General features: G+C 35.7%; 47 protein-coding genes and 1 pseudogene. 8 read left to right on the forward strand and 40 right to left on the reverse strand.

Annotated features, from left to right (window positions below):
• The first annotated feature begins 134 nt into the window (after positions 1-134).
• Positions 135-695, forward strand: a complete 561-nt coding sequence (locus FCI53_RS18125) for a Uma2 family endonuclease (RefSeq protein ID WP_138420433.1) — start codon at positions 135-137, stop codon at positions 693-695.
• A 1,262-nt stretch (positions 696-1,957) separates the two neighbouring features.
• Here the strand turns inward: FCI53_RS18125 and FCI53_RS21965 are convergent.
• Both FCI53_RS21965 and FCI53_RS18130 read right to left on the reverse strand, forming a co-directional pair.
• On the reverse strand, positions 1,958-2,065 hold the full coding sequence (locus tag FCI53_RS21965; protein ID WP_246050149.1) for a putative holin-like toxin: 108 nt from the start codon (positions 2,063-2,065) through the stop codon (positions 1,958-1,960).
• Between the two features lie 262 nt (positions 2,066-2,327).
• Positions 2,328-2,837 (reverse strand): DoxX family protein, encoded by a 510-nt coding sequence (locus FCI53_RS18130; RefSeq protein ID WP_425457198.1) that lies wholly within the window; start codon positions 2,835-2,837, stop codon positions 2,328-2,330.
• Positions 2,838-3,224: 387 nt separating this feature from the next.
• Here FCI53_RS18130 and FCI53_RS18135 point away from each other — a divergent pair, with 387 nt between their 5' ends.
• Positions 3,225-3,458 carry a hypothetical protein gene (locus tag FCI53_RS18135; protein ID WP_138420435.1) on the forward strand — a complete coding sequence of 78 codons (234 nt, stop codon included), beginning with the start codon at positions 3,225-3,227 and terminating at the stop codon, positions 3,456-3,458.
• Between the two features lie 421 nt (positions 3,459-3,879).
• Here FCI53_RS18135 and FCI53_RS21585 read toward each other — a convergent pair whose 3' ends face one another.
• The 15 genes from FCI53_RS21585 to FCI53_RS18200 all read right to left on the reverse strand — a co-directional run bounded on the left by FCI53_RS21585 (position 3,880) and on the right by FCI53_RS18200 (position 13,129).
• Entirely contained in the window at positions 3,880-4,035 is a 156-nt protein-coding gene (locus FCI53_RS21585; RefSeq protein WP_171038231.1) for a hypothetical protein, read from the reverse strand.
• A 3-nt stretch (positions 4,036-4,038) separates the two neighbouring features.
• A complete protein-coding gene (locus FCI53_RS18140) occupies positions 4,039-4,269 on the reverse strand; it encodes a hypothetical protein (protein WP_138420436.1) in 231 nt (76 codons plus the stop codon).
• A gap of 86 nt (positions 4,270-4,355) precedes the next feature.
• Positions 4,356-4,538, reverse strand: coding sequence for a magnesium chelatase subunit ChlI family protein (locus FCI53_RS18145; protein ID WP_138420476.1), 183 nt, complete (start codon positions 4,536-4,538; stop codon positions 4,356-4,358).
• A 45-nt stretch (positions 4,539-4,583) separates the two neighbouring features.
• Entirely contained in the window at positions 4,584-4,847 is a 264-nt protein-coding gene (locus FCI53_RS18150; RefSeq protein WP_171038232.1) for a type II toxin-antitoxin system RelE family toxin, read from the reverse strand.
• Positions 4,840-5,091 (reverse strand): hypothetical protein, encoded by a 252-nt coding sequence (locus FCI53_RS21590; RefSeq protein ID WP_171038233.1) that lies wholly within the window; start codon positions 5,089-5,091, stop codon positions 4,840-4,842. The genes FCI53_RS18150 and FCI53_RS21590 overlap by 8 nt, the downstream gene beginning before the upstream one ends.
• A 73-nt stretch (positions 5,092-5,164) precedes the next feature.
• Positions 5,165-5,473, reverse strand: a complete 309-nt coding sequence (locus FCI53_RS18155; RefSeq protein ID WP_138420438.1) for a DUF2442 domain-containing protein — start codon at positions 5,471-5,473, stop codon at positions 5,165-5,167.
• A 13-nt stretch (positions 5,474-5,486) separates the two neighbouring features.
• A complete protein-coding gene (locus tag FCI53_RS18160) occupies positions 5,487-5,741 on the reverse strand; it encodes a DUF4160 domain-containing protein (protein WP_138420439.1) in 255 nt (84 codons plus the stop codon).
• 4 nt (positions 5,742-5,745) lie between these two features.
• Positions 5,746-6,327 carry an ATP-binding protein gene (locus FCI53_RS18165; RefSeq protein WP_246050150.1) on the reverse strand — a complete coding sequence of 194 codons (582 nt, stop codon included), beginning with the start codon at positions 6,325-6,327 and terminating at the stop codon, positions 5,746-5,748.
• A gap of 288 nt (positions 6,328-6,615) precedes the next feature.
• Complete coding sequence (locus FCI53_RS18170; protein WP_138420441.1) at positions 6,616-7,578, reverse strand: ParB/RepB/Spo0J family partition protein; 963 nt, start codon at positions 7,576-7,578, stop codon at positions 6,616-6,618.
• A 133-nt stretch (positions 7,579-7,711) separates the two neighbouring features.
• Positions 7,712-8,437 carry a DUF1643 domain-containing protein gene (locus FCI53_RS18175; RefSeq protein WP_138420442.1) on the reverse strand — a complete coding sequence of 242 codons (726 nt, stop codon included), beginning with the start codon at positions 8,435-8,437 and terminating at the stop codon, positions 7,712-7,714.
• Between the two features lie 73 nt (positions 8,438-8,510).
• Positions 8,511-9,281: a hypothetical protein gene (locus tag FCI53_RS18180; RefSeq protein ID WP_138420443.1), complete on the reverse strand. Its 771-nt coding sequence runs from the start codon at positions 9,279-9,281 to the stop codon at positions 8,511-8,513.
• Positions 9,282-9,416: 135 nt separating this feature from the next.
• Positions 9,417-9,929: a hypothetical protein gene (locus FCI53_RS18185; protein ID WP_138420444.1), complete on the reverse strand. Its 513-nt coding sequence runs from the start codon at positions 9,927-9,929 to the stop codon at positions 9,417-9,419.
• A gap of 81 nt (positions 9,930-10,010) precedes the next feature.
• Positions 10,011-11,123: a hypothetical protein gene (locus FCI53_RS18190; protein ID WP_138420445.1), complete on the reverse strand. Its 1,113-nt coding sequence runs from the start codon at positions 11,121-11,123 to the stop codon at positions 10,011-10,013.
• A gap of 54 nt (positions 11,124-11,177) precedes the next feature.
• Positions 11,178-11,672, reverse strand: a complete 495-nt coding sequence (locus FCI53_RS18195; protein ID WP_138420446.1) for a PDDEXK-like family protein — start codon at positions 11,670-11,672, stop codon at positions 11,178-11,180.
• Positions 11,673-11,686: 14 nt separating this feature from the next.
• Positions 11,687-13,129: a hypothetical protein gene (locus tag FCI53_RS18200; protein WP_138420447.1), complete on the reverse strand. Its 1,443-nt coding sequence runs from the start codon at positions 13,127-13,129 to the stop codon at positions 11,687-11,689.
• A 350-nt stretch (positions 13,130-13,479) separates the two neighbouring features.
• On the opposite strand from FCI53_RS18200, the gene FCI53_RS18205 reads away from it, so the two are divergent.
• A complete protein-coding gene (locus tag FCI53_RS18205) occupies positions 13,480-14,454 on the forward strand; it encodes an Abi family protein (protein WP_138420448.1) in 975 nt (324 codons plus the stop codon).
• A 179-nt stretch (positions 14,455-14,633) separates the two neighbouring features.
• On the opposite strand, the gene FCI53_RS18210 is transcribed toward FCI53_RS18205, so the two are convergent.
• The 5 genes from FCI53_RS18210 to FCI53_RS18230 form a co-directional block, all read right to left on the reverse strand.
• Positions 14,634-15,803 (reverse strand): recombinase zinc beta ribbon domain-containing protein, encoded by a 1,170-nt coding sequence (locus FCI53_RS18210; RefSeq protein ID WP_281279563.1) that lies wholly within the window; start codon positions 15,801-15,803, stop codon positions 14,634-14,636.
• Between the two features lie 167 nt (positions 15,804-15,970).
• Positions 15,971-17,299 (reverse strand): hypothetical protein, encoded by a 1,329-nt coding sequence (locus tag FCI53_RS18215; RefSeq protein ID WP_138420450.1) that lies wholly within the window; start codon positions 17,297-17,299, stop codon positions 15,971-15,973.
• Positions 17,300-17,408: 109 nt separating this feature from the next.
• Positions 17,409-17,879 (reverse strand): hypothetical protein, encoded by a 471-nt coding sequence (locus FCI53_RS18220; RefSeq protein WP_138420451.1) that lies wholly within the window; start codon positions 17,877-17,879, stop codon positions 17,409-17,411.
• A 13-nt stretch (positions 17,880-17,892) separates the two neighbouring features.
• Positions 17,893-18,762, reverse strand: a complete 870-nt coding sequence (locus FCI53_RS18225) for a S1 family peptidase (RefSeq protein ID WP_138420452.1) — start codon at positions 18,760-18,762, stop codon at positions 17,893-17,895.
• A gap of 28 nt (positions 18,763-18,790) precedes the next feature.
• Complete coding sequence (locus tag FCI53_RS18230; RefSeq protein ID WP_246050151.1) at positions 18,791-19,321, reverse strand: restriction endonuclease; 531 nt, start codon at positions 19,319-19,321, stop codon at positions 18,791-18,793.
• Positions 19,322-19,623: 302 nt separating this feature from the next.
• Between FCI53_RS18230 and FCI53_RS18235 the strand changes: the two genes are divergently transcribed.
• Positions 19,624-20,379 carry a hypothetical protein gene (locus FCI53_RS18235; RefSeq protein ID WP_138420453.1) on the forward strand — a complete coding sequence of 252 codons (756 nt, stop codon included), beginning with the start codon at positions 19,624-19,626 and terminating at the stop codon, positions 20,377-20,379.
• Positions 20,380-20,441: 62 nt separating this feature from the next.
• Here the strand turns inward: FCI53_RS18235 and FCI53_RS18240 are convergent, their stop codons facing one another.
• Both FCI53_RS18240 and FCI53_RS18245 read right to left on the reverse strand, forming a co-directional pair.
• Complete coding sequence (locus FCI53_RS18240) at positions 20,442-21,977, reverse strand: YifB family Mg chelatase-like AAA ATPase (RefSeq protein WP_138420454.1); 1,536 nt, start codon at positions 21,975-21,977, stop codon at positions 20,442-20,444.
• An 11-nt stretch (positions 21,978-21,988) separates the two neighbouring features.
• A complete protein-coding gene (locus FCI53_RS18245) occupies positions 21,989-22,561 on the reverse strand; it encodes a transposase (RefSeq protein WP_171038234.1) in 573 nt (190 codons plus the stop codon).
• Between the two features lie 321 nt (positions 22,562-22,882).
• On the opposite strand from FCI53_RS18245, the gene FCI53_RS18250 reads away from it, so the two are divergent.
• Positions 22,883-23,947, forward strand: coding sequence for a hypothetical protein (locus tag FCI53_RS18250; protein WP_138420456.1), 1,065 nt, complete (start codon positions 22,883-22,885; stop codon positions 23,945-23,947).
• A gap of 665 nt (positions 23,948-24,612) precedes the next feature.
• Here the strand turns inward: FCI53_RS18250 and FCI53_RS18255 are convergent.
• A complete protein-coding gene (locus tag FCI53_RS18255; protein ID WP_171038235.1) occupies positions 24,613-25,350 on the reverse strand; it encodes a stalk domain-containing protein in 738 nt (245 codons plus the stop codon).
• 279 nt (positions 25,351-25,629) lie between these two features.
• Here FCI53_RS18255 and FCI53_RS22250 point away from each other — a divergent pair.
• A pseudogene (locus tag FCI53_RS22250) lies at positions 25,630-25,791 on the forward strand (S-layer homology domain-containing protein); the annotation flags it as partial.
• A 234-nt stretch (positions 25,792-26,025) separates the two neighbouring features.
• Here FCI53_RS22250 and FCI53_RS18265 read toward each other — a convergent pair.
• The 3 genes from FCI53_RS18265 to FCI53_RS18275 all read right to left on the reverse strand — a co-directional run bounded on the left by FCI53_RS18265 (position 26,026) and on the right by FCI53_RS18275 (position 28,830).
• Positions 26,026-27,195, reverse strand: coding sequence for a YifB family Mg chelatase-like AAA ATPase (locus FCI53_RS18265; RefSeq protein ID WP_138420458.1), 1,170 nt, complete (start codon positions 27,193-27,195; stop codon positions 26,026-26,028).
• An 11-nt stretch (positions 27,196-27,206) separates the two neighbouring features.
• On the reverse strand, positions 27,207-27,779 hold the full coding sequence (locus tag FCI53_RS18270) for a transposase (RefSeq protein WP_138420459.1): 573 nt from the start codon (positions 27,777-27,779) through the stop codon (positions 27,207-27,209).
• An 811-nt stretch (positions 27,780-28,590) separates the two neighbouring features.
• Complete coding sequence (locus FCI53_RS18275) at positions 28,591-28,830, reverse strand: hypothetical protein (protein ID WP_138420460.1); 240 nt, start codon at positions 28,828-28,830, stop codon at positions 28,591-28,593.
• 491 nt (positions 28,831-29,321) lie between these two features.
• Between FCI53_RS18275 and FCI53_RS18280 the strand changes: the two genes are divergently transcribed.
• The gene (locus tag FCI53_RS18280) at positions 29,322-30,923 is read left to right on the forward strand and encodes a DUF6119 family protein (RefSeq protein WP_171038236.1); all 1,602 of its coding nucleotides are present in this window, start codon (positions 29,322-29,324) and stop codon (positions 30,921-30,923) included.
• Positions 30,924-31,285: 362 nt separating this feature from the next.
• Here FCI53_RS18280 and FCI53_RS18285 read toward each other — a convergent pair whose 3' ends face one another.
• The 12 genes from FCI53_RS18285 to FCI53_RS18345 form a co-directional block, all read right to left on the reverse strand.
• Positions 31,286-31,624: a recombinase family protein gene (locus FCI53_RS18285; protein ID WP_138420462.1), complete on the reverse strand. Its 339-nt coding sequence runs from the start codon at positions 31,622-31,624 to the stop codon at positions 31,286-31,288.
• A 68-nt stretch (positions 31,625-31,692) separates the two neighbouring features.
• Positions 31,693-32,010, reverse strand: coding sequence for a magnesium chelatase subunit ChlI family protein (locus FCI53_RS18290; RefSeq protein WP_281279564.1), 318 nt, complete (start codon positions 32,008-32,010; stop codon positions 31,693-31,695).
• 138 nt (positions 32,011-32,148) lie between these two features.
• The gene (locus FCI53_RS18300; RefSeq protein ID WP_138420465.1) at positions 32,149-32,967 is read right to left on the reverse strand and encodes a hypothetical protein; all 819 of its coding nucleotides are present in this window, start codon (positions 32,965-32,967) and stop codon (positions 32,149-32,151) included.
• 730 nt (positions 32,968-33,697) lie between these two features.
• Complete coding sequence (locus tag FCI53_RS18305) at positions 33,698-35,464, reverse strand: nitrilase-related carbon-nitrogen hydrolase (protein ID WP_138420466.1); 1,767 nt, start codon at positions 35,462-35,464, stop codon at positions 33,698-33,700.
• Positions 35,465-35,542: 78 nt separating this feature from the next.
• On the reverse strand, positions 35,543-36,478 hold the full coding sequence (locus FCI53_RS18310) for an acetamidase/formamidase family protein (RefSeq protein ID WP_138420467.1): 936 nt from the start codon (positions 36,476-36,478) through the stop codon (positions 35,543-35,545).
• A gap of 27 nt (positions 36,479-36,505) precedes the next feature.
• On the reverse strand, positions 36,506-37,204 hold the full coding sequence (locus FCI53_RS18315) for an ABC transporter ATP-binding protein (protein ID WP_138420468.1): 699 nt from the start codon (positions 37,202-37,204) through the stop codon (positions 36,506-36,508).
• A 20-nt stretch (positions 37,205-37,224) separates the two neighbouring features.
• Entirely contained in the window at positions 37,225-37,977 is a 753-nt protein-coding gene (locus FCI53_RS18320; protein WP_138420469.1) for an ABC transporter ATP-binding protein, read from the reverse strand.
• Entirely contained in the window at positions 37,958-39,016 is a 1,059-nt protein-coding gene (locus FCI53_RS18325) for an ABC transporter permease subunit (protein ID WP_138420470.1), read from the reverse strand. The genes FCI53_RS18320 and FCI53_RS18325 overlap by 20 nt, the downstream gene beginning before the upstream one ends.
• 1 nt (position 39,017) lies before the next feature.
• Positions 39,018-39,893 (reverse strand): ABC transporter permease subunit, encoded by an 876-nt coding sequence (locus FCI53_RS18330; RefSeq protein WP_138420471.1) that lies wholly within the window; start codon positions 39,891-39,893, stop codon positions 39,018-39,020.
• 98 nt (positions 39,894-39,991) lie between these two features.
• Positions 39,992-41,245 carry an urea ABC transporter substrate-binding protein gene (locus tag FCI53_RS18335; RefSeq protein WP_138420472.1) on the reverse strand — a complete coding sequence of 418 codons (1,254 nt, stop codon included), beginning with the start codon at positions 41,243-41,245 and terminating at the stop codon, positions 39,992-39,994.
• Positions 41,246-42,048: 803 nt separating this feature from the next.
• On the reverse strand, positions 42,049-43,476 hold the full coding sequence (locus FCI53_RS18340) for a sodium:solute symporter family protein (RefSeq protein WP_138420473.1): 1,428 nt from the start codon (positions 43,474-43,476) through the stop codon (positions 42,049-42,051).
• Positions 43,477-43,785: 309 nt separating this feature from the next.
• Positions 43,786-44,877 carry a nitrilase-related carbon-nitrogen hydrolase gene (locus FCI53_RS18345; RefSeq protein ID WP_171038237.1) on the reverse strand — a complete coding sequence of 364 codons (1,092 nt, stop codon included), beginning with the start codon at positions 44,875-44,877 and terminating at the stop codon, positions 43,786-43,788.
• A 201-nt stretch (positions 44,878-45,078) separates the two neighbouring features.
• Here FCI53_RS18345 and FCI53_RS18350 point away from each other — a divergent pair, with 201 nt between their 5' ends.
• Complete coding sequence (locus FCI53_RS18350; protein WP_138420475.1) at positions 45,079-45,834, forward strand: IclR family transcriptional regulator; 756 nt, start codon at positions 45,079-45,081, stop codon at positions 45,832-45,834.
• Positions 45,835-46,283: the final 449 nt, after the last annotated feature.

Below are 46,283 nucleotides of genomic sequence, written 5' to 3' on the forward strand. Positions count from 1 at the left end.
CTTGTGCAATAGGTACATGATAGAGGTTCTATCCCCTTCTGACGGAATGAAGTGAGAATCTTCACGGTATGTCACGTTTTCTTGGTTCAGTGGCGATTTTAGATTTTTATAGATTTTAGTAACCAGGTATGAGTATGAATCAACCTTATCCAAAGAAGGTAACATATGCGGAATATTCAACTTGGGGTGATGAGCCACAGTATGAAATCATTAATGGTATTCCCTTTTTGCAAGCAGCGCCATCACGCCAACATCAACGTATTGTAACTCAACTCACTGGTGAACTATACACATTTTTTAAAGGAAAAAAATGTGAAGTTTACACAGCTCCTTTTGATGTTCGATTATCTGGTAAAGAAGATGAAAAAGAGTATCAGGTCGTACAGCCTGATATTAGCGTAGTTTGTGATGAAAAAAAGTTAGATGATAAGGGATGCAAGGGGGCACCGGATCTTATTGCTGAAATTCTCTCTCCTTCCACCTGGCAAAAAGATCGCATTGAGAAACTAAACCAATACCAAAGACATGGGGTAAAAGAATATTTGTTAATCTACCCTAATGAGAAAATTTTGGAACAGTATATACTTGGCGAAAGCGATCTATATGGGACTCCTACTATTTACACTGAAGAGGATATATTCTGCTCACACATTTCACCGGAATTGGAACTACCAATCAAAGTATTTCTTTCATAGGCTAGGGAAATATTACGAACTTACAATTAGTTGCATCTACAAGGTTAAGTCCATTTATCATAAGAATATAATAAAAAAGAAGTGCGCTAACACTTCACCCTGCAGCATCTCCGTCAGAGGGTGGTTGTCAATTAAATACTATTTCGTTGAGAACCACCCTTTTGCTTGCGACGGCGTAGGGTGGTTTTCTTGGTTTCTAATACGTTTTTCCGAAAGAAATTTGCGCAACCTTCACGCACGATCCCCTCAGAATTTCACGAAGAAATTCAAGAAATGTTTCCATGGTTATCACCTCCTTTCCTTAACGGAAAGAAGAGCGACAACCAACCACCCTCACAATATACAGTTGCAATTTAATTCTACCATATAAAAAATGTTTATTTTTAGGGGGGCTGACCCCGATATCCAAAAGGCTTAAGATCACTAGCACCAACACAATTCAAACAAAAAATTAGCGCTTAGTTGACCCTTAACCTTTTTGTGTCTACTTGACAGGGGTACGCTCACTGACCCCATAGCCCAATGGAGTACGTTCTTTCGCTTCTTCCAATAGCCGGAGATATTCGCACCTGTCTTCGTCGTCATGAAACAGTGTCGTTCGACGAATTATATGGGAAAGAATGAGAAAGTGAGGACTTTAGCAGTTTATATAATGTAGCTATTATTTCTTTATAACTTTATTCTCCACAGAATCAAATTATCCTTCAATTTTCCACAAAAAATTTATAACTTTAGGAGGGATGTCCCTAATATGGACAATAGAAGTATTTCTTTACCCATATCCTATTGCAAATTTGCAACAACAAGTATATTTGGATAAAATTGTTTATATAATAAAAATAACTGGAACTAATAATGCCCCAGTGAAAGCAACTACTTGCCGCAAGATTAGCGGCAAACCATTGTTTTAAGTAGTATTAAGAAAAGAAGTAACTGCCCTACATTCTTGGTCGGAGCGGTGGGCGATTACTTCTTTTTTTTAATAGTGACGAGTGTAACAGTTGTTATAATAGTTGTTAAAGTTGCGGCTAAAATGCCGAATTGTAAGAACATGTTTTCCAAGGGATCTGACCCCGATTTCGATTTCCAATTTTAATGTCAATTTGACTAATTTAATTAGTATAATTATAATATAAGTAAGAATACCGAGCGGCTATAAACCACTCGGCAATTGTAACTACAAGCCGCATAAAGAGCGGTTGACCAAGTTAATGGAGTTTGTTCTAAGAAGTAACCGTCTGAACCTTTGGCCAAGGGGACGGTTATTTCTTTTTGTTTAGAAAGACGACAATGGTTACAACAAGTGTAAGCGCTGCTAATAGTGTTAAACTAAATTGAGCTATTAAACTTAATGTTTCATATGTCGTCATTCATACCACCTCCCTTCTAACCAAGGAGATGGCCAACCGTCCCAAAATGCTATATAGTTACGATCCTAGTATACTATTTTTCCTTGTAAAAGTGAACAATATTAAAATTATGAAGGAGAACTCAAGAATTCTCTATTTCTATTAAGTTTACAACCATACCCAAGCTAACTCTACCAAACAAAAAAGAGTTGCCAACTCATGCGACAACTCCCTCCTCCCCACATGCGTCCACCCACCATGGAAAAATTATACATTTGTCTTTTTAGGGGGTCTGACCCTCTATATCCGCTACATACTTCTGCTTGTGAAAATTACGCTGTTTTATATACGAAATAACAAATCTATCAAAGCCGTAGTAATACCTCCCTTTTCCAATAACTAATAGAATGATTGCTATTGCTAAAAACTCTAAGTCCGGGCTAGATAATCCAACCCCCGCCATCATAAAGTTAATATTCATGAAGGCACCAGCTATTAATGCTGGAATTGTTGCTAAGCCTAGAATTAATCCTAAGCCAACAAAGAATTCCCCCCAAGGGATAAGCATGTTAAATAACCCTTCATTTGGTAATGCAATTACTTCGAGGAATTTGGCATACCAACCTTGAACGGCAGGATCTTCTCCTCCTGCATTTGCAATCGCGCCTTGTAAAAACCCACTTACATCAAATCCAGATCCAAGTTTATTATAACCTGCCTCGATCCATTGAAGTCCTAACCAAATTCGTAATATAGTCCAAATGATAGCTATTTTTGATCCAATTTTGTGTATACTGATAATGAATTTCTCCTTTTTGTGAAATAATTTACAATTGTTGTTAATAGGCTACAGCTTTTAATGAACGCCATGTAGTATTTCATTTACTATCTGCACTTATCTACTTATCTCTTCATCATCTCCTCCGTAAGCTACCCGTCACCATTTACTTCCCTATCAAGTAAAACTTTAGTTTTTATATGTTTATTCTAAAGAGTCTAAACACTTAAAACCTTGATATAGATCAATTTTTGGAAAAAATTTTATAAAAATACGCTGGTAGTTACTTTGGTTAATCCTGATCAAGAAAAAACTTCCTCCTTTAAAGTATAATTCTTTCATAGACGAAGTTATTTGTTGGGAAGTAGTCTACTACGTAATTAAAGAGTTAATCTAGTATGTTTGAAGAAGAAGGATCTTAACGAGATTGCAGTGGCAAAATTATTTTATTGGCTGTCGTTATATCGCCGCGGAGCGTATGGATCTCACCTATTACGGGTTGGGATGGTTGTAAATATCGTGGCTACACTAATTAATTCTTATGGAAATGGGAGTGGCGAGGTTCAGTCAAAAGACTTTGGATTTGTTAGTTTCATAGGTTCTTTAGAATTATCACTTGTGCTTGTTCTAACCTAGAAACATTTTATCAAAAAGGATGAGTTGGTTTGCCCTATCAGCCTTGTTCATTTCTATTATTCGTTTGAGAAAAAGAAACTATTCCTACTATAAAAAAAAACTGATTAAAAGTATCGAACGGATCATAAGGTGAGGTTTTAAAGTGGATGAACCTAAAAAGCTAGATGGTGATAACCTTGCACCAAAACCATTAAAATATGTGCTTGGTTCATTGGATGGGTGTTTATTTGTAGTCCTAAATTAGTTACAGATATCATTGAGTACCTACCACCCACCATGGAAAAATTATACATTTGTCTTTTTAGGGGGTCTGACCCCTGTATCTGGAAGACATTCTGTAGAAGACTTTATAAGGAGCGGATTTACCGATAGAAATTAACACCATTCGTAGGTCAACAGGCATTTGTCGGATAAGAACATGTTAACCTGGAATATAGATTGAAAAATCCTGTTTTTCGAAATACAGTTCAATTGTACTTCTTAGGAACATTGCTATTGGCGGGAGTTCAATGCTATCTCTCCACCGATCTAGCTCTAATAAGGAAGTAATAGCTGATTTTCTCCATACTATTTTCATGTTCTATCTCTCTAACATCTGTTTTATTTCTTCATTTGTTAATATTGGATTATTTTCATGTAAAGCTGCTTTTAATTGCTTCTCCTCTTCAGGATCTGTCACTTCATAACAATCATCATTATCTACATCCTCTACCTCTATTAATAAAAACTTTCTTTGGCCAACTTGGATGTATGAATGACCAGATTGAATTGCTTTTTTTACGTCATCATGTTCAATTCTTATAGGTTCCATTACCATCACCTACTTCATTTTTATTTTTAACTATTATACATGATGTATATGACTCATACCAGTCACCGCTTTACCTTGTTTCTTATCTACATACGAAAAGACACAACCCTCTCCCCTTCCTTCCTCGTCAAAGGCGATCGCTGATAAGTCATCGCTTCCCATAGTGCTTCAACTGTTACATGCTCTTCTCCATTTAAATCTGCAATGCTTCTGGCTAGTCGTAGAATTTTTACTTGAACGCGGTTGCTCCATAACCACGGGTGCGACAGGCACCATAGCTATGAACAATCGCACCATTTAAGATCTATACCTTTTTATTTATAAATGTCTCCCCTACTACCAGCCGAAATCACATAAATGATTAATTCTTTGTCTTTCACTTCATAAATTATTCTAAATTCTCCAATACGTAAACGAAAAGCACTGTCTACACCTTTTAGTGAATGAATGTCTAGAATCCCTCTATGATAAGGGTTCTCAGCTAAGGTGAGCAGTGCTTCTTTTATTCGTTTCCTAGTTGGTTTATCCTGTTTTTTTATATACTTTGCAGCCTGTTTCGAATAGAACAGATCATACATAATCGTCTTCTCCAAAAACATCTTCATGAGTATAAGATTCGCCGTTTTGAAACTCTTTTTTCGCTTTATGAATCGCTCGTAACTCCTCATCAGTTGGATCTGTAAAAGGAAAAGCATCTTTATAAGTACTTTTGTTATCTTTATCCTTCAGATTGCGCATTTTCTGGATGACTTCTGGTATTTCTTGTTCCTCTAATTCATCCAACATCTTATGTGCTAGTTTGCGAAGATCCTGCGTAGCCATTATTGACACCTCCAAAAAATGAATCTTATTTCGTTCACTATATAATAGGTATAACTCTAGTCACTTTCTCTTCCTATGCCCTTTCCAGCCAATCACCATAATCGTCTAACTTTATAACTTCAGCGTGATTCTGGATTTCGTTAACTGGGATGCTTCTTTGGTATAGTGTATCAGGATCAATATGGAGACCACTAGGCCATGCAACTGTTCCTGCTTCGTCATCTACAAATACCTTTCTAAATATAGTTGGATCTTTTAAATTTGAAAGAACACCCTTCATAGATGGTCTTATGTCAACAAAACGTTTCTCATGATTATCAAACTCGCACAATAACCACCCTTTTATTGTTGGAATTGGTTTTGCTTTTACTATTTCACGCATTATAATCCCCTTTTCAAAGTGGCGGAATCTTCTTTGGATAATGGTATGCTTTACACGTGTTCCATGCTTCCATAATATCATGTTGATATTCATTTAACCACAAGAGGTCGTTCCTAAGTTGTTTATTAGGTAACGAGCCATTTTTATACTCTCCTGTTTTAATGTATAGTTCAGCCTTATGTTTTCCTCTTATATGGATATGTGGGGGATAAGGATCATCAAAGTATATATATATTTTCATACCATTGAATTCACATATTTTAGGCATCCATTCACCTCTCCCTATTTCTACCTGCAATTAACACAACATCCTTCCCTTCCTTCTTCAACAAAGGCGACCGCTGATAAGTCATCGCTTCCCATAGTGCTTCATCTGTTACATGCTCTGCTCCATTTAAATCAGCGATGGTTCTGGCTAGTCGCAAAATTTTCACTTGAACGCGGTTGCTCCATAGTTGTTTTTGAGCACACTTTTCGACTAGTTGAATTTGATCAAGGGACACGTTGCCCTTGTTTTTCAGTGTTTCAAGCGAGGCGGTTGCATTTCGATCATCACATTGGTAACGCGCTTGTTGCATCGTTTGTGCTTCGATCACTTGGTTACGTAGCTCTGCAGATGTGGGACCTTTTGCGGCATTGGTATTCATTGACACGGGAACGAGTGACAAGAAAATATCAAATCGATCGAGAAGAGGGCCGGAGATTCTGTTGTGATACTTTTGGATCTCTTTGGGGCTGCATGTACAATAGCGATGTTTTGCCCCATGATAGCCACATGGACAAGGGTTCATCGCAGAAACTAATTGAAAATGAGCTGGATAGGTTACGGTTCCTTGTGCTCGACTAATATGCACTTGGCCACTTTCCAATGGCTCGCGAAGCATCGCCGTGGAGACGGATGGATAAAAATTTTAATATATAAATTGAAACAATCCGAGTTTCTACTATAGAATAGTGCGATATATTAACTCCTCTCCCCCAGCCCTTCTTGCTACTCAATCCCTCATACTACTTAAAGCAGATTTCACTTCGCACAACGAAAAAATAGCCCACCACCAATTAAGGTAGTGGGCTACTTATGACGAGTTTCTTCTATTAATATTAAAGCTATAATTGCAATACATACTTTTTTTGGAATTTTATTAATGTTCCAAGTTTTCACCGCCTTCATCTTCTAGATCTTCATAACCCTGTTTATCCTGGGGAAAGTCTGACCATTTTAATGGTGGGTTCAACATTAATATTAAGTTCTTGAGTGATTTAGTTAGCTTAAGTTTTTGCCTATCTGATAGATAGTCCATGTAATTTCGGATACTAAATACCCTCTCTAAATTCTTTATCCAAACCAATGTTAGGTTATACATGAATGTATGGCTGCTTTTAGTGTATTTAGCTTGCAAACTATTTTCAGAGACAATCTCTTTCACAGTTTCATAGTTTTTTGATTGATGCTCGATAATTTGATTTACACACTCTTTGACATGTTCTTCTGGAATATCCTTAAATGCTTTTTCACTCGTTGCTTTTTTGATGACACCAACAGCAGTTTTGTTGATTTTCCTATCACCATATTTATCAGCAATATAATCTTTGTTTACTTCGCTTATATTCAAATTCTGAATATCTGTATAAGCATGCCTACCAGCATTATTTTTTTCTCCCTTTCTCAACCACTCTTGCTTAACACTGGAACCACGTACATATTTTTTTATCGTCGCTTCTGTAACACCACAAAGGCTTGCAATCAATTTGGTATCGTACTTTTCATTTTCTAATAATCGGTTAATCATTCTTTCCAACTGGTACGCAGTTCTCTTCTTGGTGTGTAATTCTATCCCTAACCTTTTGACTATTCTTTCCTCTTCTGATGATAGTTTATCAACGCTACATTCAACATCTTCCACCCCTAAAAAATCAAGAGCATAAAACCGACGATACCCATCTACTAACACATATTGATTTTCACTTTCTTTCTCAACAGTTAGTGGCACTTTTAATCCCTGTCTACTAATACTTAATTCCAAGCTTAAATCCTTCTCACTTTTCCGATAACTTGTTTCCAACCTTATCTGGGAAAGTTTTATCTTCTTTTGCTGCTTGCTCATGTTGAACCACCCATTTCATTTTTATTAATGGGTATTCAGTGAGTAGATTGTACTATTACAGAAATTTACAGATTTTATCAAGTAATGCTTAAAAGCCCACCACGTGTTAAGTGATGAGCTGGAATATACCTTACTAATTTAGTATTTTTCTTAACTGCTTTATATCTATTTTCTTAAGGGATTTATTAATATATTTGTTTTTATTACCAGTAGGGCTAGGATGACATGGATATAGTTGTCTACCCGTTTTGGTTTCCTTTCCTCCTATTTCAAAGGCATAAATTTTTTCTATATTTAACTCCAACTTATCCTTTAAATTAGCGGAGAAATGAGGAACTGCATATTTATTTCCTGATCCTCCCCAACCTAAGATAACTGTTTTAACTCTACCTAATACATTTAATATTACTTCAATATTTTCTTTATCCGTTTTAGGGAAGTCTGCTTTTGTTACATTGCTCGGTTTTACTATTGAACTCGTATTAATTACGATAATCCCACCGTATGACCTGTTACGTAAATAACCCATTAAAAAATCTATTGTTGCATCCCCTCTAAGTTCATTAGCATAACTAGGGTTCATTAAAAATGCAGCTGCAACAGGTAAATTAGGATCCCATATCTTACTTAAAAAATAACGTTTATCTTGTCCGCTATCAAAAATAGCTCCCCCCATTAAAGAGCAACTATCAAATACATAGTTCCCTTGAAGATATTTAAGATAAGGTGAGTTTATATCCTCAAGAGATTGATAGGTCCAGCCTTTACTTTTCAACCAATTATTAAGTTCAGATTCAAATTCTTCTTTGGTGACTGTATCATTCCCAACATTTACAACACCTTCAAGCTTAACCTTCATTAATACTCCCCCTATGTTTGGACCTTGCTTCCTACAAAATGGCAATCTACTGCATGTTAACCTAGTGTAAAAACTAAATTAGATTTTCTAAATCAGGCAAGTCAGAAATTTTATAATCCCGAATATGTTTTGATGAACTAGTTAATGAAATAAAGTCAAATTGTTCATCCTTACAAACTCTTTTAATTTCTTCTATTCTTTCAGGATGATTAGCTTCTGTTGCCAAAACTAAACTTTTCATTACTTTTTCTGAATTAAAACGAACTATGTTCTTAATATAAAATTCATCCTCTTCATCTTGCTTTGAATAGATCTTTTTAAAGGAAAATTCCTCATTTGCATTTAAATACTCATTTAGTTTAGCAAAAGAAACTCTCAAATCATTTGTATCTATGTAACCAGGATCAATTTTCAGTTCGATTATGGCTTGTGCTTCAAATAAATTTATATTCTTGGGATCTAAAGGTAGGTTATGTTTTGTTATTGTCCTTTTGTTTTCCTTAATGTATTCTTCATACGAGGATGTATCATCAGTTATCTTTTTAACAATTAATATGTCTGGATAATAACTTTTTCTTCTTTTATTATCAGGATTACTCTTGGTTGGGTATTGTTTTTTAGTTGTCAGGCATGTATCTATTAATACTTGATGATCATTTAATATTTTTGCGACCTCTAACCCTAAAAAATATCCAAACCACTGTCCTAGGGAGAATGTCCTTCCAAAAGTGACATTGGATTCAAAATCATTGTATTTCATATCTACCAGTTCACGGTTTTTCTTAATAACACAGCTCAGCGTTTCTTCTTTCACTTGGTTTACTAGCTCCTCAATAGATAACACTCTAAAACCCCCAGACTCTTCCTTAATGATATCTTTTTATAAAACATATGAAAAAAGAGCTAGCATATACCACACCAACCCTTTCCTTAAATAATAACTCAATCTATTTAATGCTAACAATATAAGCAAAAATGATTACTTATCTATTATTTCATCCATATAATTTTGCAATTTGGCTTTCAGATTTTGACAGGCCCTCTGCTTAGTATTCACATCAATATCTAAAGCATTAATAGTATCAACCTCTTGATGAAAATACTGCTCTATATTACTTTTATTGTAGCTATCGTAGTAATTTAGTAGTTTTTCATCTTTTTCAGATTCTATAAACTTTCTGCCCAATTTCCAGGCCATAAATTCTTTAGTTATATGCACTTCACTTTCGTTTCCACCTGATAAATAATATTCCAGATGTCCAAGCTCATGTGCAATTGTACACATCGGCTCAATACCAAGACCCAAGTAAACTTTATCGTCCTCATCATGGAATATTAGCTCAAGATAATATTCACCGTTTGATCTGTACAACCTTCCCTTATCCGATTGCTCAACGGAGGTTATTACGTCAAAGGACTTAAGTTTATCGACTGAAGTTGCAACACCTCTCCATCTAGTAAGTATATCATTCACCTTTTGATACAGATCCACATCGGTTCCCCCATCTATAATCCAAATAGATTATTATTATATCTCAATAGAAATCTATAAATTGATTTTGTTTCTTAAATTTTAAACAAATAGATTTACATTCTCATTTTTTAAAAGCGATTTGTCAATTTCAAAAGAAGTGTTTAAGAAAGTACTTTCAATTTCATCCCTTGATTCTTTGCTCATTCCATCCCATTTAGTTGGGGAAAAAGCAAAATTTTCTATGTAAGCTAAGATGATATTGGATACAATTATTTTTTGTTCCTCTATGTTACTATTCACAATTTGTTCGGCAAATCTCCTGTATCTTCTATTATTTCTAGCAAAATGACTTAGTAGTACATAAGTCTTGCCGTTTTGAGGAAATACAGTTATAAATAACGGGGCTAACATAGTTTCCCAATCACTTAAATCATTTATAATATTATTATTTAGGTCCCTCTCAATATAAGTGGTTGATGATACAGCCAGATGATATTCTTCTTCAAACTCCAAAGTATGAGTAACAATATTATTAAATTCACCAGCATTTAACCAGTTATTTGCCCATCCCTTAAATCGTTCAAACCGTTGCTCAGCATCTTCATTCCCTACTAAGTTTGTACTAAACAATTCTTGCATGAAAAATTTGTGCTCTTCACTCGGTATATTATCCCCCGTAAAACGTTTGTTCATCTCTTCATATCTTTCTTCTCTAAGTAATGTCAACATGTGCCTATAAATGTTTCCAACTGACTTCTTAGAATGATACTCTTTAGCGAGTGCTCTATAAGCAAAAAGGAAATCCTGCTCTTTATTTCCTTTCTCGTAATCAAAATTCTCTATTGGATTAAATATTGTGGTATCATGATGTCCACAAAAACCTGTAAATGTAGTGGCAACTTTTCTCCCTTTGGGCTTCATTTTTGAATGTAATGCCATTTCATCATTTACATCGTGGTCAAACATTAGAACCATTCCATCTTGTGATATAGCATTTAATATTTTGTTGTTTTGTACAGAATGTGCTTTTATAATTCGGTTAGAACAATCCTCATCCTCATGAAAGCATTCCTTTACTAAAACCTTATTTTTTATTGTATTAAAACTTGAAAAAAAATCTCTTTTTATTTGCTCGATTTCTGACACCAAAATTTTCACTCCCAATCCTAGATAGATATATTTTTTAGACCCTCGCCATTCTCTATTGGCCACACAACTTTCTTCTGTTCCTGCTCTTGTCTTTTTTTGTCATCTTTTTCACCCTCTTCAATCAGAATCCATTATCCGAAGTAATTCTTGTCCCAGTTTTTCTTTTGGTATTCGATACCTAGACCATTGATTTGTATCTGTAAGAGGATTAGCAGAAAACCTGTAAAAAGATTTATAATTTTCGCCGCTCTTTTTTAAGTATGCCAATTTCTCGAACTCAACTGATGGGATAAGCCATACACACTCGACTTCAAAGGTCATTTCATTAAAGTAAATAAAAATAATATAAAATGAAATGTGACTTTTGAAAGTAGCACAACCTACGTTTTGGATAAACTGTTTCCCCTTGTTTAATTTGAATCTACTTTTTACTTGTATAAAAATAGGTTTAAAATAACCCTTTTTATTAATAATTAGATCGATGCCATCATCATCTGACTTTGGAGTATAACAAGTCAACTGTCCAAACGAGCCTAAAGTAATTAACTCTACAACTCTACTTTCTGTGACATCGCCTTTTTGTTTAGAGGATATCCTTTGTTCTACATCCATTTGAAGCCCCCTATTTATTCTTGAACGCTTAGTTCTATCTTTTTCTTTAATTCTGATTTTAAGGTTTTTGCATATAGTTCAAGGAAGTCCTTTATTGGATACTTAACGATTTTGTCACTCTGATTAAAAGAAACCCCTGCACTTTTCATATAACCAATGATCATCTGTAACGAAACGGTAAGTGTTTCACCTGATTGATTTTCGTTTATCCACTTCAATACCACTTTTCGCCAATACTTTGTATCTCCATCGATGTAGAGCTCTCCAGAAATAGGTTGAGACAACAGCAATTCTCGAACTTTTTCTTTTTTCTTTTTATCGATTTTATCCTCTGTATTTTCAGAGCTGGGTACAGTAGGAGTTTGTTGATAGGTATAATTGCTATATTGAGCTTGTCTTTTTGTTCTATAATTCCAACCGTCTGGATGAACCTCGATTGGCCTTAAAGCCGCTCTTCTCATCCTTTCTTGCATTTCTCTTTCGACTTCTTCATCTTCTAGCTCTTTGGCTTTTTGTCTTTGTTTTTGCCATTCCAATTCTCGAGCCCTTAATCGTGCCCTTTGCTTTTCTTCCTCTTGTTTAATTCTCTCTTCCTCTGCTCTAATTCTTTCTTGTTCTTCTCTCAACCTTTGTTGTTCTGTCTCAAATTGTTGTTTCCTTTCAATTAGTTCCTTTAGAAAACCATTTCTCCTCTCATCCTCATTTTCCTTTGAAAGTACAAAATGATTTTGATCGGCATTCACTGACAACGCCCGTGCCAGGGGTACTTCAGAAGATGATAGTTTATAAAAAGTGATATTCCGATCATGTTGTGATATTGGTACGAAACGAAAGATTGTACATAACCGATTAAATACATCTACATAAGCGATATTTCTAGTATTAAATTCGTCTATGGTTGCTCCTGTATCTTTCATAAAAAAGTCTAATAAATCACCTTGTAAATTTCCCTCAAGAAATGTATCCCACAGACTATCTTCATGAGTTTTACTAGTTACATAAGTTTCAGCAGTAAGTAAGGTTCCTTTATTCGTCTCTTCTAAAAAAGAGAGCCAACTATAGTCCACGAATGAAAAGGGCTTAAAACCTTCTTCTTTATAGGTTTTCATTCGTTTGGACAAATGACGAGCATAGCTACCTGAAGTTAACCCCTGATCGATTGCCGTAAAATAATCAATCGCCCATCGTTCATCGGAGTTCGGAAACTTAATGATAAAATCCGGTATAAATGATAGCTTCTTTTTGTAATGATACCCTCGCTCAATCTCAACGTCGTAGGGTTTTAGCTCACCTTCTAATATCTCTTTAAAAATGGTGAGACCAATATCTTTCTTAGACTTAACCTCATGCTTAGAAACATGTTTATCATACGTTGTAGTATTTTCAGAATAAGAACATTCACTTTCATCATTATGCCGAAAATAAAACGGTCTTCCCTCGTCTTTGGTTAAATTCATATTTACTGGTTTGTTACAGCATAAACAAGTAAACGCACTCTTCTTTGAAAAAATACGGTAATTATCTTCGAACCAACGGTTGACTTCAGAACGTGTTAAACTTTGCTGTTCGAGCTCTCTTCTTTTCTGTTCAATGTTAAAAACAGAATTATGTAGGTAGGCTGAATCCAAGAAATACACATCCCTTCTAATCCAATTGCTTGTAAGACCATTATATCATTATGAGAATTTTTGGAAATGTTATAGTTAAAAGAACTCTTTTCAAACTTCAATTGAATAATAGGATTGTAGTTTTTTTAGTAGTTAACCTTTATAATTAGGATAATAGGTATAAATGGGAGCGATTTATTTTGGTAAAAGGGAAAACAACTAATGGGTTAATGCGCCACCTAAGGGATCAGCACGGTATAGAAATTAGTGGAAGTAAACAGAAGAGAGATCTATTAAATATCGGATATTATCATGGATATAAAGGCTATCGTTTTATTGGACAAGCTAACCATCAAATTCCCTATACCAACTTTGATGAGGTTGTCGGTGTATATGAGTTTGACACAAACTTGAAAACGATATTTTATCCAAGAATAATGTTCATTGAAACAGCTATAAAGAACTATACACTTAACACATTAATTGGTATAGGACCTGCGGACTTCGATTTCGTTTTTTCACATCTATTAAATGATTATAAGAAAGAAAATACGGGTAATAATAAGTATAGGGATAAAATGAAGAAGCGGCTTGATTTACGTAATAAAATCAATCAACAGATAAGTTACAATTATTCCGAACAAAAAGCCGTAATTTCACACTTTTTCCATAGCAATAAACCAATTCCACTTTGGGCTATATTTGAGGTTATTAACCTCGGAGAATTTGGATTCTTCCTACAGTGTTTAAATCAAGACACAAGAATAGCAATTGCTGAAGACTTAAATATGCACACTACTAATCATAATCAGAATGGAAGAATTGTGGAAGACATCATTTTCCTAATTAAAGAACTTCGAAATGCAGTGGCTCATAACTCTGTAGTCTTTGATTGTAGATTCAAAAAGATGAAACCCCCAGCTCGTTTAAAAGAATACTTACAAAGCGAAACAGGAATTACTAATATTTCTTTTGACACCATTGTTGATTATTTTATCATTTTAATCTTTCTACTTAAAAAGCTAGGTGTTACAAAAACCGAGTTGAAACAAATTGTCAGAAAGTTTTATGCTGAATCTGAAAAACTTAGAAGTACAGTACCGATACCGGTCCACACCTCTATAATGGGATCTGATTTCCGAAATAAGGTAAATAATTTAACGAACTACATTTAAGCTTGTACTTTACGAATAGGATGAACTGTAGTATCATATTATATAACTAATAGCGGTGTATAGCTTCGGCTTACACTTAAGGGGACTGGATGCGTCTGGTCCTCTTTTAATTTTGTCCAGAATCAACACAAAGAAAGCCCACCAAGTGGCTACATCAGCCAACTCAGTGGGTTCCTACATCACTTCTTCACCATATAATATTTATGCTTTCTTTGATGATTCGGCAAAAACTCCTTCTGCAACTTCCCTTTTTCCATCAATGTCTGGATAACACTGCTTCTTAGATGGGAGTCCGATATGAACATCATGGTATTCATAAAGTCTAGAATTTCTCCCCATCTCCTTGGTTTTTCACAATATTCCAGTAAGGCAGTAACCTCTGGCCCTTTCAAAAAGTCCGAATGCTTTTTCTTTCGCTTAGCATGGCGTCTCGCTTTCTTTTCCTCTAAAAGCTGATATCGGTAACTTTCATACCTTTCATCCGTGGACCAATCTATCCCCATACTGAAATGGTAAACAATCTTTCCATCCTTATAGACCGTAGCTTGTTCCACAAACTGAGTGTAGAGTTCCGCAGGGAATGGTTGTTGTTGTTCCTCATGTAGCTTTTTTACTTGCTTCATTAGCTCTTTGTATTCATTTTTGTATTGCCCCGCTAATTTCTTACGATCGGAGAAGGCTTTTAGCTGTTTATGCAGGTTTACTAACTCTCCACTTAAATCATCCACCCTTTTTGAATCCTGCCCGTCTTGATGAAGCTCTTCATCCACTGCTTCATACAGCGCTTGATTCAATTGCTCAATTCTTTTACGAACCTCTTCTTCTAGGTTAAGTTCCTGGGCACTTAACTCCGTTCGAGCAATTACCTTGTTTACTTCTGCCTGAAAAGCCTCATTTTGATGAAGCTCCTTTAACATCTTGATAAAGTGCTGTTCGAAATAGGTTTGTTGAAAACGGTGTGAGGAACAACCGTCAACAGCATAATATTTTTGAGCTAGCCTGCATACCCACCTGTGAACTTCGTATTCTTTACCATCACTACGTCGTTCTACAGCTCGTTGATGAGTAAATCCATTTCCACATTCTCCACATTGAAGTTTATCGATAAATGCCACGTTTTTATGTGTGTTTTTCGAGTATTTCTTGTGATTACGAGTCTTAAAGGCTATCGAGCGCTCCTCGATGATTGCTTGCACTGCCTCCCATTCTTCCGGATCAATAATCGCTTCATGATGGCCTTCAATATAATATTGAGGTAACTCTCCTTGATTAGTAGCTACTTTTTCCTCTAATGTGTCTAGCATAAAGTATTTTTGATAGAGGTAGTCGCCCCTTGATGCGAAAAAGATAAAAAATCAAAATCTAGATTCTCCCCAAATCCAAACCACTAAATCTAGTATGAAATTCACGCTTTTTATCTTTTCGTCATCATCAAAATGCAGTTTTGATTACTATGCAGTGTAGATGTATTTAAAAAAGACAAAAAAATAAGCCCATCACCAGTTAAGGCAATGAACTAGACTAATTCGGTCTTTGCATTTTTATAAAAATGGCTAGCTAATATTTGTTGGGTTTGCACATAACTTACATTGATATTCCTACAATACTCACTTACCTCTTTATTAAACGTAATAACGTTCTCTAGTTCTGTACTAAATTCTTGTTTTTCTTTTTCATTAAAGTAGGAATAGATAATATTAGGATTTGTTACTCCTGAATCGTAAAATGTCAACATTAAGTTTCTTAATAAATGATAATCATTTTCCACATTCATTCCAAAGATCAAAACCGTAGATATTGAGTTGTCCTTGATTAACTTGGTTACTCTGTCACTAATTTTCAATGTCTTTTTATTAAAAAAACTTTTTGTTGCACTTTGACTATTAACAATAGGTAAGAACGATTTAAATATAAAATAATCACCGATTAATATATCAGAGAAGCTTACATACCCCTCGTCAAAGTTCAAACCATAACTCTGGTTATACACGTACTCTTCTTTGTTGAGAATAAATTCACCGTGTAAATGTTCAACATTTTTGTCTACGATCAACTCCATTATTTTGTCGTAGTTAAGCGAAATTAACACATTGAACCTATTCAGAAACTGTTTCAACTTCTCTGTATCCAGGTTATCCAAATTATCTAATTTATTTAATTTAACTGCTTTTCCTTTTGAGAAAATAGCTATAGAAAATAGCATTTTAAAATACGTTGTAAATCCATTGAAAATAACATCTTCCTGGAGTACAGCCTTTTCGTTATCAACATGTATTAGCCTAGTATTATTTTTGTCCCCGTGTTTTAATACTGTAATGAAGGAGTTGTTATTAGGAATATGGTAATAGCTTGGTTTCATATTTTTTATTGCAGCATAGAAATATATTAAAATCGTCCAATGCTCAATATTTACATACCGTATTCCTTTTTCTCTAGACACTTTACAAATTTGCTCAAGTGGTTCAAGTTCGCTGAAACCAAAAGTTAATTTCGAGATAATACCTCTTTCCCAAAATTCATCTATCAATTCGTTATTAGCTTTAATTGACTCAGCAAATAAAACAGCATCTTCAAAAATAGTCATTAGTTTTTCTTCTGAAAAATATCTTAAATGCTGTAAAACACTTTTATAATTTTCATTACATTTCTTACTGAATGCTTTATTAGACTTCACCCTAAGCTGTGAGTTATAGATTAAATCTTTGTGAGCTGAGTACAGATTGCCGTATATGTTGCTAAACTCCTTATCAAAGTTAATACTAAAACCATTGCCACATATAAAGGCACATCTCCGCTCTGATATCTTTTTATTTAGATCTAATATGGCTTCTTCATTTCCTAGCAAAATAACACCCCCTACGGCTATCTATTATATTAGTCTTTCAAAATTTCCATTAACAAATAGAAAACATTAACATTCTCCTCAAGATTATCTTTCTAAACTTTCACAGCCCTTAAGTGGAAATAGAGTTTAAAAGCCTGACTTTACTATCTATGTTGTCATATTCCATTATCTCTACATCACCTGGAATCAAGTGGTCATATGCTCTTATATAATACTCTCCTAATGTTTCTCCTCTTTTTTCACTGTAGTCCTTTAAAATGAAAAATATTTTTCTATATTCTTCCGGTGCCAAATAGAAATAATACATTGCTTCATTCCAAACGGTTAACTTCGCACTAGGAACATTCCCACCAGAAGTCCATTTATGAGACTTACACTCCACAATTACTTTCTCAGGGTCACTTGAGGTGTTTCCCAAATCAAAAACATGATTTTTCTTTTTCTGATTTACACCTACTGGCAAACTAACTCCTTTATTCAAGATTATATTATTTTTCTCAAAATACTTAAGAGCTACTTCTTCAAAGTCTCTTCCTACATGCGCATTGCTTATAGCGTTTTCTCTTTGAAAATTATTCATATTGCTTCTCCTATTATTTAACATCAGCTTTTTCGGAATAATTGGTAGATGTCTTAAGAATATCCACAAATGCAAGCAGTTCAGAAGATTTTATAACATTGCCCAGATTCATCATAACTTTGGAATACACCTTGTCTACATTTGTTTCAGCAACAGATAAAGGACCTGAATATAGGATTCCTAAAAATAGTATTTTTTTACCACTACCATAAAACTCTTCTCTATCTTCTTTTCCAAAGTTATGTAACATTACCGGAGATCCACTAGAACCCGGGTAACATGCACAATCTATAACAAATTCATTTCGATTATTGTAATTGTAAGCTGGGTGTGAAGCGGTACTTCCAGTTCGGAATAGCGGCTGATTATTATATTCATCCCAAAGCCCATTCGGGTACCCTACCATTAATATATCTTCAATAGCGTTTAGTTTTCCCACATCTTCAATAGTTGGTATGTTATCATTATCTAATGCTACATTGACTATATTTTCGTTACCAGGTGCGGCAAAAGGATATATACATAAGTCAACCTCACTATCGGGATGAAAAATACAATGTTCCTCGAATTCTGGTATTTCCATTGTTTGGGTTTGCCCTGTTCTGAATACCTTAGAGTCTTGATATATTTGTAAAGTAACTTCACCAAAGTTAGGTGTTTTAGAAGTTTCAAATACATTTACTAGAACCTTTGCTTTTTTAGCATTTTCAACAACATGTTTGTTAGTTACGATACATGGAACATAATGTTTCCTGGCATCATCTAAAAAGAAATTAAAGTAAAATCCAGTTCCTGTCCCATTAGGATTATTATTAGAATCATAAGTCTCTATTCTTATTGTATTTAAACTTAAAACTTCTGCTAAATAATTATCCCTAATCATGTTACCCCTCCTGTATTTGAGTAAATTTCTATGCGCCTTTCTTTATCTCCAGCATCCAATTAATCAACTGTTTACGATCAACCAACCTAACTTGATTTGAGTTTGCTAGTTTTTTAGCTTGTTCAGTAAAAAGTCTATTCGTAATCACCCAACACTCCTCCGCTTTGTAGTGGCTTTTAGCTGATGCTATTTCTTGTACAGCTTTTACTCCAACATTTTTCTTATACCTTTTAGCTTGTACAATAATCTTCTTACCTTTTGTTGATAAAATAAGGTCGGCACCATAGTCTCCACTTGACGGTGTTAATTGTATATAATAGCCTTTTGCCTTTAACAAGGCCTGAAGGTATTCTTCAAACTTCCTCCCAGACATTTCATCTACTTCGGTAATACCTGACTTTCTGAGCTTTTGTTCCCTCAGCACTTTAACTATTAATGCAAATATTAGGGATCCACCAAAGAATACTATTATCGCTAATGTTAATAAAGGTTCAGCAGTTAACATAGACCAAAGTAAGTCTAACCCCATTTTAAATCCATCAAAAAAATCTAGTCCCATATTACTCTACTCCTAATAATTTTTTATCTGTGAAAAATCCAATACTTTACACTTTTTATTATATCAAACTATTGCACTAACCTTTTTGAAAATATAAAATAACCTCCAAGTAGCAACTTGGTCACTCAATGTCTAGCTTAATGGTTTTTGATTCACCTTTATTTTTCATATCCGCTTGCGTTACTTATCCTTTTTCATTAACTATTTTTAAAAATTTATCTCAAACATTAAATAAATAGATTGAATAGGACAAACCTTTCACCTCATATAGTGTCATAACAATATAGGGAGGGGGAATAAAAATGACAATTGGTCGTATCCAGCCAAGCCAATTGGTTGCTTTTCATCAAGAAAAGGTTACTAGGAACACTGCTTTAAACTATTCAGAGGAAATGGAAAAGGCCAAATCGCCTTATATTAATGTTGAAAAAAGAAAAGATGGTAAATTTAATGTTATTTCTGGATTTAAATACATTGATGGAATTCGGTTACTAAATAAAAATTTTCCTCTTTTAGTTGTAATATCTGACCCTTATCCATCTGAGCAAGAACGGAAACTAGCATTGCTCCAGCGCTGTCTATCCAATAATGAAAAAAATAAATATAAAGAAATCTTAATATATGAGCTGATAAAAAATTATAAGATGAACGAGTTCTCTATATCACAAGAATTAGGGCAAGATGCAAATAAAATTAAAAAGTATATGTATAGGCAAATTATCCCCCATACTTATTTAGAGGAAGCTGAACATTTAGGGGTTAAACACATCATTCAGGCTATCTTCTTAGCTAATTCCTACACGCTTCATGAAAAAAGAATCTTAACAGAATTATGTCTTGAACCAAATTACCACCTCAGATTAAAGAACAAACACCTTGCATTATATAGAAAATACCGTAGAACTTATTCACTATTTGAAGACTTCTCCATGGCCAAGCAGCAAGTCTTAAGTGCTGTTAATCCTGACAAAGCCATAGAAGAATATTGGGAAAAGATTGCTCACCCTTTAGTGTACACTGATATTCATATCTTTGATCAAAGTAGACCCGCTCATTGAAACCTACGAAAAAACACTACTCATGTTGAAACACTGGAAACCAACCTCCACTAGTCCTTTCATTACAACACAACATCCTTCCCTCCCTTCTTCAACAAAGGCGATCGCTGATAAGTCATCGCTTCCCATAGTGCTTCATCTGTTATTCGTTCCTCGCCATTTAAATCAGCGATGGTTCTAGCTAATCGTAAAATTTTCACTTGAACGCGGTTGCTCCATTGTTGTTTTTGCGCACATTTTTCGATTAGGTGGATTTGATCTAGGGACACGTTGCCTTTGTTTTTCAGTGTTTCAAGCGAGGCGGTAGAATTACGATCATTGCTTTGACAACGCTCCTGCTGTATGCCTTGTGCTTCGACCACTTGTTTACGAAGCTCTGCAGATGTAGGGCCTTTTGTGGTATAGGCATTCATTGACACGGGAACGAGTGATAGAAAAATATCAAACCGATCGAGAAGAGGACCGGAGATTTTGTTGTGATACTTTTGGATCTCTTTGGGGCTGCATGTACAATAGCGATGTTTTGCCCCATGATAGCCACATGGACAAGGGTTCATCGCTGAAATTAATTGAAAATGAGCTGGATAGGTTACGGTTCCTTGTGCTCGACTAATATGCACTTGGCCACTTTCCAATGGTTCACGCAGCATGTCTAACGTTTTTTTGGTGAATTCAGGTAACTCATCGAGAAACAGAACGCCGTTATGGGCAAGAGACGCCTCTCCCGGTTTTGGGTTGGAACCACCGCCAACAAGTGCGACATAGGAAGAGGAATGGTGTGGCGAGCGAAATGGGGCTGTTCCTCTAGGTGGGGGCGTACTGTTCGTCATTTGGTAGACACTTACCATTTCTAAATATTGTTGGTCCGTTAATGGCGGCAATATCGTGGAAAAACTTTCTGCTAGCATGGTTTTGCCACAGCCAGGTGGTCCTGACATAAACAAATGGTGTCCACCAGCAGCAGCAATCGTCATCGCTCGCTTGGCGCGTTCATGGCCAATTACATGGGAAAAATCGTGTTCGGTTGGTGGAGCATTTTGCTCAGCAACGACATGAGGACGCTCATCTTCTGCAAAAGACAAAGATAGTTGCCCCTCTAAATGTGCTACACAGTCATTAAGATGATGAATCGGGAACAGATCAAGAGACGGGATGTTTGCTAGAGGTAATTCTAAGGAGGATGGCAAATAAAGCCGCTTAAATCCCAGTTTAGTTGCAGCTAACACACTTGGCAGCAAGCCATCTACCGATTGGATGGTACCATCTAAACGCAGTGATCCAACAAACGCTGTATCCGCATCAAACTCCACATCAAGTTTTTCTTCTTCCTTTAAAATCCCTAATGCGATCGCAATATCGAAAAAAGGGCCCGCCTTCTTCTGTTCCGGTGGGGACAGTTGCACAATCACGCGTTGCTCCGACACATCACAGCCCATGGTGATCAACGTACTCATCACCCGCTCACGCGACTCCTTTACAGCTAAATCGGGCAAACCAATAATCGTAAAGGCTGGCGGTCCTTCCATCACATGCACCTCCACCTGGATCCGATATCCTTCCATTCCGAGCAGGCCAATACTTGATATACTTGTAACCATTGTACACACTCCTATCCTTTATTTAGGTTCACATGCTTCTTTTCCTGTTGCACTTTGGCTTGTAGAAACTTTTGATAATTGTCGATTTTCGGTTCGGGGAAAAAAGTGAAGATTCGTTCCGTACTAACGAGCGTACTGTTTGTAGGATGAACGTAATCGAAATAACTGCTCCACTTATAATCCTTTAACTCCTGTACCATATTGGCACGAATCGGGTTCAAATGGATGTATTTGTTCACTTCTAGTTCATATTCAACTGTCGTTAATAACTCGGAACCATAGCGACTTTCGAACACATGGCCTGAAAAGTGATATTTTTGGTTAAAATACTTTGCATACTTAAGATGAAGTTGTTGTAGTATTTTTCCTGGATGGTGTTCTAGAGGCTGAAGTTGTAAGTGAATGTGGTTCGTCATGAGGCAATACGTATGGAGTTCAAACGGTTTTATCTGCTTAATGTCTTGCAAAATCCTTAAATATTCTATACGATCTTCATCATCGTGAAACAAAGTAGTTCGTCTAATTCCTCGACTGGTAATATGCAACTTAGCGCCTGGAAACCAAGTCCGTTTCTTTCTAGGCAACCGTAACCCTCCTCCAACTATTTGATTGTAATGGTTAATTGGAAAATAAAAGTTCCTGTAGAGAGGAAAACACAAAGAGAGGTAATAAACATTATAGTGACTATGTTTCTATTAACATATATTCGCCATGTTCAACAAATATCCTCCTAAAACCTACATTTTTTTCAAATATTTTTAACAAACAAAACAAGGAGCTGCCAGCCTATTTGACAACTCCTCTCACCATATCATTGTCCATCTATCATGGACAACTGTCTTTTTTGGGTACCTGGTACCGATACCCTGCCTGGCTTTTTCTTTGTCACTGGTGATTACTTGAAAATGTTGAAAACACCTGGTATCTTTATTCAATTATGGTTATATGACAAGATGATTTATCAAAAATCTAAATTTAAAACTAAATACGATTTTGTGCCACTATGGGCACCTAAATGTCTAAAAGAAATAACTAAACTCAAAAAAATGGGTTGCTATAAAGAAAAAGAACAAAATGGTAATGAAATAAAGGTGAAAACAGATAAATTAGTTGTGGATGAAATTTTGGATTTATGGCGTACTGTAGGATTAATAGAAAAAGTCGGACGTAGGGACCGTTTTTTTCATAAGATTGTTTGTGATTATCTCCCAGCTCATGAAGATAAAAAAGAGAGCCTATTTGTTGAATGGGGATTTGGGTCTTCAAATTATCCCAAGGAAGTTAGAGAGGCTATTGATGAATATCGAAAAAATTTTAAACTTCTGCATAAACCGATTAAACACACTCACGCCCGCATAGAAGAAAACAGAAAGAAGGATATGGACAAGTTCTTTGTTCAACAAAGAAACAAATTCCGACGAAACATTATTGAAATACAAAACAAAACACAAATGAATTTCGTTGAAGATTTTAAAGTATTAGAAGAAATTGATCTTAAAGAGTTGAAAGAAATGCATGATCAAGCTGAGAGGAAATATGATAACTGGTTGAGTATGCAAAATGAGATAGTCAGAATGCAAAACGAAACTAATATCGTATTAGTTGAAGACATTAATAGACTAGACCAAATAAGTTATAGTGATTTAGTTGGCCTATACGAAGTTTGCGAGTCCACATATTATTGGTGGGAGGAAGAAAAAAGAAAGGAAGCAAAAGAAGAACAAAGGATAAAAAGAGAAGAAGAAAAACGATTAGAACAAGAGAAGAAGAAAAAAGCTATAGAAAAAGAGAAAATGGAAAAAACAAAGGAAAAACTAATAAGTAGAATTAAACAAATGCGCAGCGAAAAAGATTTAACTTATTCTGTCGGCGTTAACGATTTATATAAAAGTGATTTATCTACTGTTAGACGGATTTATCAAGAAACAATAGGGGATTACGAATATCATAAACAATTATCTTTATTCTGAATTAGATCCAACCGTAATGATTAGGGAACGATTAGAAGGGTGGATTTAATCAAAATCCACCTAGAAACTCAAAAGACCCACCGTGGTCTGGTTCGGTGAGAGGCATGGTGGTTTCTGAGGTCGGGAGCACTAATACTAATACATCATTCTGTCCTTCGTACGTGGTCATTTGTATTCCCAAGGGGTCTGACCCCTATATCAAAAAATACCAAATTGAAATAGCATTTTCATTGCTTCATATGCCACCATGTTGCACGCCCCCTCTCTTACAGGGAGGTACCAACCGCCCATCCGCTTTATGTAGTTGCTTAAACTGATTTTAGCAAGGACGAACATAAATACATATAATAACCCAAAGAGGAGAGTCGATCATTTCATTTGATTGACTCTCCTTTTCATTTTATTCTATGAATCTTTTGTTGGTGGACACATGGCACTAGGAAAACATAATAGCACTTATAAACCGTCCTTCCATCGTGGACATTTGTGTTTTTAGGGGGTCTGACCCCTATATCGCAATGTATATCGCAATGAAATTTGCCCTTACCCATCACTTTTTATCGGATATCAGCTGTTACGGTGCATTCATGCCCCCCTGTATTGCATATGCCGCCACTCGTACAAAAGAAAATGCACTGACTTAAGCGCATTTTCTTAATAGAAATTTATTTAACTTTTTTAAGATCGTAAATTTCATAGATTCCTTTATCATCCAAGTCATCCCCAAAATAGTCATACCATTCTTCTGTACGAGGTAATAAAGCTTCTTCTCTCACTGTATTATCATTAGGGTACATACCAACACTAGGTAGCCTTTTAGCTCTTATTGATTCATCCATAAGAATATCTTGTAAGTTAAATTCTATTAGGTCATAGTCAACAAACTCGTAAGACTCATCATATAATTTTAACTTTACTTCTGTTCCTACAATCTCACCTTCGACTTTATCTTCAAGTAACCTATTATTGATTACCCCTTGAGTCCCTTTAATAAGAACTTGTTCATCTTCATAAACTATTTCTTCAAGTGAAATCGTCATTTCATTTTGATAGTCATTAGCTTCCCAAGAATAGTTCCAATCCCCCAATAAAAGGTCCTCCAAGAAGGTATTATCATTCACAATATCAGCAGACATCGAATCTGAATTATAATTTACTTTTGCTCCTAGCATTTCTGCTGATGCTCTTAATGGAACATAAGTCTTTCCTTCATGATACCATGTTGGTTGTTCAACAGTTTCTCCATTAACAGTTAAACCAACTCTTTCCTTATGGATGTCAAGGCTTTCAACAGTTGCAGCATTACCTCTTGGGGTTTTATATTGATTAATTACTGCTGCAGATACAACCCCTGTAGTGAGTAGCACTAGAATAATAACACTGAATAAAATCTTCCATTTCATTTCCATTCCTCCCCAATATGTTTATGTTACGACTGTATTTAAGTATAAAGGATTACTAGTTAAGAATAAAGTGATTTTTTAAAAAAATCATTATAATTAGAATATTACAATTATTTCGATTTATAATACTTGTTTGTCTTTAAACTATTTTAAAATCTCCTTTACGAAAATGAAGAGCATTATCTATACCTAACTTAAATAATTCCTCACCTCAAACTATGTAATTAAAACTCCTATGCCTATCAACTAGAAGGGGATCCAGACAGAACATTTACTGACGTCCCGAAAGATCATGCATTTTACAATTATATTTCCATCCTAGCGGCTAATAAAATTACCACTGGGATGGGCAATGGAACCTTTGCACCAAATGACAAGGTTTCAAGATTCAACTTTTCTGTTTTTATGGCTAGAACGATGAATGAAAAATTCAAGGAATAAGTGGAATTTTACGTTAGACGACAATTTGTAAGTGACAAGCACCTAAATCATCCTACATGAAAAGCAGTTATACCGGCAAGTTACCAATCCTAAAGAAGTAATCACCTTACTCCTTTGATTGGAGCGGAAGGGGATTACTTCTTTTTCTGTTGGCGACGATTGGTGACTGCTACAACTTTTAAATTTCATTTCTGTGACTATATAATATGTTTAACTCAAGTCACTTTCTCATTCCTATCCCCTTTCTAGCCAATCACCATAATCGTCTAACTTTATAACTTCAGCGAGATTATGGATTTCTTTAGGACTACATGTACAATAGCGATGTTTGGCACCATGATAGCCACATGGACAAGGATTCATCGCAGAAATTAATTGAAAATGGGCTGGATAGGTTACTGTTCCTCGTGCTCGACTAATGTGAACCAGGCCACTTTCCAACGGCTCACGCAGCATGTCTAACGTTTTTTTGGTGAATTCAGGTAACTCATCGAGAAATAGGACGCCGTTATGAGCAAGGGACGCCTCACCCGGTTTTGGATTCGAACCACCGCCAACAAGCGCGACATAGGAGGAAGAATGGTGTGGCGAGCGAAATGGGGCTGTTCCTCTAGGTGGGGGCGTACTGTTCGTCATTTGGTAGACACTTACCATTTCTAAATATTGCTGATCCGTTAATGTCGGCAATATTGTTGAAAAACTTTCCGCTAGCATGGTTTTGCCACATCCAGGTGGTCCTGACATAAACAAATGGTGTCCACCAGCAGCGGCAATCGTCAACGCTCGCTTGGCGCGTTCATGGCCGATTACATGGGAAAAATCGTGTTCGGATGGTGGAGCATTTTGCTCTGCAACGACATGAGGACGCTCATCTTCTGCAAAAGACAAAGATAGTTGCCCCTCTAAATGTGCTACACAGTCATTAAGATGATGAATCGGGAACAGATCAAGAGACGGGATGTTTGCTAGAGGTAATTCTAAGGAGGATGGCAAATAAAGCCGCTTAAATCCCAGTTTAGTTGCAGCTAACACACTTGGCAGCAAGCCATCTACCGATTGGATGGTACCATCTAAACGCAGTGATCCAACAAACGCTGTATCCGCATCAAACTCCACATCAAGTTTTTCTTCTTCCTTTAAAATCCCTAATGCGATCGCAATATCGAAAAAAGGTCCTGCTTTCTTCTGCTCTGGTGGGGACAGTTGCACAATCACGCGTTGCTCCGACACATCACAGCCCATCGTGATCAACGTACTCATCACCCGCTCCCGAGACTCCCTTACAGCTAAATCCGGCAACCCAATAATCGTAAAGGCTGGTGGTCCTTCCATCACATGCACCTCCACCTGGATCCGATAGCCTTCCATTCCGAGCAGGCCAATACTTGATATACTTGTAACCATCCTACACACTCCTATCCTTTATTTACGTTTACATACTTATTTTCCTGTTGCACTTTGACTTGTAGAAACTTTTGATAATTGTCGATTTTCGGTTCGGGGAAAAAAGTGAAAATTCGCTCCGTAGTAACGAGCGTACTGTTTGTAGGTTGTACATAATGGAAATAACTGCTCCACTTATAATCTTCTAAACACGTTACCATATTGGCACGAATCGGGTTCAAATGGATGTATTTGTTCACTTCTAATTCATATTCAACTGTCGTTAACAACTCAGAACCATAGCGGCTTTCGAACACATGGCCTGAAAAGTGATATTTTTGGTTAAAATAGGTGGCATAATGAGAATGGACATGTTTCATGATTTGACCTGTAGAGTGCTCGATCGTTTCCAGTTGAAGATGAATATGGTTGGTCATGAGGCAATACGTATGAAGAATAAATGGCGTGCGCTCTTTCGCTTCTTCCAATAATCGGAGATATTCGCACCTGTCTTCGTCGTCATGAAACAATGTCGTCCGATGAATCCCGCGACTAGTAATATGGAACCTTGCACCAGGGAACCAAACCCGTTTTTTCCTAGGCAAAAGTAAACCTCCTTACAATTATTATATTTTCTAGTTTGATATAATGTAATAAGAAAGAAAAAAGGAAGGAAACTTGTAGGTAGCAACACAACATGTAGGTATTTTTCTATATACACTAATTCGCCATAGAAACAAAATATCCTTCAATATTTTACAAAAACTTTTTTGGAGCTGCGCCTATTACCAGGAAGGAATAAGACAAGAAAAAAGACCATATTTCTTTTAAGTTGCTAAAGGAATCAATCATCATGTATAATTTATTTATAAATAACGTAGTATAAAAAAGACCGAGCACTGCTGACAAATGACAACAATGCTCAGTCAACACAACTACATGCCGCAAGAAGAGCGGCTGACCAAAATAAGTAATACTTAGAAGAAAGTAACCTATCCTAACCTTTGGTCGGGCGGTGGACGGTTACTTTTTTCTTGTTTCTTTGACGATTTCTATAACCAATTTAAGCACATTGATAAGCAATAATGCTGTTGTTAGTGCAATAATTATTGCTTCATATGTCGTCATTTTTCCACCTCCCTTCTGTCGGGAGATGGCCAACTGCCCATCCGCTTTATGTAGTTGATAGAATTAATTGTAGCAAGAACGAACTTAAAAATCTATTATAATACAAAGGAGAGCCGATCATTTATCTAAGTGATTGACTCTCCTTTACATTTTATTTCTATAAGGTTCATGAACTGTCCATCATACGTGGACATTTGTGTTTTTAGGGGGTCTGACCCCTATATCCCTATATCCCCGTCCACCCACCATGGAAAAAACATGCATTTGTCTTTTTAGGGGGTCTGACCCCTATGCCCCCTTATGCCCCCTAGCGTCTCTCAACTGTTCTAGGATATCGTCATTTGAAAATATTGCTTTTGTCATTCTCTTCTTTTGTTTCTCTGATATTGTACTTAAACCATATACATCTTTCGCCTCTGAAAGAGAAAGTTCGAATGTTTTATTTTCTGTTTTAAACATATAGGTGTTTTCATCAATCTGGAAAGCTTCGAACACATTCCCGTCATCATTCTTTACATAAATCTTCATGAAGGATACCCCTCCTTCTATTTATTATAACGGATAAGCTATATGATCTTTGATCTATATCATCATTATAAATGATTATTCCCCATAATACTAATGCTAAAATGAATACTTATAATTTAGCATATAACACCATCACCTATGAAATCATACTTTCTTCGAGCGTCGTATTACCGCCATAACACGCCATCACCCTAACTTAAAAAAGTGCCTATTCGATAACAGAAGCAAAATGATTGGTAAATATATGGCAACATGAATACGTTAGGACTTACTGATTGTCCTTCCTACATGGACATTTGTATTTACAAGGGGTCAGACTCCGATATCAGGGTCTGACCCCTATATTGGGATAGGAAATGCGAGAATGGAATTACAGGCATGAGAATTTACAAACACAACTTTCATGATGTATTATACAATATACAATGAGATATCTGAAAATTCTAGGTATTTCTACAAGAATATAAAACTTCTAGATGAGGTGTCTGATTATGCCAAATCCAGAACAACCCAAATATAAGATATCTGTTTACTTAATTAAAAAAGAGTACGGTAGTTTCGAAGATGTGATTGATAGTGTAAAAGTAACCGATCATTACACTTTAAAAGAAGAATTTAATATTAATGGTATAGTTTATACTGGTCATAATGATTCTAATCAACCTGACTGGAACATTTTGCTACAACAGGGAGCAAATAATATGCCTAACTTATATAATCAATCTACTAGAGCTATATTATTAGTAAAGCGGGAAAATAGAATCTTTGCATTTACATTTGGTCACGGTAAACATTTGATGCTCCCAGAATCCTATGAAAGAGGATTTGGACTAAGAGTTGTATTAAACAATGCAAATCCTGAAAAGCTTAAAAGCTTAGATGCATCTATTATTGATGACCTTATTATCCAATCAAGAACACAAGCAAGTAAATCAACAGAGATTCAAAGTTTTGACGTTGATAATTACAGGGATTTTCTCAGATCAGTAACTGCTGAGGCGATCGATAAAGATCGGTATGGTGAAATACTATCTGGAAGGGATTCCTTTCATTATAACGGTTACTTTAATTTTCATGATCTGAGTCAACTCTGTAGCAGACTTTTGGCTGATTACAACAGTAATAAATATCAAAAAACACCTTTTTATTGGATTGATTATATAAAAAATATAACCGATCCTCAAACAGTACAGAAATTAGATGGCAAATTAGTAGATGGGATAATGGATTCTGATAAAACTATCCATCTTGCGCCACCATATATATTAAATTACGAAGAGAACTATACCTATTCATACACAGAAAACGGGCAAAAATTTCAAGACCTAAACATGAAAGATTTGATAAATAACAAGTTTAATTTCTTAAATAATTTGGATGCGGATAAATTAAAGAGGCATAAAATATTTTGTTGGACGCATGGGGATAGTTACCCTCAAGAATCCTGGTCGATTTATCAATGCTGTGTTGCTGAGATAGAGTTTGACAACAAAACCTATATTTTGACATTTGGCCAATGGTTTGAGGTTGATAATGGCTTTGAAGAAAGCATTACAGACTACATTAAGAAGATTCCAAACAGCAAGTTACCATTAGATAGTTTTGATCCAGAAAAAGGCGATGTAAACGAAGAAAGTTATAATAAAAGAATGGGAGAAGAGGATTATTTCATTTGTTTAGATAGGAAAAATATTCAAATAGATAATAGTAAAATAGAAGTCTGTGATTTACTCTCAAAAGAAGGAGAATTAATTCATGTGAAACCTTGGAGTAGCTCTTCTACACTAAGTCACTTATTTTCCCAAGGGAGAATAAGTGCAGATCTATTATCAAGTAATTATGATGCAAGAGAGAAAACAATTAATAAAATTAATCAAATTGATTCAGAGTATTCTAATTTGATTAAAAAAGATAATTTTATTACAAATAACTACAAAGTTGTGTTTGCTATTATCTATAAAGAAAACAAGCCAATTGAAGAACGTCTACCCTTCTTCTCAAAGTTGAATTTTATGCATACACATAAGCAACTAATCAACATGCAATTTAATGTAGAAAAGATACATATTAGAAAGTTATCAACAGATTCCTAAAATAAAATGTATATACTCACCAAGGAGAGTCGATCATTTCAGTTGTATAATTTCATATGATGATTGACTCTTCTTTACATTTTATTCTATAAATCTTTTGTTAATGATCATACAGCATAGGAAAATATGCTCACAAACCGTTCGTAATACGTGGACATTTGTGTTTTTAGGGGGTCTGACCCCTATATCCTGTTATTTGTTAACAAGATTATCGCATGGTTTTAAGCGGGAGACCATGTGGGTATTATTTGACGCTTACGGATCATGAACATGATAATGTGGAAAACCTGCTCGATAACAGACCCAAAAATGCTGATAATAGTCCCCATTTTTTTCGGCCTCTTATTCACATAATGGACCACTTATTTTGAACATTCCCCACAAATCATCTTCTCTAAGAATGTTTCATTTTTATTTTCATTGATTTCTGGCAAGGGAGCTGAACGTTTCTTCTTTACCTCTTGCGCTCGCTCATCTAATATCTTCTGTACTTCATCCCACTTTTTCTGTGGTATGATCGGTTCGTGATGCTCCTCTATATAATACTGATGTTCTTGCCCTTCATTAGGAACGTTTTTCTTTCGGCCATTTTGCAACGCTATCGTTTGTTGGAATAAAATATCGCCTTTATAAACCACATTTCTTAAGATGGTAATAACCGTTCTAGCTCCCCAGGTTAAATTACCAGTTGGGCTCGGAATCTTTTTTCACTTAAATCAACTGCGATTTGAGCCACAGTGGCTCCTTTTCGTACCGGGTTGTCCACCTTTCATGGACTAATGTCTTTTTTGGGTACCGATATCCCTTGCTCTTCTCCATTTAAATCAGCGATGGTTCTAGCTAATCGTAAAATTTTCACTTGAACACGGTTGCTCCATAGTTGTTTTTGGGCACATTTTTCAATTAGTTGAATTTGATCTAGGGACACGTTGCCTTTGTTTTTCAGTGTTTCAAGCGAGGCGGTTGCATTCCGATCATTGCTTTGGTAACGCGCTTGTTGCATCGTTTGCGCTTCGATCACTTGTTTACGTAGCTCTGCAGATGTGGGACCTTTTGCGGCATTGGTATTGACACGGGAACGAGTGATAGGAAAATATCAAACCGATCGAGCAAAGGACCGGAGATTCTGTTGTGATACTTTTCCCAAGGGGTCTGACCCCTATATCCTAGGGGGGGCAGACCCCTATATCCGATCATGGGTCACTGGTACCCCATAGCCCCATTATTATCTATTTAAAACTTTTTGTTTTTCCTTGTTAAACTCATCTTGTGATAAATATCCATCTTTATATAAACTGACAAGTTTTTGAATTTCGTTAATCCTAGAATGATTTTTCTCAGTTGAAGATATATTTTGGTTATAATAACTCTGTTTATCCTCTTTATCCGCTTGATGAATCAAGACCTCTCCTAACTTAAACCATTCATATACTTCATTATATGCTTTTTTATATTCGGTAGTATTCGTCTCTAATTTTTTTAAAAAGTTAAAAAAACTAAATCTTTTTATAGGTTGGTTTGTATCATTTACTACAAATTGCAACTCTATATCCTTAACTTTTTCATGGTGATTTTTTTTACCACTTAAACCACCGATAATAGCACCCGTACCACCTAATGCTAAGCCGCCCATAATTGTTCCTGCTAATTGACTTCCTCTTGATGTTCGAGTAATAGATTCACTGTCTTGAATGATTTCAACCTGTAACAAATCACGATAATTAATTTGAACTATATCAAAGTAGCCATCTTCTTTTAAAACAAAGTAAATACTTTTATCTCCCTCACTATAGATAAGAGTATCTTTGGACCATTCATTTGTGAATTTTTTTGTTTCTTTTATTTTAAAATTGTCTATTGTTTCCAGTAAAACTTCATCTGAGGTTTTACCACCAAATTCTTCTTTTTCATTTTTCTTTTGCATTACATCCAAAAGAACACCAATACCTATTATGACTAGTGGGATTATTAATAACAACCATGGATTAACGGATATTATTATTAAAATGATTACAAATATTAATATGCCTAAAAATATTGGCACATTAATCACCTCCCCCTTTCCTACTCATCTTACCACAATTTTCTGTAAGATAGCACTTCTTAACTCCCTAATGGGATAACTAATAAAGAACGATTCTAAACGGGGGTGATTTAAATACCGTTACCCTTGCTATGTAATTACATAAAAGTAACCACTTTACCTTGGTAGGGTAGGGGCGATTGCTTTTTTATGAGTTCTGATCTCATGCCTAAACTTACAAGAACGAACATTCCTGGTTAAACGAGATACCTCTTTAGAATGAAGAGCATTCCAATAAAAGATGATCGACTGTCCTTGTTGAATGGACATTTGTGTTTTCAGGGGGTCTGACCCCTGTATCCAGGGGTATGCTCACTGTCCCCAATATCCCGCTGATAACATAACTGTACATTCGTCTTTATAAATTATTAATTCCAAAAGTAGCGGAATTAGGAAATACCCGTTCCGCTACTTTTTGTATATTCTTGTTCTTATACGAATTAACTTATAAATGTTCTTCTCTATACTAATAATTCCGGATGGGTGCCCCCCCTTTCCCAAACCATGCTACGAAATACTTTCAAAAATCAACCAATAGATTGTGTACCCTTGTTCTGCTCTCAAAAGATTATGAAGGAAAGTTTGCGAAAAGATTTGGAGTAAGGAAATTGGCTAAAAAAGAAACTATATAGGGTACATATCACTGATACCTACTATCAAAATTCACAGAAAATTTTCAGTTAAACAACTTTTATAATTTATTGATCACTAAGCCGTTATCCGTATTAGTTGTCCTAATGAGGTCTTTATACAAATGTGGTTGTCTCATTAGAACCAGATCTTTACGGCGAACAACATTAGTTGGATAGGTGGTGTTTTCTTCATTCGTTGTATCCATTTCAATTATTGCAACTCCCTCTTCTCCAAATAAAACGGATTCGTTACGAGGAAAGTGAAAAGTATCTGGTCCAAAAACTCCACTTCTACCTTTACTAATTTTCATATCGTCATCCAATGCGTTCGAAAAAGCTAAATAAACATTATTTTCTCCTGCACGAACTCTATAAAAATGCCAATGGAGTGGATCTGCTCCCGTAGGAATAGGATAGTTTTGTTCTACATCTGTACCAACATGCCCAGAGGTAATTGGAACATCTATGGCAGAAGGACAGACAATTAAGTCGCTTCCCAATAGAGATAATACTCGACCAGTCTCAGGGAACATAGCATCATATCCTACCAACATACCAACCCTACCAATTGGTAGATCAAAAGTTTCCCATTTTTCACCTGGTGTTGCCCACTCCTTATCTTTTGTATTTAAATGCATCTTTCTATATTTACCTATAAATCCTTCTGGTCCTGTAAGAATAGCAGTGTTGTAGTAAGAGGAACCTTCCACCTCAACGAATCCAGAAACAATGTATATTTTATGTTTTATCGAAAGATGGACGATCGATTCTACACTAGGTCCCAAAATGGTTTCAGCAGATTCTGGTTGGAAAGGTCCACTAATAGAAAGTTCAGGGAACACAACTAATTCCGCACCGTTTTGTTTAGCCTCTACAGTTAAATCTAGTATCTTTTCTACATTCACTTCAACATTGGATGTGACTTCCATTTGCGCAACGGAAATACGAGACTTTTTCCCCTTTGGTAGGGGGTTATTTCCATATAGGCCAAAAAAATCAAGAGGGTTCCACATAAACGTATTTGTCATTAACTCCATATACTTTTCTGGTCTTCTATCAAATAAAATGGAATTATCACTAATCTCATTTTTACGAGATTCGGCTAAATCAACCTCACCATAAAAGATTCCATCCCCCTTATCTACATAGCCTTGAACATGTCCATCCGGGCTAATGACACAGCTCCCGCCACTAAATTGCACTGTACGTTCGTACCCCCATCTGTTACTTTCTATTAAATAACATTGGTTTTCATATGCTCGATTAATCCAATATGGTGCAGGGGTACGCTCTGCTAACCAATTGCTTATATGGCAAATCACGTCCGTCCCACGCAAGGCAACTAATCTAGCTGTTTCTATAAAATGAATATCCATGCAGATGAGTAGTGATATCTTTCCAATTTCCGTATCAAAAACAGGATGGTCAATGTCGCCAGAAGCAGCCCACTTTGGTTCAGATATATATGGATGTGTCTTACGATGTTTTCCAATTAAACCTTTAGGTCCAATTAAAACAGCAGAGTTATAATATAAATTAGTCTTTAAATCAACTTCAGGAAGACCAATAACAATATATATATTATATCTCGTTGCTAATTCTTCAAATTGGTTAGTAGTCTTTCCCGGAATAGATTCGACAAATGGAGCAACCTCTTCACGGTTATACCAACAATAACCCGTCGTCCCCATTTCAGGAGTAACAATTAACTTTGCACCACTTCTTGCTGCTTCTTCCACCATTTGATAGAGCATACCTATATTATAATCTTTCTCAAACTGCGTTGGCTCAAATTGGATCGCTGCTACTTTATAGTTTGTGTTCATAAAAAATTAACTCCTTTTAACTAAAAATTGAATGAAAAGAGAGACGCCCTAGTCATTAAAGGCGTCTAGTCTCTAAAATTATTCTCCAGGATGTACATATTTCTTCTGAATTTTAGCAACCAATGAATAATAAGTATCTACCATATTACCGACATACAGATTACCAATTTGAGTTAGGGCTTGGTACGCTTCAAATTTTTCCCAACCTAACTCTACCATCCAATCGATTAGTTCGGCATAAGCAATTCGAGCTGCATCCTCCATTGGACGAGCACTACCCACTACCATATACTCGGTATCACTTTCAATTCTCGGCCACTTTATTTCTTTTCCTTTAATTAATTCAAATTTCATCTTAACTTTCGCTGCAATTTCTAAGGCTACCCCGCATAGTTCTCCATCCCCTTGACCAGCGTGGCAGTCACCTGTATAAAAATATGCCCCTTCCGTTCTTACTGGTAAATATACCTTATTCCCTGGCTTTGTATCTGGAACATCCATGTTTCCTCCATGATCAAAAGGAGTAAGTGCAGAAACAGCTTCAATTTCTGGTGCTGTTCCAATTGTGCCTAAGAATGGACGCCACGGGAAATTTAAACGTTCATTATTTGTTAACATTCCATTAGCTAACTTATAGATCCAAACCTTTTCTGGTAATGGTTCGTGTAATGTTCTTGTTAAATCAGTAGCAGTTAAACCACCGAAATTTTCTTTCATCACACTAACAGCCCAATCTCTTGTTGGTTCAATATCAATAATATGTGCCACTAGTGTATCTCCTGGTTCAGCGCCTTCTATATATATTGGACCTGTTTGCGGATTTAAATAGTCCCCCAAAATTTTAGATGGTACATCATCTCCACTAGTAATTTGATTTTCAAATGCATCTTTTGTTAAAATTTCAACAACTTCTCCCGGAGACACACGTACTATCGGATCAATATATTTTGAGAATACATAGCTATGTTCTCCTGGTTGCTCAATCATTTTAATACTTTTAAGTGTTTTTCCCATAGGTATATCACCTTTCTATAATAAATTTTAAACTGCTAAATATTGTTTTAAGACACTATAATCTTTAATATCGTCACCAACAATTTCTCCAACCACCTGCCCTTTATCCATCGCATAACAACGCTGTGACATCTGTTGAATCAAACCAATATGTTGTTCTACAAAAAGAACTGTTATTCCAATATCCTTGTTAATCTGCCGAACAATATCACTTATATGACTTACTAGGTTTGGCTGAATCCCTTCTGTAGGCTCATCTAACACAAGTAGATCAGGGTTACCAACAAGAGCCCTACTAACTGCTAATGCGGCTTGTTCACCACCACTAAGTGTCCCTGCCTTTTGCTTTCTTCTATCTTTTAACTTAGGAAAATATTCATACACTAAGTTTAAATCGTTGTTCTTTCTGTCCTTATTAATAGATCCACCCATTAATAGATTTTCTTCTACAGTCAATGTAGGAAATGTACCATGACCTTGAGGTACATAACCTATACCGAACCACGCCCTCTCGTAGGCCTTTAATTTTGTGATATTTTTCTCTTTAAATGTTATTTCACCATTAGTACTCGGAATAAGACCCATTAAAGTTTTAACGAATGTACTCTTTCCAATTCCGTTTCGACCGATAATCGAGACAATCTCGCCTTCTTGAACTTCTATATTCAAATCCCTTACGACGATAACCTTGTCATATCCGGATTGTAATCCCTGAACCTTTAACATGCTAATCCCCCTTTCCAATTTCAGCCATTTCCTAAATAAATTTGAACAACTTCTTCATTTGATTCAATTTCAGAAATTGTTCCTTCTGCAAATTTCTGCCCGAAGTGTAATACAGTTACCTTCTGGGCTATTTGCCTTACAAAATCCATATCGTGATCAATAAATAAAATAGTGATTCCTTCTTTATTTAGCTTTCTGACTAATTGCGCAGTAAATTCTGTTTCTTCTGGCCCCATCCCAGCAGCAGGTTCATCGAGTAGCAATAACCTTGGTTTACACGCTAGTGACATTGCTATTTCAAGCCATTGCTGTTGACCGTGGGAGAGATTATTCACAATTTCATTTTTCAAATGACGGACATCCATTAGATCTAGTAATTTAGTAATCTCTTCATCCATTTTTGCTAGTTTTGTATGTTTTTGTGTAGCGATTCGCATATTGTCATACACACTAAGTTCACCAAACACACCTGGAATTTGCATTTTAATACTTAACCCCATATCTGCTCTTTCCCAGTTTTTCTTCTTTGTAATATCTTTCCCTTCAAAATAGACACTACCAACACTCGGTTCATAAACACCCATAATCATTTTGAAAATGGTACTCTTCCCAGCACCATTTGGACCAATAAGACAGTGTAACTCCCCTTCTCTTATGGATAGGTCAACGCCATCCACAGCCCTAATCCCGCCAAAGTATTTCCCTAAATTTTTTAACTCTAAGATGCTTTTTACGCTTACTTTATTCGCACTTCTAGTTAATACTGTGTCCATGGACTTTCTCCTTTTCTTTCAGTTTTATAGTAGGCTTTTTTCTTATTCTAGAGAATACTAACTGATCAATCCATTTAAAGAGTGCTACTACAATCCCTTCCGGAACAAAGAGAATAACTAATACCAACCCTAAACCTAAAATGACTAGAGCATATTCACTACCACTAGCAGATAAACTTTGGGAGAACCAATAATAAGCAATGGTGAATATGACAGACGCAGTAATATTTTTTCTTCCAGCAGCTGCAACCAAGACAACCGGTAAAGTAGCGGCTGTCAACCCGAACGAAGAAGGTGTTATATAACTACCCCATGTTGCATATAAAATACCGCTTAGAGATGCAAGACCTCCACCTATCGCAAAAATAGTGGTTTGATATTTGGGAACATTATATCCAAAAAGCTTTGTTCGTTCACGATTTTCTCTAATTGCTATTGCTGTATATCCAAATTTTGAAATGCCTAAATATCTTAGACCTACATAAACAACAAGTAAGATAAAAAGAATAAAGTAGTAGAAATTAATTCCTGTTAACATAAAGGAACCAAAGGAAATGGTTGGTATCCCATCTATTCCATTAAAACCACCAAGACCAATTTCTCCAATCTTCCACTCTGAACCAGCTGTTTGCCCCATAAAAGTTTCGAGAACAACGGTTAGACAGAGAGTAATCAGACCAACAAATACATCATTAACACCACCATAGAACATAAAATACCCTAACACCCATGCTATTGCGGCTCCTACTAAAACCCCAACAATTAAACCAACTGGTGTGAAAGCAGAAATCCCTATGTTCATCGTTAATATGGCATAAAAATAACCACCAATACCAAAAAATGCAGCTTGTCCAAAACTAAAAATACCGCAAAATCCCCAAATCAATGCAAGACTCATCGAAAGGAAAACCATGGATAAAAAATAAGATAGATTTAAAACTTGATATGACGATACAAATAGCGGATAAACAAACAACCCTATAAACATGACGATCCCTACAATGTTCTCTGTATTTAATTTAATTTTAGAAGTATTCATATTAAGCATCACGTCCACGCATTAATTTTTTTTCTACCAAACCTGAGAAACCTAATGGAATTAATCGAATAACAATGATAGCCACAATCAATAATCCTAAACGACCATAAAAAGTTCCCCAAATCATATTTAAAGCACTATTGACAAAACCTAATACCCCTCCAGATAAGAAGGTTCCAATTAATGGATTTGACCCACCTACAATTACTGTTACAAAGCTTTGCATGAGAAAACTATTCCCAAAACTTGGAGAAACAGCCATGGTTGGAGCATAAAGTCCACCTGTTAGCCCAGCAAATGCTGCACCTAGCATAAAAGTCAATGAGTACACTTTGTTTGTATTGACTCCTAAACTTCTTGCAATTTCTTGGCTTTGCATGGTTGCTCTTGATTGTAATCCGAATTTGGTATGCATAAACACCCAATATATTACACCTAAGACAGCAATAGCGATTACGAATAGTAAGATACGGTATACCGAATAATTTTCCCCTCCAATAGACAAAGAGCCTAACGGCGTCCCTACACCCTGAATAGATGGGCCAAAGATAATTAACATTCCTTGTGCCATAATCATACTAATCCCCCACGTTGCAACTACTGAGTCTAGTGTTCTTCCATACAATTTAGAAATGATTAATCGGTCAATTATAAATCCATAGATTCCAACGAGTAAGGCACTCAGTGCAATCGATATAAATAAAGGAATCCCAGCCATTGTTGCAAGTGTTGTTATATAAGCGCCTAACATAATGAATTCTCCATGGGCTAAATTAATGATACCCATCATTCCAAAAATGACAGCAAGCCCAATCGCTGCTAGGATTAAAAAAGCAAAGTTATCCATATATTGATAAATGAATCCAAAAATGCTCATAGCTGCACTCCTTTCAAAAGATTATTTTTTATTTTTGTAGGAAATAAGGTTGAAAGAAGAAGATGAAATAGCAATAGTCACCTTCTTCTTTCAACTGATTAATCTATTGGTGTATATTGACTAAAGTCATCCTTTTCTGCTAGGTTTACACCTTTTTCAGTTGAAAGCCAATATGGCTCCACTGCTTCCCACTTTCTAGGGAATGTAATGTTATGTTCTTTGTCACTATAAGCAAGATAGACATCTCTAATAGCATGGTGTGTAGCCGGATCTATGGTTACGGGACCAGCTGGACCATCATAAGTAATACCACTTTCAAGCGCTTCAATGACAGCATCCGTTTCCGTTGTACCTGCTTGTTCTACTGCCTTAGCCCAAAGCTTAACACCACTGTATTGCGCCTCAGCTTCCATACCTACATATTCATCATCAGGAAATTTCTCATAGAATTTATCGACAAATTCCTTAGCAGTTTCATTTTCACTAGCTAATTCTTCCATGAAAGTAGCTGTGACGTACATGTTAGCTAATGCAGGTGCCTCGTAACGTAAATGTTCATACCCTTGAACCATATTTACTGTTGTTGCCATCGGAATGTCAGTATTTCCTTCTAATGCCCATTGGCCATAGAAAGAAGACTGTTCTTGACCAACAAGTAATGTAACTAAAACATCTGGTTTAGCTTCGTTAATTCGACTTATGGTACTACCAAACTGTGATTCACCTAGAGGAATAAATTCTTCATTAACGATTTCTCCTCCTCGTTCTTCTACAATGGTACGGAACCAGTCAGCTGAAATTTGTCCAAAGTTATAGTCAGCTGAAATGGTATAAAAACGTGATCCATATTCCTCCATCATCGCTTCAACCAAAGTTTCGATTTGGTGTTCTGGAATTGCGCCAGTTGCGAATGTGTATTTACTTGCAACTCCACCTTCATATTGGTTGTTATAAAAATAAAGCATCTCATTTTTTTCCATAATTGGACGAATTGCTTCACGTGAAGCACTTGAGTATGCACCCATTATGGCATCGACTTTATCATCTAAAATTAACTTTCTAGCCATCTCCTGATAGCGAGTATTATCAGATTGAGTATCAGGTGCTATAATTTCGACTTCTTTTCCTAACAATCCACCATTTTCATTGATTTCCTCTACTGCAAGTTGTGTACCATGTAACTTTTGAACACCTACAAGTGAAAAGTCTCCCGATACATCTTCAAGAACTCCTAGCTTAATTTTTTCTTCGGATCCATCGCTAGCGGAAGAACCAGAAGAACATGCTGCAAGAAATAATGATAGTAGCAAAGTTAAAACCAAGAAAATATTACTATTTTTTAATTGATTCAAATGAATAGCCCCCTATAAATTTTATATTTTTTTAATTCCAATACTGGTCAGTTGGTTGGTTGGATGATTGGTCTGACCAAGTACTCCAAAAATAAAAGACCACCTCTTATTTCATCCCTCCATCCAATTATGGAATTACCTTAAGTACAAGCTATCATAGCAATCACACGTTTTCTTTCCTTTTGAGAGATTATCTGACAAATTTTTTCAAAATTTAAAAAAATTTAAAACCGCTTTATATAACCGCTATCAGTAATGATAGCGGTTATATTTATTTAATAAAAATTTTGAAATTATATATACTTTAATAGGGGTTTTTGGATTGTTTTCATAATTAAAAGTTCATACAATCTTTAAAATATGAAAAGGGATTATTTTTCTTTTTAAGCAAAAAAGCGAGGCCACTGACCTCGCTTTTTTGGATAGGATGTATCACTTTAATCCCGAACTAAATAATGGAGCATTTAATCTCTAAACCATCCTGTTTGCTACTCATTATTTTATTATTTTCAGCACATGATGTAAGTGGTTTTCCATTTCACTGTAGGCAGCCATAGGATCCTGATTACATACTTGACAGGGGTATGCTCACGCCCCTATATCTAATTACCTTTTTAACAGCAACTGATAGAGGAGATAAACGAGCTTGGAATTTGAAACAAGTTCGTTTATTTTTTGCCTTTTAATAACAACGGTTAACCTTTTCTCACGGGCGGTGACAGCACCGTTCATTTATAACTAGTGCACGATTGCCTATCGCACAAAAGGAGAATGCATCAATAACATTCTCCTTCTAATATTAACTAATTAACCTTTCTAGTTTCTGTTGTAGATAAATCTGAGGTATTTTTAGGTTTTGCAAGACTAATAGCTACAGTTATAACTAAAGACACTAATGCTCCAGTAGGTCCGGATAAGAATGGAGAAGGTAATTCAACCAAATTCATGGATGGACTTAACAAGGCTGCAACTATAAATCCTCCTATCATACCTACAAAAGCACCTTGTGCTGTTGTCTTTTTCCACCATAATTCTAATAATAATGGACTTAGAAAAGCACCAATAATAAGTGATTGTGCAAGTGCCATGACGAGGAAAATTAATTCTGGTGGTCTTAATGTAATAATAACAGTTAATATTCCAATACTAATTACGATCCATCTTGTAGCCTTTACAGATTTATCTTTAGGCAATTCCTTTTTGAAAATGATAGGATATAAATCACTAGTAATGGCTGAAGCAGCTGTAAGTAGTTGAGCATCAGTAGTAGACATTGCAGCGGCTATGACTGTTGCAACAAATAATCCAATCATAATCTTAGGAAACAACTGTTCTACCACTAAGAAAAAACCCATATCAGGATTAGAAATTTCAGGAACATTAGCAATTAAATATATACCAACAAAAACAGTTGCTAAATAAAATATGGAGAGATAGGTGATTGCTGAAGCTGATGTTTTGACAGCTGTTTTTTCATCTCTTGCTGCACTATAACGCATAACAACATGAGGAGAACAAATAACCCCTAATGCAAGTAATAAGCCAAAACTTAAGCTAAAGAGTGGACCAGGGCCTCCCCAAATATTTAGTGAGATTGGATTATTCGATATGGAGGACGAGACTGTTTGACTCCAATCATAAGAAAAGATTACAACTAGCCCTACTAATACCATAGTAGAAGTCATCATAAGATTCTGCCAAAAGCTAGTCGCAATCGATGCATAAGAACCGCCAAGAGCTACATATGCAATAAATACCAAACCTATAACTGTCACCGCTAGTTCATAATTTATACCTAGAACATATTGAATAGCAAATGCTCCACCCTGTATTTGGGCGATCATATAAACAAACATGGTTACAACAGTAACAAGTGCTGCGACCACTCTTACCTTTTTATTGAATCTATTTTCAAAAAACTGAGGAAAAGTTAAAATTTCAGATTTTCTAATTTGAGGAGATACGAATACCATTGCGATGATAAATCCTAATAATAGTCCAAGATTCCCCCATAAAGCTGGGGCAATTCCAGATGCAAACATCAAACCAAGTATGCCTAAAAATCCACTTGTACTTGTATACGTGGATGCAAGAGCACCACCACCTAGCCATGCTGAAATAGATCGGTTAGCTACTAAAAAACCTTCTTCTCCCGTTCCAGCTTTTTTACGATAGTAATAACCAATGAAGATCATGATAGCTAAATAAATAATTACCATTGTTAAAATCATACGTTTACCCCTTCCCCATTATTAAAATTTAAATATTTTCTTAGAAATAAAGATTGCTAGAATCGCTACCGTTGGCTGTAAAAGCCATAACAAAAACAATGCAATTGGTAAACTCATAATCTGTAGATTAGAATTAGACAATAGACTATAAATTATTATTGAACATAGAATGAAAACCATAATCATTATAAGAGCTAATCCATATTTTGGTTTTTCCATTACATTCAACTCCCATCCCTTATAAATTGAAAGTACAATCACTTTTTTTGTATGACAGCATCCGTTCCAGACACTGTCATACACAATAGACTACTTCAAATAATCAGGTAGTTTTTCAGGCGCATTATAAATATCGTTATCTATAAATTCTTTAATTGATTCAAATGGGTCTCTTGCTTTTCTTGTTCTTGGCGATTCATTATTAAATTGATTACCTTTATAGATATCATTAGCATATATTTTTCTATATATATCATTTCTGAGAAGTGTTGGGAAGTTCCTGCTTGGATCGGTACGCCTTCTTCTAAGTTCTTCTAGATTTATAACCGAACTAATAATCCCTTCGCCTGCATGATCATCGTAAGCGGTTACAACTCCGTTATAGTTAACGATCATTGATTTTCCTGGAGCAAAGTTTTTAGGACGTAATCCTCCTGTTACTCCTCCCCAAGAAGCACCTATCAAATAACTTACATTCTCCCAAGCCCTCATTTTATTCATGGATTGCCATATATTCTGCGGTTCTGACATTTGTGGGTCTGTTAATAATGGATGTAAAATAACCTCAGCCCCTTGTACACCTAAGGCTCTAGCAGTCTCAGGAAAATGACCATCCATACAAGTAATCGTACCAATTTTTCCGATTTCTGTATCAGTTACAGGAAAAAATGTAGATAAATCATCTCCATACATCTCAACATATTTATCATAAACATCATGCGGGCTTACAGCTAACTCATAGTGTGTAGCCACAGTAATCTTGCGGTACTTATGGATAATTTCTCCCTTCGGATCCATGACAAAGTGAGTATTAAAAAAATAACCATCATCAATCCAATCTGGATCCCTTTCCAAAATACAGCCAGCGATATAAACCTTGTGTTCTCTTGCCTTATCCGCAAGTAAACACATTTCTTCCCCTTCAAAATCAATCAACACTTCGTTGACATAGTGATCATAAGACCAATGACCTTCATGTCCTTGAATAAAAAATTCTGGAAAAGATATTAGCTTAATAGGTGCCCAATCACCTTCAAAACCTTCTTTTGCACTGGGCTGCACTTGTGGTGCAGCATCAATTAACTCTAAACATCTTTTTAAGTTTTTCATAATATCATTTCGTTTTTCCACTAACTTAATTTGTGGTTGAATAGCCACTGCTGTATATAGATCATATACCATTCCCATTCCTCCTTTTCGATTATCGGAATTACTTTCCTATAATTGGATTACATTTATCTTAAATCACAATTATTCTAGCTGTCAATACTTAATATTCTGAAAATAATAAAAATTTGTTAATTATTTTCAATTCATGTACAATACTAATAAAGTTTGCTGTATGGTTTGTACATTAAATTTTTACGAAAATGAGGTATTCTTATGAGTTCTAAAAGTTCCGGTTCTTTGGTTGCAGAGCGCACCCTGCAAGTAATTCTTCTGTTTCAAAACAATAGAAAGCTGAAACTTACTCTTTCTGAAATTGCTAATTCCTTAGAAATAAGTAGTGCAGCTGCACACCGTATTGTGTCCACACTTTGGGAAAAAGGGTTTTTATTAAGAGATGAATCCAAACGCTATATGCTAGGCACTATTTTCATTAAATTAGCTCAAATGGTAGAACCTAATCTCAGAAGTATAGCTATGCCCATTATGAAAGAGCTGTCTGAACAAACACAGGAATCTATATATCTAAGTATTTCACATAATCCAAACTATTATGTCTTTGTTGATGGTGTAGAGAGTCCCCACCCTTTGAAGTGGTCTGTTGAATTCGGAAATCCATCATCAACGTATGCTGGTGCCGGGGGGAAAACACATCTAGCATTTCATGAGAAAGATAAGTGGTTGACCGTCATAAATCAAAACAAACTTAAGAGTTATACCAGAAATACAATAACCGATAAGGATAAATTGATAAATGAGTTAGAGAGAATTCGCGAGGAAGGATATGCAATAAGCTACAGTGAGCGGTATGATGGTGTAGTAGCAATATCCGTCCCAATACATAACTTTACACAACAATCAACCACTGCACTTAGTATTTTTATACCTGAATATAGATTTAAAGAAGAAAGTCTAGATAAGTATATTTTTGAACTGAAGAAAAGTGCTGAAGAGATAAGTTCTAAACTGTAGTAAAATCACAATAAAAACGTTGCAAATCAAGTGTCAAACGCCCACACCTATGGATTAGATGTGGGCATTTTCGTTTTATTTAGTTATATTACACACAATATCTTAATAGTCATCGTATTGCAATAACTAAGGATACGGTGAATTATCATTAAAATAGCTGGTCATTCAGTGGAACGGTATCAAAAAGTTACTCCACTCCCTAGCAAGCCATCTCCCTTACTTAAAAAAGCTTTCAAACTGTAAAAGTTGCACCTACACAAAAATCTTCCTTCGACAAAATTCAGGTTGTGACAGGCACCTATTATTAAATTTTGTAACAGGATGATTACGGCCACGTGATTTTACCACCCTTGCCATGTTTTTTACCAGACTTCGCCATGAAATTTACCACACAACGCCAACACACTTACCAATCATCATAAAAGCCCTACAGTTTACTAGTTTTATAA

The sequence above is a fragment of the Aquibacillus sediminis genome, assembly GCF_005870085.1.
In the GTDB taxonomy this organism is placed as follows: domain Bacteria; phylum Bacillota; class Bacilli; order Bacillales; family Amphibacillaceae; genus Aquibacillus_E; species Aquibacillus_E sediminis.

Bases quoted from the DNA above. Each gene is read 5' to 3' on its own strand.
- FCI53_RS18225 (WP_138420452.1), bottom strand. From the start codon at position 18,762: ATGATTAGGGATAATTATTTAGCAGAAGTTTTAAGTTTAAATACAATA.
- FCI53_RS18350 (WP_138420475.1), top strand. From the start codon at position 45,079: ATGAGTTCTAAAAGTTCCGGTTCTTTGGTTGCAGAGCGCACCCTGCAA.
- FCI53_RS18315 (WP_138420468.1), bottom strand. From the start codon at position 37,204: ATGTTAAAGGTTCAGGGATTACAATCCGGATATGACAAGGTTATCGTC.
- FCI53_RS18220 (WP_138420451.1), bottom strand. From the start codon at position 17,879: ATGAATAATTTTCAAAGAGAAAACGCTATAAGCAATGCGCATGTAGGA.
- FCI53_RS18235 (WP_138420453.1), top strand. From the start codon at position 19,624: ATGACAATTGGTCGTATCCAGCCAAGCCAATTGGTTGCTTTTCATCAA.
- FCI53_RS18310 (WP_138420467.1), bottom strand. From the start codon at position 36,478: ATGGGAAAAACACTTAAAAGTATTAAAATGATTGAGCAACCAGGAGAA.
- FCI53_RS18340 (WP_138420473.1), bottom strand. From the start codon at position 43,476: ATGATTTTAACAATGGTAATTATTTATTTAGCTATCATGATCTTCATT.
- FCI53_RS18155 (WP_138420438.1), bottom strand. From the start codon at position 5,473: ATGCGTGAAATAGTAAAAGCAAAACCAATTCCAACAATAAAAGGGTGG.
- FCI53_RS18280 (WP_171038236.1), top strand. From the start codon at position 29,322: ATGCCAAATCCAGAACAACCCAAATATAAGATATCTGTTTACTTAATT.
- FCI53_RS18305 (WP_138420466.1), bottom strand. From the start codon at position 35,464: ATGAACACAAACTATAAAGTAGCAGCGATCCAATTTGAGCCAACGCAG.
- FCI53_RS18320 (WP_138420469.1), bottom strand. From the start codon at position 37,977: ATGGACACAGTATTAACTAGAAGTGCGAATAAAGTAAGCGTAAAAAGC.
- FCI53_RS18200 (WP_138420447.1), bottom strand. From the start codon at position 13,129: ATGAATTTAACCAAAGACGAGGGAAGACCGTTTTATTTTCGGCATAAT.
- FCI53_RS18275 (WP_138420460.1), bottom strand. From the start codon at position 28,830: ATGAAGATTTATGTAAAGAATGATGACGGGAATGTGTTCGAAGCTTTC.
- FCI53_RS21590 (WP_171038233.1), bottom strand. From the start codon at position 5,091: ATGGCTACGCAGGATCTTCGCAAACTAGCACATAAGATGTTGGATGAA.
- FCI53_RS18125 (WP_138420433.1), top strand. From the start codon at position 135: ATGAATCAACCTTATCCAAAGAAGGTAACATATGCGGAATATTCAACT.
- FCI53_RS18240 (WP_138420454.1), bottom strand. From the start codon at position 21,977: ATGGTTACAAGTATATCAAGTATTGGCCTGCTCGGAATGGAAGGATAT.
- FCI53_RS18325 (WP_138420470.1), bottom strand. From the start codon at position 39,016: ATGAATACTTCTAAAATTAAATTAAATACAGAGAACATTGTAGGGATC.
- FCI53_RS18330 (WP_138420471.1), bottom strand. From the start codon at position 39,893: ATGAGCATTTTTGGATTCATTTATCAATATATGGATAACTTTGCTTTT.
- FCI53_RS18160 (WP_138420439.1), bottom strand. From the start codon at position 5,741: ATGCCTAAAATATGTGAATTCAATGGTATGAAAATATATATATACTTT.
- FCI53_RS18345 (WP_171038237.1), bottom strand. From the start codon at position 44,877: ATGGTATATGATCTATATACAGCAGTGGCTATTCAACCACAAATTAAG.
- FCI53_RS18195 (WP_138420446.1), bottom strand. From the start codon at position 11,672: ATGGATGTAGAACAAAGGATATCCTCTAAACAAAAAGGCGATGTCACA.
- FCI53_RS18170 (WP_138420441.1), bottom strand. From the start codon at position 7,578: ATGAGCAAGCAGCAAAAGAAGATAAAACTTTCCCAGATAAGGTTGGAA.
- FCI53_RS18265 (WP_138420458.1), bottom strand. From the start codon at position 27,195: ATGGTTACAAGTATATCAAGTATTGGCCTGCTCGGAATGGAAGGCTAT.
- FCI53_RS18230 (WP_246050151.1), bottom strand. From the start codon at position 19,321: ATGGGACTAGATTTTTTTGATGGATTTAAAATGGGGTTAGACTTACTT.
- FCI53_RS21585 (WP_171038231.1), bottom strand. From the start codon at position 4,035: ATGAAAATAGTATGGAGAAAATCAGCTATTACTTCCTTATTAGAGCTA.
- FCI53_RS18140 (WP_138420436.1), bottom strand. From the start codon at position 4,269: ATGGAACCTATAAGAATTGAACATGATGACGTAAAAAAAGCAATTCAA.
- FCI53_RS18250 (WP_138420456.1), top strand. From the start codon at position 22,883: ATGTTGAAAACACCTGGTATCTTTATTCAATTATGGTTATATGACAAG.
- FCI53_RS18255 (WP_171038235.1), bottom strand. From the start codon at position 25,350: ATGAAATGGAAGATTTTATTCAGTGTTATTATTCTAGTGCTACTCACT.
- FCI53_RS21965 (WP_246050149.1), bottom strand. From the start codon at position 2,065: ATGACGACATATGAAACATTAAGTTTAATAGCTCAATTTAGTTTAACA.
- FCI53_RS18150 (WP_171038232.1), bottom strand. From the start codon at position 4,847: ATGTATGATCTGTTCTATTCGAAACAGGCTGCAAAGTATATAAAAAAA.
- FCI53_RS18175 (WP_138420442.1), bottom strand. From the start codon at position 8,437: ATGAAGGTTAAGCTTGAAGGTGTTGTAAATGTTGGGAATGATACAGTC.